General features: G+C 50.7%; 53 protein-coding genes (1 of these 53 only partly in view). 12 read left to right on the plus strand and 41 right to left on the minus strand.

Features of this window, described 5'->3' with window-relative positions:
- The 14 genes from dnaE to HEQ50_RS01065 form a co-directional block, all read right to left on the minus strand.
- On the minus strand, positions 1-21 hold the start of the coding sequence (gene dnaE / locus HEQ50_RS01000) for a DNA polymerase III subunit alpha (protein ID WP_168898605.1). The gene continues 3,321 nt to the left of window position 1, outside the view; the window shows 21 of its 3,342 coding nt (coding positions 1-21); its start codon is at positions 19-21; the stop codon falls past the left edge of the window.
- Between the two features lie 636 nt (positions 22-657).
- Positions 658-3,279 (minus strand): ATP-dependent chaperone ClpB, encoded by a 2,622-nt coding sequence (gene clpB, locus HEQ50_RS01005; protein ID WP_168898606.1) that lies wholly within the window; start codon positions 3,277-3,279, stop codon positions 658-660.
- A 192-nt stretch (positions 3,280-3,471) separates the two neighbouring features.
- Positions 3,472-4,713 carry a peptidase T gene (gene pepT, locus HEQ50_RS01010; protein ID WP_168898607.1) on the minus strand — a complete coding sequence of 414 codons (1,242 nt, stop codon included), beginning with the start codon at positions 4,711-4,713 and terminating at the stop codon, positions 3,472-3,474.
- 56 nt (positions 4,714-4,769) lie between these two features.
- Positions 4,770-5,576, minus strand: coding sequence for a Nif3-like dinuclear metal center hexameric protein (locus tag HEQ50_RS01015; RefSeq protein ID WP_168898608.1), 807 nt, complete (start codon positions 5,574-5,576; stop codon positions 4,770-4,772).
- Positions 5,563-6,270 (minus strand): tRNA (adenine(22)-N(1))-methyltransferase TrmK, encoded by a 708-nt coding sequence (locus HEQ50_RS01020; protein WP_168898609.1) that lies wholly within the window; start codon positions 6,268-6,270, stop codon positions 5,563-5,565. Before HEQ50_RS01020 ends, HEQ50_RS01015 begins: the two co-directional genes overlap by 14 nt.
- A 331-nt stretch (positions 6,271-6,601) precedes the next feature.
- A complete protein-coding gene (locus HEQ50_RS01025; RefSeq protein WP_211089149.1) occupies positions 6,602-9,877 on the minus strand; it encodes an MMPL family transporter in 3,276 nt (1,091 codons plus the stop codon).
- 87 nt (positions 9,878-9,964) lie between these two features.
- Positions 9,965-10,471, minus strand: coding sequence for an Rrf2 family transcriptional regulator (locus HEQ50_RS01030; RefSeq protein WP_168898611.1), 507 nt, complete (start codon positions 10,469-10,471; stop codon positions 9,965-9,967).
- A gap of 465 nt (positions 10,472-10,936) precedes the next feature.
- On the minus strand, positions 10,937-12,067 hold the full coding sequence (gene rpoD / locus HEQ50_RS01035; RefSeq protein WP_370520121.1) for an RNA polymerase sigma factor RpoD: 1,131 nt from the start codon (positions 12,065-12,067) through the stop codon (positions 10,937-10,939).
- A 10-nt stretch (positions 12,068-12,077) separates the two neighbouring features.
- The gene (gene dnaG / locus HEQ50_RS01040; protein WP_168898612.1) at positions 12,078-13,925 is read right to left on the minus strand and encodes a DNA primase; all 1,848 of its coding nucleotides are present in this window, start codon (positions 13,923-13,925) and stop codon (positions 12,078-12,080) included.
- A 477-nt stretch (positions 13,926-14,402) separates the two neighbouring features.
- Positions 14,403-17,045 (minus strand): MucBP domain-containing protein, encoded by a 2,643-nt coding sequence (locus HEQ50_RS01045; RefSeq protein WP_168898613.1) that lies wholly within the window; start codon positions 17,043-17,045, stop codon positions 14,403-14,405.
- Positions 17,046-17,511: 466 nt separating this feature from the next.
- Positions 17,512-19,587, minus strand: coding sequence for a glycine--tRNA ligase subunit beta (glyS, locus tag HEQ50_RS01050; protein ID WP_168898614.1), 2,076 nt, complete (start codon positions 19,585-19,587; stop codon positions 17,512-17,514).
- A complete protein-coding gene (glyQ, locus tag HEQ50_RS01055; protein WP_168898615.1) occupies positions 19,587-20,510 on the minus strand; it encodes a glycine--tRNA ligase subunit alpha in 924 nt (307 codons plus the stop codon). The genes glyS and glyQ overlap by 1 nt, the downstream gene beginning before the upstream one ends.
- A 446-nt stretch (positions 20,511-20,956) precedes the next feature.
- On the minus strand, positions 20,957-22,114 hold the full coding sequence (locus HEQ50_RS01060; protein ID WP_168898616.1) for an MFS transporter: 1,158 nt from the start codon (positions 22,112-22,114) through the stop codon (positions 20,957-20,959).
- Positions 22,111-22,545 carry a MarR family winged helix-turn-helix transcriptional regulator gene (locus tag HEQ50_RS01065; protein ID WP_168898617.1) on the minus strand — a complete coding sequence of 145 codons (435 nt, stop codon included), beginning with the start codon at positions 22,543-22,545 and terminating at the stop codon, positions 22,111-22,113. The genes HEQ50_RS01060 and HEQ50_RS01065 overlap by 4 nt, the downstream gene beginning before the upstream one ends.
- Positions 22,546-22,764: 219 nt before the next feature.
- Between HEQ50_RS01065 and HEQ50_RS01070 the strand changes: the two genes are divergently transcribed.
- On the plus strand, positions 22,765-23,346 hold the full coding sequence (locus tag HEQ50_RS01070; RefSeq protein ID WP_168898618.1) for a helix-turn-helix transcriptional regulator: 582 nt from the start codon (positions 22,765-22,767) through the stop codon (positions 23,344-23,346).
- Between the two features lie 108 nt (positions 23,347-23,454).
- Here HEQ50_RS01070 and recO read toward each other — a convergent pair whose 3' ends face one another.
- The 6 genes from recO to HEQ50_RS01100 form a co-directional block, all read right to left on the minus strand.
- Complete coding sequence (gene recO, locus HEQ50_RS01075) at positions 23,455-24,264, minus strand: DNA repair protein RecO (RefSeq protein WP_168898619.1); 810 nt, start codon at positions 24,262-24,264, stop codon at positions 23,455-23,457.
- Between the two features lie 27 nt (positions 24,265-24,291).
- A complete protein-coding gene (gene era / locus HEQ50_RS01080; RefSeq protein WP_168898620.1) occupies positions 24,292-25,197 on the minus strand; it encodes a GTPase Era in 906 nt (301 codons plus the stop codon).
- Positions 25,198-25,209: 12 nt separating this feature from the next.
- Positions 25,210-25,614 carry a diacylglycerol kinase family protein gene (locus tag HEQ50_RS01085; RefSeq protein ID WP_168898621.1) on the minus strand — a complete coding sequence of 135 codons (405 nt, stop codon included), beginning with the start codon at positions 25,612-25,614 and terminating at the stop codon, positions 25,210-25,212.
- The gene (gene ybeY, locus HEQ50_RS01090) at positions 25,592-26,080 is read right to left on the minus strand and encodes an rRNA maturation RNase YbeY (protein WP_168898622.1); all 489 of its coding nucleotides are present in this window, start codon (positions 26,078-26,080) and stop codon (positions 25,592-25,594) included. The genes HEQ50_RS01085 and ybeY overlap by 23 nt, the downstream gene beginning before the upstream one ends.
- Positions 26,080-27,066, minus strand: coding sequence for a PhoH family protein (locus tag HEQ50_RS01095; protein WP_168898623.1), 987 nt, complete (start codon positions 27,064-27,066; stop codon positions 26,080-26,082). Before HEQ50_RS01095 ends, ybeY begins: the two co-directional genes overlap by 1 nt.
- Positions 27,067-27,380: 314 nt before the next feature.
- The gene (locus tag HEQ50_RS01100) at positions 27,381-27,827 is read right to left on the minus strand and encodes a GatB/YqeY domain-containing protein (RefSeq protein ID WP_168898624.1); all 447 of its coding nucleotides are present in this window, start codon (positions 27,825-27,827) and stop codon (positions 27,381-27,383) included.
- 207 nt (positions 27,828-28,034) lie between these two features.
- Between HEQ50_RS01100 and HEQ50_RS01105 the strand changes: the two genes are divergently transcribed.
- Positions 28,035-29,051: a zinc-binding alcohol dehydrogenase family protein gene (locus HEQ50_RS01105; protein WP_168898681.1), complete on the plus strand. Its 1,017-nt coding sequence runs from the start codon at positions 28,035-28,037 to the stop codon at positions 29,049-29,051.
- A gap of 79 nt (positions 29,052-29,130) precedes the next feature.
- Here the strand turns inward: HEQ50_RS01105 and rpsU are convergent, their stop codons facing one another.
- Positions 29,131-29,319: a 30S ribosomal protein S21 gene (rpsU, locus tag HEQ50_RS01110; protein ID WP_011667518.1), complete on the minus strand. Its 189-nt coding sequence runs from the start codon at positions 29,317-29,319 to the stop codon at positions 29,131-29,133.
- A gap of 192 nt (positions 29,320-29,511) precedes the next feature.
- Between rpsU and HEQ50_RS01115 the strand changes: the two genes are divergently transcribed.
- Complete coding sequence (locus HEQ50_RS01115; protein WP_168898625.1) at positions 29,512-30,339, plus strand: pyruvate, water dikinase regulatory protein; 828 nt, start codon at positions 29,512-29,514, stop codon at positions 30,337-30,339.
- 125 nt (positions 30,340-30,464) lie between these two features.
- Here the strand turns inward: HEQ50_RS01115 and HEQ50_RS01120 are convergent, their stop codons facing one another.
- The 9 genes from HEQ50_RS01120 to hisS form a co-directional block, all read right to left on the minus strand.
- Entirely contained in the window at positions 30,465-31,397 is a 933-nt protein-coding gene (locus HEQ50_RS01120) for a deoxyribonuclease IV (protein ID WP_168898626.1), read from the minus strand.
- Complete coding sequence (locus HEQ50_RS01125; RefSeq protein ID WP_168898627.1) at positions 31,394-32,620, minus strand: CDP-glycerol glycerophosphotransferase family protein; 1,227 nt, start codon at positions 32,618-32,620, stop codon at positions 31,394-31,396. The genes HEQ50_RS01120 and HEQ50_RS01125 overlap by 4 nt, the downstream gene beginning before the upstream one ends.
- 19 nt (positions 32,621-32,639) lie before the next feature.
- The gene (locus HEQ50_RS01130; protein ID WP_168898628.1) at positions 32,640-33,449 is read right to left on the minus strand and encodes an ABC transporter permease; all 810 of its coding nucleotides are present in this window, start codon (positions 33,447-33,449) and stop codon (positions 32,640-32,642) included.
- A 35-nt stretch (positions 33,450-33,484) separates the two neighbouring features.
- Entirely contained in the window at positions 33,485-34,600 is a 1,116-nt protein-coding gene (locus HEQ50_RS01135; RefSeq protein ID WP_211089151.1) for a CDP-glycerol glycerophosphotransferase family protein, read from the minus strand.
- 316 nt (positions 34,601-34,916) lie between these two features.
- Positions 34,917-35,792 carry a YitT family protein gene (locus tag HEQ50_RS01140; RefSeq protein ID WP_168898630.1) on the minus strand — a complete coding sequence of 292 codons (876 nt, stop codon included), beginning with the start codon at positions 35,790-35,792 and terminating at the stop codon, positions 34,917-34,919.
- A 113-nt stretch (positions 35,793-35,905) separates the two neighbouring features.
- Positions 35,906-36,436: a peptide-methionine (S)-S-oxide reductase MsrA gene (msrA, locus tag HEQ50_RS01145; RefSeq protein WP_168898631.1), complete on the minus strand. Its 531-nt coding sequence runs from the start codon at positions 36,434-36,436 to the stop codon at positions 35,906-35,908.
- A gap of 104 nt (positions 36,437-36,540) precedes the next feature.
- Entirely contained in the window at positions 36,541-37,023 is a 483-nt protein-coding gene (locus HEQ50_RS01150) for a hypothetical protein (RefSeq protein ID WP_168898632.1), read from the minus strand.
- Between the two features lie 162 nt (positions 37,024-37,185).
- Positions 37,186-38,976, minus strand: coding sequence for an aspartate--tRNA ligase (gene aspS, locus HEQ50_RS01155; RefSeq protein ID WP_168898682.1), 1,791 nt, complete (start codon positions 38,974-38,976; stop codon positions 37,186-37,188).
- A gap of 24 nt (positions 38,977-39,000) precedes the next feature.
- On the minus strand, positions 39,001-40,296 hold the full coding sequence (gene hisS / locus HEQ50_RS01160) for a histidine--tRNA ligase (protein WP_168898633.1): 1,296 nt from the start codon (positions 40,294-40,296) through the stop codon (positions 39,001-39,003).
- 384 nt (positions 40,297-40,680) lie between these two features.
- Between hisS and HEQ50_RS01165 the strand changes: the two genes are divergently transcribed.
- Positions 40,681-41,532 (plus strand): N-acetylmuramoyl-L-alanine amidase, encoded by an 852-nt coding sequence (locus HEQ50_RS01165; protein WP_168898634.1) that lies wholly within the window; start codon positions 40,681-40,683, stop codon positions 41,530-41,532.
- Between the two features lie 22 nt (positions 41,533-41,554).
- Positions 41,555-42,397, plus strand: a complete 843-nt coding sequence (locus tag HEQ50_RS01170) for a fructosamine kinase family protein (protein ID WP_168898635.1) — start codon at positions 41,555-41,557, stop codon at positions 42,395-42,397.
- Positions 42,398-42,766: 369 nt separating this feature from the next.
- Here HEQ50_RS01170 and HEQ50_RS01175 read toward each other — a convergent pair whose 3' ends face one another.
- A complete protein-coding gene (locus tag HEQ50_RS01175) occupies positions 42,767-43,330 on the minus strand; it encodes a TetR/AcrR family transcriptional regulator (protein WP_168898636.1) in 564 nt (187 codons plus the stop codon).
- A gap of 115 nt (positions 43,331-43,445) precedes the next feature.
- On the opposite strand from HEQ50_RS01175, the gene HEQ50_RS01180 reads away from it, so the two are divergent.
- Positions 43,446-44,183: a sulfite exporter TauE/SafE family protein gene (locus HEQ50_RS01180; RefSeq protein WP_168898637.1), complete on the plus strand. Its 738-nt coding sequence runs from the start codon at positions 43,446-43,448 to the stop codon at positions 44,181-44,183.
- 94 nt (positions 44,184-44,277) lie between these two features.
- On the opposite strand, the gene HEQ50_RS01185 is transcribed toward HEQ50_RS01180, so the two are convergent.
- From HEQ50_RS01185 to HEQ50_RS01215, 7 genes are all read right to left on the minus strand, one after another.
- On the minus strand, positions 44,278-44,922 hold the full coding sequence (locus HEQ50_RS01185) for an HAD-IA family hydrolase (RefSeq protein WP_168898638.1): 645 nt from the start codon (positions 44,920-44,922) through the stop codon (positions 44,278-44,280).
- Between the two features lie 150 nt (positions 44,923-45,072).
- The gene (dtd, locus tag HEQ50_RS01190) at positions 45,073-45,519 is read right to left on the minus strand and encodes a D-aminoacyl-tRNA deacylase (protein WP_168898639.1); all 447 of its coding nucleotides are present in this window, start codon (positions 45,517-45,519) and stop codon (positions 45,073-45,075) included.
- A 71-nt stretch (positions 45,520-45,590) separates the two neighbouring features.
- The gene (locus tag HEQ50_RS01195) at positions 45,591-47,822 is read right to left on the minus strand and encodes a bifunctional (p)ppGpp synthetase/guanosine-3',5'-bis(diphosphate) 3'-pyrophosphohydrolase (RefSeq protein WP_168898640.1); all 2,232 of its coding nucleotides are present in this window, start codon (positions 47,820-47,822) and stop codon (positions 45,591-45,593) included.
- Between the two features lie 28 nt (positions 47,823-47,850).
- The gene (locus HEQ50_RS01200) at positions 47,851-48,186 is read right to left on the minus strand and encodes a hypothetical protein (RefSeq protein ID WP_168898641.1); all 336 of its coding nucleotides are present in this window, start codon (positions 48,184-48,186) and stop codon (positions 47,851-47,853) included.
- A gap of 67 nt (positions 48,187-48,253) precedes the next feature.
- Positions 48,254-49,006: a 16S rRNA (uracil(1498)-N(3))-methyltransferase gene (locus HEQ50_RS01205; RefSeq protein ID WP_168898642.1), complete on the minus strand. Its 753-nt coding sequence runs from the start codon at positions 49,004-49,006 to the stop codon at positions 48,254-48,256.
- 2 nt (positions 49,007-49,008) lie between these two features.
- The gene (gene prmA / locus HEQ50_RS01210; protein ID WP_168898643.1) at positions 49,009-49,959 is read right to left on the minus strand and encodes a 50S ribosomal protein L11 methyltransferase; all 951 of its coding nucleotides are present in this window, start codon (positions 49,957-49,959) and stop codon (positions 49,009-49,011) included.
- A 101-nt stretch (positions 49,960-50,060) separates the two neighbouring features.
- Positions 50,061-50,378, minus strand: a complete 318-nt coding sequence (locus tag HEQ50_RS01215; RefSeq protein WP_020088552.1) for a hypothetical protein — start codon at positions 50,376-50,378, stop codon at positions 50,061-50,063.
- 373 nt (positions 50,379-50,751) lie between these two features.
- On the opposite strand from HEQ50_RS01215, the gene mscL reads away from it, so the two are divergent.
- Positions 50,752-51,129, plus strand: coding sequence for a large-conductance mechanosensitive channel protein MscL (mscL, locus tag HEQ50_RS01220; RefSeq protein WP_168898644.1), 378 nt, complete (start codon positions 50,752-50,754; stop codon positions 51,127-51,129).
- 124 nt (positions 51,130-51,253) lie between these two features.
- On the opposite strand, the gene HEQ50_RS01225 is transcribed toward mscL, so the two are convergent.
- Entirely contained in the window at positions 51,254-51,418 is a 165-nt protein-coding gene (locus tag HEQ50_RS01225; protein ID WP_168898645.1) for a hypothetical protein, read from the minus strand.
- 382 nt (positions 51,419-51,800) lie between these two features.
- Here HEQ50_RS01225 and HEQ50_RS01230 point away from each other — a divergent pair, with 382 nt between their 5' ends.
- The 4 genes from HEQ50_RS01230 (at position 51,801) to HEQ50_RS01245 (ending at position 54,097) form a co-directional block, all read left to right on the plus strand.
- Positions 51,801-52,400 (plus strand): Ada metal-binding domain-containing protein, encoded by a 600-nt coding sequence (locus HEQ50_RS01230; RefSeq protein WP_168898646.1) that lies wholly within the window; start codon positions 51,801-51,803, stop codon positions 52,398-52,400.
- On the plus strand, positions 52,400-53,269 hold the full coding sequence (locus HEQ50_RS01235) for a DNA/RNA non-specific endonuclease (protein WP_168898647.1): 870 nt from the start codon (positions 52,400-52,402) through the stop codon (positions 53,267-53,269). Before HEQ50_RS01230 ends, HEQ50_RS01235 begins: the two co-directional genes overlap by 1 nt.
- A gap of 150 nt (positions 53,270-53,419) precedes the next feature.
- On the plus strand, positions 53,420-53,782 hold the full coding sequence (locus tag HEQ50_RS01240) for a hypothetical protein (protein ID WP_168898648.1): 363 nt from the start codon (positions 53,420-53,422) through the stop codon (positions 53,780-53,782).
- Between the two features lie 117 nt (positions 53,783-53,899).
- On the plus strand, positions 53,900-54,097 hold the full coding sequence (locus HEQ50_RS01245) for a hypothetical protein (protein WP_168898649.1): 198 nt from the start codon (positions 53,900-53,902) through the stop codon (positions 54,095-54,097).
- 47 nt (positions 54,098-54,144) lie between these two features.
- Here HEQ50_RS01245 and HEQ50_RS01250 read toward each other — a convergent pair whose 3' ends face one another.
- A complete protein-coding gene (locus HEQ50_RS01250; protein WP_168898650.1) occupies positions 54,145-54,387 on the minus strand; it encodes a hypothetical protein in 243 nt (80 codons plus the stop codon).
- 305 nt (positions 54,388-54,692) lie between these two features.
- On the opposite strand from HEQ50_RS01250, the gene HEQ50_RS12755 reads away from it, so the two are divergent.
- Positions 54,693-55,403, plus strand: coding sequence for an SHOCT domain-containing protein (locus HEQ50_RS12755; protein WP_168898651.1), 711 nt, complete (start codon positions 54,693-54,695; stop codon positions 55,401-55,403).
- A 101-nt stretch (positions 55,404-55,504) separates the two neighbouring features.
- Here HEQ50_RS12755 and HEQ50_RS01260 read toward each other — a convergent pair whose 3' ends face one another.
- Positions 55,505-57,541 carry a MucBP domain-containing protein gene (locus HEQ50_RS01260; protein WP_168898652.1) on the minus strand — a complete coding sequence of 679 codons (2,037 nt, stop codon included), beginning with the start codon at positions 57,539-57,541 and terminating at the stop codon, positions 55,505-55,507.
- Between the last annotated feature and the right edge of the window lie 130 nt (positions 57,542-57,671).

Genomic DNA, 57,671 nt, shown 5'->3' on the forward strand with positions numbered 1-57,671 from the left:
TACCTGTAACGGGACAATCATCCTGTCCACTCCTTTCTTCATCATCATTTATCGCTATTATACCAGAAAATGGCTGAAAATCTGGGATGACGAACAACTGTTTGCTTGGCAATTTTTTCCATTCCCGGTAAGCTGACTTCTACAGTGAGGTGCACGGCTCATCTTGGGCGATTTAATGGCATGTAAACCCGTGTCCCGCCAACAACTGGCCGTTCTACTTAACCACAACCCCTTCATCACACCCATAGAAAATGAATCAGCACCCGATTCAGCCGTGACTTCTCAGGGTGCTCGTCGACCGACCCAGGTCATTTTTCGGCCCGATAGCTCCCTGTCAATACCGCGAAAGGACGCGGAAAAGAAACGTGTTGCTATAGCCACCATCCACAACCGTCGAGCGATCTGATTAGCACTTGTCGTCATGACGCATTCCAATAGAAAAAACCGTCCGTCAGTACTTAGGCGGACAGTCCTCATCAACTAAAGTCATTGTTACTTAGCGTTGACAAGCTTTACCCACGACACGTGCTGTTTCCCTGTATTTAAACCGTCCGATTTAAAAAGAAAAATGATATTAACCGCCACAAATCGACAATTAACACCATTTTTCACTTCCGATTATTAATTCACATTCAGGCTGTCACTAACCCCATCGCCTCAGTCCGCCGGTGTCTGGACCGTCTTCGTCTGTAGAGCATGCGTGAAGACCAGCTGATCATCGGCCACGTCGATCGTAATCAAACTATTCACGGGAATGTTCCCCGCAATCAATTGCCGGGCCAACGGTGTTTCTACGTGCGTCGTGATGAAGCGCTGTAGGGGCCGGGCACCGTATGCCGGCAGATACCCCTTCTGGGCAATCCACGCCTGTGCGGCCGGCGTGATCGTCAGATCCAGCTGCTGTTCGTGCAGCCGGTTAGCCAGATGCCCAATCAACTTCACCACAATCTGCTGAACGTCGGCCAACGTCAGCGGCGTGAACATGATGGTCTCGTCGATCCGGTTCAGGAATTCCGGCCGGAAGTGGGCCTGCAGGAGCTTGGCCACCCGTTCCTGGGCGCTGGTCGAGATACGCCCCTGATCGTCCGTGCCTTGCAGGAGTATTTCCGACCCCAGGTTAGAGGTCATGATGAGAATCGTGTTCTTAAAGTCGATGGTCCGGCCCTGACTATCCGTCAGTCGGCCATCGTCCAAGACCTGTAGCAGTAGATTGAAGACGTCCGGATGGGCCTTTTCGACCTCATCGAAGAGCACAATGGTATACGGATTACGCCGCACGGCCTCGGTCAGCTGACCGCCTTCCTCGTAGCCGACATAGCCGGGAGCCGCCCCGACCAAGCGCGACACGGATTCTTTTTCCATGTATTCGCTCATGTCGATTCGCACCATGTGATCCTCGCTGTCAAAGAGGTTCTCGGCCAGGGCCTTGGCCAATTCGGTCTTCCCGACCCCGGTTGGCCCGAGGAAGAGGAAGGAACCCAGTGGCTTGGTGGGATCCTGAAGGCCGGCTCGTGAACGGAGCACGGCATCGGCTACCGCGGACACCGCCTGGTCCTGACCGACGACCCGGTCGTGCAGGCGATCGGCCAACTTCAACAATTTCTCGCGTTCGCCCTGAACCAGCTTAGTCACGGGAATCCCGGTCATCCGACTAACGACGGCCGCAATTTCATTTTCGGTCACCGACTCGGAGACCAGCCAGTCCTGTTGCTGATCCTGCTTTTCCAAATCGGCCAATTCGCGTTCCAACCGTGGGATGGTCCCGTGTTGTAATTCGGCCGCCTTGTTTAGATCGTACTGGGATTCGGCGTTTTCTAAGTCCCGCTTTGCCCGATCCAGTTCGGTCTTCTTGGCCCCCACGCTCTTAATGGCCGTCTTCTCCTGGTTCCACCGGGCACTCAACTTGTCGACCTTTTCCTTGGTGTCGGCGAGTTCCTTGGTTAACTCCTTGAGCCGTGCCTGAGAGGCTTCATCCGTTTCCTGTTTCAGCGCCGTCTGTTCCACCTGCATCCGCATCATTTGCCGGCGGGCCTGATCCAGTTCAGTCGGCGCGGAGTTCATTTCCACGCGAATCGACGCCGAGGCCTCATCGACCAGGTCGATGGCCTTGTCCGGTAGGAAGCGATCGGTCAGGTAGCGGTCGGACAGCTTGGCCGCCGCAATTAACGCGTTGTCGTGAATCTTGACCCCGTGATGAATTTCGAAGCGCTCACGGAGCCCCCGTAGAATCGTGACCGTATCCTCGATACTGGGTTCATTGACCACAACGCGTTGGAACCGACGTGCTAACGCTTTATCCTGTTCCAAATACTTCCGGTATTCATCCAGCGTGGTGGCCCCAATCAGATGCAGCTCGCCCCGTGCCAGCATCGGTTTGAGCAAGTTACCGGCATCCATACTGCCCTCACTCTTCCCGGCGCCGACAATGTTATGAATTTCATCGATGAACATGATAATCTGGCCGTCACTCTTGGTGACTTCCTTCAAGACGGCCTTCAGCCGTTCCTCAAATTCGCCACGGTACTTGGCACCAGCGATTAAGGACCCCATATCCAACGAGAAGATCGTCTTATTCTTTAAATTATCGGGGACATCCCCGCGGACGATCCGTTGCGCCAAACCTTCCACGATGGCGGTCTTCCCGACCCCGGCTTCCCCAATCAAGACGGGGTTATTCTTGGTCTTTCGAGAAAGAATCCGAATGACGGACAGAATCTCCTCGTCACGCCCAATGATCGGGTCAATCTTCCCACTGCGCATGGCCTTGACCAGATCAATACCGTACTTTTCAAGGGCCTTGTACTGGTCCTCTTGATTCTTTGAGGTAACCCGTTCGCCACTACGGATTTTATCCACGGCGTTGCGAACCATTTGTTCCGTGATGCCCTGAGCCTTCAGGTAATCCGTCAGGCTCTCACCTTGCAGCTGCATCAGTGCAATCATCACCGTGTCGATGGCTAAGAAGTCGTCGTGATACTTGTCCTTAATCGCGTCGGCCTTCTGTAGCAGATCCGTTAAGTTCCGGGAAAATTCTTGTCCGTACTGCACGCCGCTACCGGAGACCGTACTGATCCCGTCAAGTTCCCGGTCGAGTTCGCCATCCATCGCCGCAATGTCCACACCGGCATCGGCTAAGATTTCTCGGCCCAGTTCGCCTGGTTGAATCAGGTATTTAAAGAGGTGAGCGACCGTCACGGCCTGGTGCTTGCGGGTCATGGCAATCCGTTGCGCCTCGCCTAACGCTGCCGTTAGGGCTTCTGTCATGTTTTCTGGATTCATCTTGAGTCCTCCTTGGTTAAAAGTAATTTGCTTGATTAAATTCCGTTTTAAACGAAACGATTGACTCTCCCGCGTTTCTGAATTTGGGGGTCAAAAAAGAGGCAACCCTTAGGTTAACCTCTATTTTTCATTCATATTCTAACTGATTTTAACCAAAATTCAAAATAATTTGACCAATTTTGACTAATTAATTTAAGCCTGTTGTTCGGCGAGTTCCGCAATCTTAATGACCACGTCGGTCGCCTGTTCCATGGTTTGTTCGGAAACGTATTCGAACCGACCGTGCATGTTCTCACCACCGGCAAACAAGTTAGGTGTTGGCAAGCCCAAGTACGAAATCTTGGAACCGTCAGTTCCGCCACGTACGGGGAAAATCAGGGGCTTGATATTCAAGTCCTCGAGCGCTTCCTTAGCTAAGTCAACGACCGTCATGTCCTTCTCAATGACTTCGCGCATGTTGTAGTATTGGTCCTTGATGGTGACTTGAACCCGATCACTACCGTATGCCTTGTTCAATTGATCGGCCACGCCCTGGAAGAGTTGCTTGCGATCTTCAAAGATTTGGCGATCGTGATCACGGATGATGTAGCTGAGATGGGCGCTATCCACAGTCCCGTTCATACTGTACAGGTGGAAGAAGCCCTCGCGCCCTTCGGTATGTTCTGGCCGGTCATGTGCCGGTAAGGCCGCGTGGAAGTCCATGGCAACTTGTGAAGCATTCACCATGACATCCTTGGCTTCGGCGGGGTGCACGTTGGTCCCGGTGATTTCCACCTGGGCATCGGCCGCGTTAAAGGTTTCGTATTCCAGCTGACCCAGTGGGCCCCCATCGACCGTATAAGCGATGTCGGCGCCAAAATCCTTGACGTCAAAGTGGTCGGCCCCGGAGCCGATTTCTTCATCGGGGCCCAAGCCAATTTCAATTTCGCCGTGTTTGATTTCGGGATGGGCCAGTAGGTATTCTGCGGCCGCCATGATTTCGGCCACCCCAGACTTGTCATCGGCCCCCAGCAAGGTACTCCCATCAGTCGTAATCAGGGTGTGTCCCTTATAGTTCTTCAGGTTCGGGAAAACGGCTGGGTCCAGCGTGTATTTGCCAGCTTTATCCAACTTAATGACGGACTTGCCATCGTAGTTTTCCACGAATTGGGGGTTGATGTTCTCACTGTTGAAATCGGCCGTATCAAAGTGAGAGATAAACCCAATCTTCTTGACCTGCTTATCCGTGTTGGCGGGTAAAGTGGCGTAGACGTATGCACATTGTTGATTAATATGCACGTTGGACAGGCCAATTTCCTTCAGGTCCTGCACCAAGCCTTCGGCGAATTTGGTCAGCTCTGGGGTGGATGGAATCGTGCCAGAGTTAGGGTTAGAACGCGTGTTGATCTTGACGTACTTCAAGAACCGGGGAATCAGGTTTTCATACTTTGCCAAAATAAATCACTCCTCAATTGAATTAACTTGCATTTTTAGTGTACCCGTTTTCACAGCTAAATAAAAGTGAACGGGTCCGTATTTAATTGCGAGGCCACCACCGTGATCGGCCAGTCGTTGTCAGCCGCCCACTGCGTGAAGAGCTTCTGCAGATGGGGCTTACAGATGCTTTCAATGTGGTGCCCGGGATCGACCACGTTGAGGCCCGCCGCAATCATGTCGTGCCCGGGATGATAGGAAATGTCCCCCGTCACGTAGACATCGGCCCCCTTGGCCAGCGCCGCCTGGTAGAAGGGTCCGCCACTGCCACCGAGGACGGCCACCCGGCGAACCGGGGCGTCCGGCGTATGGCTGATTAACCGCAAGCCTTTTACGTGAAAGATCCGCTTACAGTCCTCAGCAAACTGGCGCACCGTCGTCGGCTGTGCGAGATTGCCAACCCGGCCCATCGTAATCGCGGCCGTCGCGGTTACCCCGTTGCTGGGCACCAGACCCTCTGTGTCCTGCAGGCCCAGTGCCGCCGCAAGCCAATCGTTCATACCATTGGGTGCGCTGTCCAGATTGGTGTGGGCCCCGTAGACCGTGATGTGATGCTGCAGTAAGGTTGCGTACATTTTATTCTGAGGAACCGCTAAATCAAGATTCTTGGCGGGATGAAACATCATGGGATGGTGGGCAAAGATGAAGTCGGCCCCCACCGCAATGGCCTCGTCCACGACTTCGGGCCGCACGTCTAAGGTCACCATGACCTTATGCACCTCGGCATCCAAGTCGCCCAGCTGTAGTCCCACCGGATCACCGGGTTCCGCCCACGTCTTCGGGGCAAATTGTTCAAATCGATCGACTAACTCACGCACCAACACGTTGCAAGACCTCCTCAATCTCCTTGATCTCCGTTTCTAACGCCGCAACCTTCTCCGTCGGCACGACCTTGGCCGATTGGACCTGGGCCAAGACCTGTCGGGTACGGGCCAATTCGCGCTGCCACTTGGCGATAAAGATGGCGTTGTGTTCGGTCAAGAGATATGGGCCAAAGCGGAGCTGCTCGGCCGTATACCGTTCGGGTTGGGCTACTTTATCGGCCACCAGAATCTCGTAGTCGTGGCCATCCTCCGTCACAATCTGCTCGGTCACCAGCTGAAAGCCGTGGGTCATCAAAAATTGCCGCACGTTTTGCTCACCGACGTTGGGTTGGAGAACCAAGCGCTTCACGCCCGCCAAGCGATTGAAGTCCTGCGTCAGGATCTGGACAATCAGCGTGCCCCCCATCCCGGCAATAACCACCGTATCAATGTGGTCGCTGGCCTTGATGGCTTGTAAACCGTTGGCCAGACGCGCCGTAATTCGATCGCTTAGGCCCTCCCTTTCAATTTCGTGCTGGGCGTTTTCAAACGGGCCCTTGACAACTTCGCCGGCGACGCCACCAGCGATCTTACCACGCTTTGCCAGGTTAACCGGCAGGTAGGCATGGTCGGTGCCGATGTCCGCCAAGCGGCTCCCCGCGGGGACGTACTCGGCGACCGTGGCTAAGCGAACCGATAAATGGTCTGCATCCATTCACACATCTTCCTTTCCAATTTTTTCATTAGTCTAAGTATAAGCTAGTCGGCGCCGCTTGAATAGCGGGAAAGTCATCCGCACGCCAAAATGATGTCCCGATTAATAGCCACCAACTTATGCAGCCAGAAACCACCTAAAGTCATAGCCGCAACTATGAAGCACTGTAAGCCGAACGTGTTTGGCGACTGAAGATTAATCTTTTCAATTAATTGCTTAAAATATGCAACAAAATTGACAAAATTTACATTAGTAATAAGTAGTGGCCGATGCAAAAAGTCCGCTCCACCATCGGGTAGAACGGACTTCCACTTTGCTTCAGTAACATTGATTATTGACGATTACGACGCGTTGGTTCACGTTCACTTTCTTCATCCGCTTCGTTCTGGGCCCGTGCCATCTTAGAGTAAGGGTACGGGTAGGTAATCTTCATGACGGCTGGCATCACGATTGGAAGCAAGATGACTAACAGGATAATCCCGATAATCACGGCTAACGCAATCTGAATCAGTGTCATGACCCCAGACGGAATTAAGGCGGCGAACGTACCACTCAGGATCACGCCGGCGGAAAGCACGACCGTTCCAATCACGGTGGCGGCGCGCAGCATCTTTTGGCTGGTAGCGCCCGGTTCGTGGAGGAACTCACGGTATTTCCGCATCAGGAAGATCGAGTAATCAACCCCCAGCGAGATCAACATGACAAACGTGAAGAATGGTGTGTTCCACGTCAACATATTGGTTCCCAGCAGTGGATCAACCAACCAGTGCACGATGGTCAAGGCGCCGGAGTAAGCGACCACCAAGATCCCTTCGATAACAATTGGTTGAACCAACGAACGGGTCACGACCATCAGGGCGATGAAGATCCCGGCCAACATGATGATGACCGTTCGCGTAAAGTCGCTAGACGCCATGTCGTTGATGTCGTTGGTCTGTGACGTATTGCCACCGAAGGCCACTTCGGCATTCTTTAGGCTGGTGCCGGCTAACGCCCCGTTGACGACCTTTTCCAATTTCGGCAACCGCGCCATCGCAGCCGCTGAGCTCGGATCATCGTTTAAGACGACCGTCAGCTTGGTAATCTTTCGATCGGGTGACATGTAGGTCGTCAGCGCCGGTTTGAATGAACTACCGTGTAACTGCTTACTTGGAATGTAGAAGGTTTCCGAACCCGCCGACTTCTGGAGCCCCTTCAGGTAAGTGTTGGCCGACCCAACCCCCGACGAGACCTGCGTCAGACCGGTGCTAGCGGAGGTTAACCCCTTCCGCAGCGCCGTCAGTTGTTTGCTCATCGCAGCGAGTTTCTCGGCCATGGTCTGGTTCCCAGTAGCCACTTGATTGGCCCCGGTGACCAAGGCCGGCATCTTGCCGTTGATGGTAAACATCGCCCCGGAGAGTTGACTCGTTGCACTAGCCAATTGACTAGATTGCGAGCTGGCCGTTTGTAAGGCCGTTGCCGCTCCCGGCAAGACCACGTTTGACTTCTGCGCCAACGTCGCCACTGCGCTTTGCAGCTGACTGGTTGACCCTTGTAAGGCTTGTAATTGACTGGCAACGGTTTGGTCGGCAGAACCGATGGCCGTTGCATCGCTCCCAATCTGCTTCAGTGAGGTACTCAAGGTCGCCTTCAGTTCGCTTTGGGCGGCACTTTGTTTCTGCAAAATACCAGCCAAAACGGCCTTTTGCGCGGCCGATAATGGTACGCCTTGTTGGCTAAAGGCCGCGGCCACCGTGCTGGCACTCATGCTAGGCAGGTTCGAAGTAGCACTCTCGACCTTGGCCAATTGTGACGCAATGTCTTGGGTGCTGTTCTTAATCGTGGTCAGAGACGTCGTCACACCGCTCGTATTGGTCGAGCTAGCGGAGACTTGAGCATTCAACTGTTGAATAGCCGCATTCAGCTGAGGCAAGGCAGCCTCTAATTGTGCCAATTGTGCGGCCTGTTTCCCCCCAGAAGCGGAGGAAACCTGACTGTTCAACGAATTAACACCGGTTGAGACCTGTGAAATTGCGCTTTGCAATTGCTGGGTCCCGGTGCTAACTTGCTTGGCCCCAGTGGCGAGCTTATTGGCATCCTTCACGGCCCCACTGACATTTTGTTTGCTCAGTGAGCTATTGGCGGACTTTAAGCCTTTATTAACCGTGTTGACCCCTTTTTGGGCCTTGGCTAAGCCGGTGGTTACCGAACTCATTTGGTTACGCACGTAAAGCTTCTTGATGGTCTTCCCACCTGGCTGCGTTACCGAGGCGACCGTCTTAACGCCCTCGGATTGTTGGAGTTGTTTGGTTAACCGATCCACAATCAGCAGGGTCTTTTCATTATCCATCTTGTTTTTACTTTGAATATAGATCGTCGTTGGTTCAGCGGTTCCCTTGGAGAAGTGTTTTTGCACCACCTTGAATCCTTGCTTGGCTGGTACATTATCACCAATTTCGACCAAGTTATCGTAGTCCAACGTCCCGTGAGACGTCAAGGCCAGCGGAATGAAGATAATCCCCGTGAGGATCAGCGTGATGACCGGTCGAATCATGGCGTGCTTAGCCATGCCGTGCCAGAGGCGGCTGTCACCTTCGCCTTGGAACTTCTTGATGGGCCAGAACATGTGAGGACCACAGATGGCCATGAAGAACGGATTCAGCGTTAAGAGCACGGCCAGTAAGACCACAACCCCCACGGCAATCCCGACGGCTGAACGGTACAGGGAGAAGTTGGCAAATCCCAAGACACTCATCCCAATGAGGACGGATAAGCCGGAATACAGGACCGTTCGCCCACCGACCTTCGTTGCTTCTTTGGTCGCCGTATACCTGTCCTTACCACTCGCCAGTCGCTCTCGGAATTCATTGTATAGGAGGATGTTATAGTCCGTCCCAATCCCGAATAACACAATGACGATAAAGACTTCCGTAAAGTTAGAGAACGGAAAGTTGAAGCGGTTGACCAAGTTAGCGACCACCGAAATCGAGGTGATCACGGACACCGCCACCGTTAATAATGAGAACAACGGGGTAATGGGCGACCGGAAGACTAACCACAACACCAGGAAGATAAAGATGGCGGCAATAATTTCCGTCTTCTGAACACCGGCCTGGGTGGCGTCGGAGAAGTCTTGGTTCAGGACATCCGCCCCCGTGACGTACGTGGTCACTCCGCTGGTCTTCGCCAACTTCGTAATCTGATCACGAATCTGGGTGACCGAATGACTAGATGACTTATGCACGTTCAGTTGTAACAACTGGGTACTCTTGTCCTTCGAGATCAATTGGGACGCGGCCGTGGAACTATCACTGGCCGCCGTCACCGAGCGAATCTGGTAGCGATCTTCGTGATTCTTAATTCGGTTAATCGTCCGATCAATCTGGTCATTCTGCGCACTGGTTAGCTTAGAATTTCCATTGTTGAAGACGACCACGACCGCCGTGGTTCCCTTTTGCGAACGGCCCCACTTGTCCTGCATGGTCGTTGCTCGGGAACTTTGATAGCTGCTAGGCACGGTAATTTGGCCCTTATCCGCCACCAATTTACTCATGTTAGGAATCGTGACGATGGCTAGGATCACAATGACCAGCCACCCAATCACGTTCCAGATGTAATGTTTATTCATCCAACGCACGCTGAAACCTCCTCGACGATTTTTAAGATTTATTTACCGAACAACCCTTTCTCAGGTGATCCGGTTCTATTCTGCTCATTAACGCGTCAACCACTTGGTCCAATCCAGTTGGAGGGATTGGTCCCCCGTGGTTGGCAACACGTCACCAATCGACAGCGTTGCCAGTTCCTGACGAAATTGTTCTTCCGCCTGGGCAAAGACACTCAGCACGTTAGCAACCGGCCGCGTATCTTTGAAGTCTTTCAACTCATAAGTCGCGATGAAAGCGTCCTTGTGTTCAAGGCCAAAAACCTTCGAAACCAATCCGGTGCTGTGCACAAAGGCGGTCGTTCCCTCAATGGCGTTGAAAACATCCAAGAGTGTGATTTTCAACGGATCTTTGGTCAACACGATACCTCCATCACGACCAGAAACGGTTTTGACGATCCCGCCAGCTGCTAATTTTTGAACAATCTTTTTCAAATAACTCGTCGAAATGTCCAATCGTTCTGCCACCAAACGACTATGTAGCGGAATTTTACGATCCTGGATTCCCAACAGGGCCACAATACATAAGGCCTGTTCTAAACTCGGTTTTGCCCTCACGATGGGCCTCCCTTCTCCTGTCTCCCATAACTTTTAAACGAGATACATTATATCCCCTTTAACGAGATTTTCAAGACTTTTGACGCATTAAATTAGCTGATGTAAAATTATTTTTCACTGTAAACGGTTTCAACGAGTGGATTCTCCTAATCTATAAACCACTCATAATCAGCACCATTCTAACGGACACCTTTTAAGTCCCCGCATCGGTTGGTCACATGATTGGTCTTCTCACGCTTATCCGTTTTATTTTCAAGAAAGTTTCACAATGATTCACTTTCTTGAAAAGTGTTATTTTTCCAGCCGTTTATCGCCTAAAACTCAGTTAACGAACCGAATTGTCCAGCGCTATTTTCACGAAATGCAAATTTTCACTCACACTAAAAAAAGGTCTCACCGGACCACCGCCGATTGGCTGTGATCCGATGAGACCTTCCTAAACTAACAATCAATTCACATCAAAATTTATTCCAAGAAATCCTTCAACTGCTTGCTCCGTGATGGATGACGCAATTTCCGTAAGGCCTTGGCTTCGATCTGACGAATCCGTTCACGGGTTACCCCGAAGACCTTCCCGACTTCTTCCAAAGTCCGGGTCCGGCCATCATCCAGGCCAAACCGCAACCGCAACACGTTTTCTTCCCGGTCAGTCAGCGTGTCCAGGACACTTTCCAACTGTTCCTTCAAAAGCTCGTAAGCGGCGTGGTCAGCAGGGCTCGTGGCGTCTTGGTCTTCAATGAAGTCTCCCAAGTGAGAGTCGTCCTCTTCACCAATTGGCGTTTCCAGGGAAACGGGTTCTTGCGCAATCTTCAAGATTTCACGAACCTTTTCCGTTGGCATATCCATTTCGGCCCCAATTTCTTCAGGCGTTGGTTCCCGCCCTAAGTCTTGGAGGAGTTGCCGTTGAATCCGAATTAACTTGTTAATGGTTTCCACCATGTGTACGGGAATCCGAATCGTCCGCGCTTGGTCGGCAATTGCCCGTGTGATGGCCTGCCGAATCCACCAAGTGGCGTACGTGGAGAACTTGAACCCTTTCCGGTAGTCGAACTTTTCGACGGCCTTCATCAGTCCCATGTTCCCTTCTTGAATCAAGTCCAGGAATTGCATCCCCCGACCCACGTAACGCTTGGCAATGGAAACAACCAACCGCAAGTTGGCTTCGGCTAGCTCTTGCTTGGCTTCTTCTTCGCCGTTTTCAATTCGTAAGGCTAAGGCCACTTCTTGATCGGCAGTTAACAGGTTAACCCGACCAATTTCCTTCAGGTACATCCGCACGGGATCGTTGATCTTAACCCCGGTGGTGGTCCCGGCTTCCTTTAATTCCTTCTTCGAAACGGCCTTCTGGGCTTTAACGGCCCGTGGGTCTGGCTCACCCTTAGCATCAACCACACTGATCCCAGCATCTGAAATGGTTTCAAGTAACTTATCCATCTGCTTAGCATCCAGCGTGTAAGGTGTTGCGACCTTGTCGGACAGGTCATCGTAGGTGATGCTCCCAGCCTTCTTATTGTTCTTAATCAAAGCGCGCACCGTTTTGTTGTATGCTTTTTGATCAAACATTGGTTGATCCGTGGTCTTTTTTGCCATTAAAATACCCCCTAGATTAAACTTGTTTGTTCGCCTGCCGCTGTCGTTCCAATTGAACGATCTCAACGACGAGTTGTCGCTGGCGGTCGGCATCGCCCAACCGCGAAGCCTCCGTCAATTGATTCTTCTTCTGACGCAGTTGCTCCTCAATTGGGGCTTCGTCCATGATAACCGCTAAATAGTCATCGATCTCCCGCGGGGTTGCCGCCGCGGACATGGTCGTTGTGGTTTCCAATTCAATGACCAGCTGCTGCAGACGATCTTCTTGAATGAAGTCCGTAAACTGTGCAGTCTGGTACACCTGATGGGTTTGAAAATAGCCTTGGGCCAAGGTGTAAATAATCTGATAATCGTCATGCACAAAACTGAAATCGGCAATGCCCGTCACCTTCGCCCACACGTTACGATCGTGCAAGCACCGATAGAGCAAATTACGTTCGGCGCGTTCCAGTCGATTTAACGGCCGACGTTGCTGATACACCGTCACCGGTGGTTCGGTAATTGGCGTTGGTGCTGGTGTTGCTGGCCGTTGCCGTTCTTGCTGCGCCGCGGAATCCCGCTGTACCTGTTTGAGCTGCGCCGTTAACGCCGCCTTGTCAATCTGAAACTCACTAGCCAATTGGCCGAGATACAGATCTAGTTCAACGGGCTCCTTGACCTGAGCCAAGAGTGGCAAGACTTGATTGACGTACGCTAGGCGCTCGCTATCCGTCTCCAACGCGCGATTGCGCCGCAGAAAACGCATTTGAAACCGTAACGGCGGTTCCTTGGCCGATTCCAACATTTGCCGAAACGCTTCGTTGCCGTGGGCCTTACGATACTCATCGGGATCCTGCCCCTCAGGAAGTTGAATCACGCTGAGCTGTAAGTGACTGTGGTCACCCAATAACCGCAGGGCGCGATCAATCGCCCGTTGGCCGGGTTCATCCCCGTCGTAGCAGACATTGAGTTTATCCGTCGTCCGCTCGATCGCATAGATCTGTTCGGTCGTCAGACTGGTTCCCATCGACGCAATTCCATTTCCAACGCCCGCTTGGGTTGCCGAAATGACATCCATGTACCCCTCAAATAGCGTGACCTCTCCGGCTTGTCGAATTGCCGGCCGTGCCAAGTCAAAGTTAAACAACAGCTTACTTTTATTAAATAATGTGGTTTCAGGGCTGTTTAAATACTTTGGTTGGTCATCGGCCTTGTGTAGAAGCCGACCGGAGAAAGCCGCCACGTGCCCGCTGGCATTGCGTAGCGGAAACATCACCCGTTCGGTGAACCGGTCACGCAGATTGCCCTGGGCATCTTCGATAAACAGGCCGGACTGCCGTAAGAGCTGGTAGTCACTCTGTCGTTGGTCAAAGAAGGGCTTCAATAGACGCTGACCCGGCGCAAAACCCAACTGATAGGTTTCAATCGTCTCATCGGTCAGGCCGCGGTCGTGGAGGTAATCCAGTGCCGGTTGCCCCATCTCGGTATTCACCAAGATATGGTGGTACAGCTTGGCCGCCTGCTCATGTAGCGCCAAGAGTTGTCCTGTCTTCGAGTCAACCGCGGGTCCCGCCGCATCCTGCCGGTATTCACTGTCCAGATCGACGTGGCTAAAGTCCGCCACCTTAACGACTGCCTCGGGAAAGGTCACGTGCTCCAGTTCCATGAGAAACTTGAACACGTTGCCCCCCCGTCCGCAACTAAAACAATGGAAGATTTGCTTATCTTCTGAAACGGAAAACGAGGGTGTTCGCTCCTCGTGGAACGGACAGAGACCGAATAAATTCTTACCGGATTTTTTCAGTTGCACGTACTGGCCGACAACGTCCGCAATATTCGTGGCCGTCCGAACCGTCTCAATCACGTCTTCGGGTATCTTCGCCAACCAATCACTCCCTTACGTGTTTCCGTTTGCTCACCATAGCCTTGAAAAGTCGCACCCCGGAAACCCGACAAGTGCGACTTTTTAGTTAGAATTCGTGCGCAAAAATACACTATATATGATACCACCTATGGGGGCATTGTCAACATTAAAGACTTAGGCTAAACTTCATTCTATTATAGCAAACTTAGGACGAATTGGGGCAATTTCTGCTTTTTAATGACCGACGATCATGGATCCACCAACCTTGAACCGGCCATTCTCGAAACAATACCTGCGTTATCTCCGCAATTACCCACGGTGTGGCGATCAATGGCCGCTTTAGCTGTCTGAAACCATCGGCATGGCTGAGACCCATTATAAAACAAAAACCAGCCCCCTTTTAGAGCTGGTTTCCGGGTTAACGTTACCCTGATTTTGGAACTAATCTTAGTGTGTTCTTAATCATCTAATCCGTTTAGCCTTACCTGATGATTGCCATCAAGAATCAGCATCAAGTTTTCTTCCGCGATGCCACCCTATCCCTACCAGACTAAACATGACGCTCAGTAAGGCTATCCCCCACCACGGTGAGCGTGTCTTTTCATTGGTTTTCGGTAAACGCTTGGTTGCCTGATCAGATAACGGGTGACGCGGTAATGAATTGATCATACCACCAGCCGCTCCACCGATCGCCACGGTGTCTGCCGTCCCCATCTGCATGACGTCGTGACCAATCGGTTCATCAGGATCAGCCGCTGGCGCTGTAAAGGCCGGTTTCAGGGGCTTCATCGGTTCCAGTTCTGACTGATTATTCTCTGTCGCAATCCGAGCATAAATGTAGGTCACCGTGACGTTGCTCTGGCCGAGTGTCCCCGTAGCATTGATTGGCGTCGTCACCAGTCGATAACCAGTTGTAACGTTAGTCGCCGGTCTGGTTCTATAAGGCTCGCCTACTTTACCAATCAATCGGTCATCGGGCGCAACAGGGATCCCAGTTGCCGTTTGATAATGGACTGTGACTGTGATGTTCTGGTTAGTCGTATCGGTTGGCGGCACAGTCTCCGCTGGCGCCGTTACCTTTTGCCGCGTGTAGATTACCGTAAATGAATTGGCCCCTTCGCCATCACCAAAGCTCGCTGGCAAAAGCTGGCTGGCAGTGTATCCCGCGATAGTTGGCGAATCCGGAAAAGTAATGTTCTCACCATACTTCCCAGTAACTACTTGCTGTGGCGCCGCCTGTTTGCCGTTGGCATAAACATAGTGAATTGTCGCTGACTCCTCCTGTGCTTTATAAACCAAGTCGATTGCCGAATCGGCCACGTAAGTTCCCGATAGCTGATCCGTCGACACTGCGACATTGGCCTCTTTTTGTTTAATTTTTTGAAAGACATAACCCTTCAACGCTGGTATCGCCGTCTGCCACTGTTCTCCCGGCTTCCCACTTAGAATCTGCGGTTTTGAGATCTGCTCACCTTGCTCATTTAGGAAATTGAGGGTTGTCTGAACGGGCTTAACATCAAACAGGAACGTCACATACGTCATCTTTTCTGCATAAGTTCCGGTTGTCGCCACATTATTTTCAGTTCCCACCACGGCATATCCCTTTTGAGCCAAGCGGTGAACGATCTCATTGACGCTGGCCATATTGCTTAAATCAAATTTCTCTCCTAAAGTCCCAGCTAGCGTCAGTTGCGGTGCCAATACAGAGCCATCTCTATTTTTGAAATTAACCGCCACATTTCCGACCGTATTGCTCATTTCGTAAGGAATACAAACTTCACCGGTAAATAGATACTGCCCACTGCCAACAGACCATTTCAATAACAATTGTCCTTCAGACTCGTTCAGTCGCCAAGTAATTGTCTGTGTATCAACATTAGTACCAGTCCCCGTGCTATTAAAGAAGTCCTCTGAAGTCTCCTCCGGACTTACTGGCACGCTTTCACCATGAATATTCGTTACCCCAAATGTCAGTGTGAAATCTGTGGTGTTGGCGTTTAATATGACCTTGGGTAACGTCACTAACTGATCACTCAGCGCCGAAAGAGGCGACAAGTTTGCCGCAGAATTTTTCAATGGTGATAAGTCGTAAATACGATTGTTATCCAACGCCACGTTTGTCAAGGTTAACTGGCTTAGCGCAGAAATATCTGTAAGCTGATTTATCTGCAAAGTGACCTCATAGAGTTTCGACAAATGCGCTAAGGCACTAATATCAAAAAGGTTACCATGCATAAACTGACCGTCCCAATCAAAAGACGCGCCAACCTCAGGAAAGATGTTCAGCCTTTCCAGCTGGACCGCATACTCCAGCCCCTTTAAGGATTGAATGCCAATGACGGCCTCATGATACGCACGATTGTTCAATTCATACGTGGGATCACTAAACAAAATCGTCATCTTAGAAACTAACGCCTTCGTAATCTGATTAACGGAAGAAATATCTTGATCCCTTTGTAATTGATGGAGGACAATCTGTTGTAAATTTCTATCTGGCATCCAGTCATCAATCAGGTCACCAACGACTGCTATAGGTAAATGATCAGCAACCTGGGACACCGTGGTTTGAGACACTGACGGCACAGTCTCGGTATCCGTGGGCGTCTTCTCACGTAGCGCCGTTGTCTCAATTTGCTTTTGCATGTTCTGTGGCCGTTTTGCCTGTTCGACACGTTCAGTTGGCGCTGTGCCTGTCTGCTTAGACGGTTCAGTTGACGGTAAATTCTCACTGCTTGTTACTGGTGGTTTTGATGGGCCACCCTCCTCTGGCGTTACCTTCGCATCAATGATGTCATCTGAATCCATCGGGACCATTTCATCATCGGTCGACGTATCTTGCTCGTCTTGATGATCGATAGTCTGATTGTCTGCGTCCGTTTGCAGGAAAAACGATTCGGTGACATTCATCTGATTAGCGGGACGGTTTACGACATGTTCGTGTTGGATGCCCGCCTCTGTACTCACATCAGCGTGCACGGAACGTGCGTCAGCTAGTCCCCACCCCAGAGCAAGTGTCAAAGCGCCAAAATTAAAAGCAGCTTTACCCGCTTTATATGTAAAATTATACTTATTTTCTACCCCAATCATATGCCAGTCCTCTCCACATTTGCCGCATGCCTCCAGTCTTTCTTTAATCCCCATCTTGTAGCTAAGATAGCAGGTTGACTTTTGGCCATAACGTCTAATCTTGATTATATCAGGAGCGTCACACAAAGTATATGGATCGTATAAACTTTTTTTATTATGTTTTATTAATCTTATGATATTAAGTCCAATCTTTCTGCGACAAATAACTGCTCATTCGCCTGGAATAATCACACGTAATTCGATTAACCTTATTATTAAATTGTTTATTTCAAGCCTTCTTTTTATACCGTTTTTTTATCTTTCACCAATTGTTGAGTCTGGGATAAAACACCCGGACCCTTTGTGTCTCCGAACTTAAATTACCAAAAAGTGGGCCAACACTAATATTCTCTAAGGGAACGCGTTTGCATGTTAAGTCGATAACTAATGTGTTAGAAACGCTAAGCACGTCTTAAATATAAGTGGACGAAAAAAAACCAGCCCCCTTCAGAGCTGGTTTCCAGGTTAACGTTAACCCCGATTATTTCACAATTAATTGGTCCAAATCGCCGAGAACTAGCGCCAGACTAGCCAATTTGCTGAGCTCAGTCAACCGGTTATTCCGAACGGCATCGTCCTTGGCCATGACCATCGTGGCTTCAAAGTAAGCCGCAATCGTTGGCTGGATATCGGCCAACGCAGCGTACAAGTCACTGAGGCCCTTGTCTGCGGCAGCAGCAACTTCAACAACACCCTTATCCAAGGCACCTTCACTATCGTTTTCAAACAGCTTAGCATCGACCGTCGCCGTCGCTAATTCGGCTGGGGCCTTCTGTGCCAAACGAATGACCCGCGTCAGGGATTCGATGACCGCCTTGAAATTGGCATCGTCGGCATGACTAGCCAAGATATCGGCAGCGGTAAAGATCTGCAAGACATCGCTGCTGGTCCCATTCGTCACGGCATCAATGATATCGTGACGTTGCTTAGCGGAACGCAAAATCTTGCGAATCCGGTCCTTGATGAAGTCAACGACTGCTTGAATTTGAGCCGTTTGATCCAAATCAGGGGCGACCTTAGCCGTCGTTTCGGCCGTAATAAAGTCCTTGGCCAATTCGGCAACGGGCAACGGCCAGTTCTGAGCCTTGGCAATCCGGACAATCCCGGTTGCCTGACGCCGCAAAGCGTAAGGGTCGTTGGATCCACTCGGAATCATCCCGGCAGCAAAGAAGGTCAGGATGCTATCGAACTTGTCGGCCAGGGCCAAAACGGCACCCGGAACGGATTCTGGTAGCGCACCGTCGGCTGAGATGGGTTCGTAGTGTTCGCGAATGGCTTGGGCAACGGCCGGATCCTCGCCGTTAAGTAAGGCGTATTTCTCACCCATGACCCCTTGCAACTCGGCGAATTCACCAACCATCCCGGTGACCAGGTCAAACTTATAAATTTCACTGGCCCGTACAGCGGCCTTGGTCTGCGCATCATTGAGGTTCAGGTGCTTGGCTAAGACCTTGACGATGGCCGTAACCCGGTTCATCTTTTCCGCCATGGTACTGATCTTGTCGTGGAAGCTAACCGATTTGAGACGTTCCACGTAATCAGCAATCGTCTTCTTCTGGTCTTCCGTGTAGAAGAACATGGCGTCTTCCAACCGCGCCGTCAGAACCTTTTCGTTCCCGGCAACCACGTTTTGAAGATCATGATCGGTCCCATTTCGAACAGAAATGAAGACCGGCAACAATTTACCATTGGCGTCACGAGCGTAGAAGAAGCGTTGATGATCACGCATGGAGGTGATCAGCACTTCATCGGGGATGGTCAGGTACTTGTCATCGAAACTCCCGGCAAAGGCAGTTGGCCATTCAACCAAGTTGTTGACTTCTTCCAACAGGCCCGCGTCCACATCGACCGTCCAGTCGTTATCGGCAGCCAATTGATTGATCTGCTTCTTGATTAAGGCCTTACGCTTGTCGGCGTCGGCAATCACGTATTGGCTGGTGAGGTTTTCCTCGTAGTCTGCGGCCGTGGCCAGTTCAATTTCTTTACCCAAGAAACGGTGACCGCGCGTGGTCCGGCCAGTCGTGACGTCCAGAATGGTAAAGGGAATCACTTGGTCGTCCAGCAGAGCAACCAGCCAGCGAATTGGTCGGATGTATTGGAAGTGGTGGGTACCCCACTTCATCATGGTTGGGAAGGTCATGGCCATGATGATGTCGCGGAGGCCGGCTAAGACCGTTGCAACGGGTTCGCCGGCGATAAACTTGTCGACGTAAACGTATTCCGTCCCCTTGATTTCCTTAAAGGTAATGTCATCGGGCGTCAGACCTTGCCCGCGGGTAAAGCCAATTGCGGCCTTGGTCCAGTTACCATCGGCATCCTGAGCAATCTTCTTAGCGGGCCCCTTAACGGATTCGCTGATATCTTCTTGCTTGTCGGCTAAGCCACTGATTAACAGGGCTAACCGCCGTGGCGTTGAGAACGGCTTGATTTCCGTATAATCCACGCGTTGTTCTTTTAGATAATCCGCCGTGCGTTTGACCAGTTGCTTAATGGCTGGCGTGACCACGTGGGCGGGCATTTCTTCCAAACCAATTTCCAGTAAAAATGTGTGTGCCATTATTTGGCCTCCTCATCAGCTAATAATTGTTCACGGAGCTTCTCGTCTTTGACTAACGGGAACCCACGCTTCTTCCGTTCGGCAACGAAGGCCCGCGCCACGGACCGCGCCATGTTCCGGATACGAGAGAGGTAACCGGCCCGTTCGGTAACGGAGACGGCGCCACGGGCGTCCAGTAAGTTAAACGTATGGCTGCACTTTAAGATGTAGTCGTAGGCTGGATGAACCAGGCCGTTAGCAATCTGCTTCTTGGCTTCCGTTTCGTATTCATCAAAGTGCCGAAGCAACATGTCCTGGTCGCTTTCTTCAAAGCTGTACTTGGAGTGTTCGTATTCGGGTTCCTTAAAGATGTCGCCATACTTGACGTCATCGGCCCATTCCAGATCGAAGACGGAGTTGACGTCTTGAACGTAGGAGGCTAACCGTTCCAAACCGTAAGTGACTTCAGAGGTGACGGGATCAACTTCCATCCCCCCAACGACTTGGAAGTACGTGAACTGGGTGATTTCCATCCCGTCCAACCAGACTTCCCAACCAACACCGGCACAACCCATCGATGGGTTCTCCCAGTTATCTTCGACAAACCGAATATCATGTTCCAGAGGATCGATACCCAGTTCCCGTAGACTGTTCAGGTAAAGCTCCTGAATGTTGTCGGGTGAGGGCTTCATGATCACTTGGAATTGGTGATGTTGGTATAACCGGTTGGGGTTTTCCCCGTAACGACCATCGGCTGGCCGACGGGAAGGTTCAACGTAAGCGGCGTTCCAAGGTTCCGGACCAATTGCCCGTAAGAACGTGTAGGGACTCATGGTACCGGCCCCTTTTTCAGTATCGTAAGCTTGCATCAGCATGCAACCTTGTGCAGACCAATACTGTTGTAACTTTAAAATGATTGCTTGCATGGACAGTTTTTCTGTCATGGGTGCAGTTCCTCCTTGTATGGTTGCCAGTTAACAAGCTGCCAGCTGGTTGACCGATTAAACAAATAAGCGCGCAAAAAATCCCCACGAGAATTCACCGAGGCAAATTCACGTAGGGACGAATTTTTATTTTCGCGGTTCCACCCTACTTCTAGTCAATGACTAGCAGCTTACTTGGAAACGACTCCGAATGTGCCAACTCACACCGTCCTGGATTCGGCTTCCACTCTCCCGAACTCGCTAAACCAGTGACGCTGTGACTCTCATTCATCATAATCGACTTATTTAACTGTGTTTTATGATAGCTGTCTGGGGCGGGGTTGTCAATGTGTTTCCTAGAAGTGAGCGGAAATTATCGATGGTTTGCCGGGATAACATCCTTTCCCTGTAACCTGTAAGGCTTTTCTCAGCCTAGGTCATCAATCGCAGCGTCGCCTCACCTGTACCTACGCCAGCGCTCTCCGATTTCCCCAATAGACCATGACAACCACTGGGAGTGTGACCATCATCATCGGATACAGCCAGGCCCACGGGAGATAAGTCGTAATCACTCCCGCCAACATGGGGCCGAGCGTCATCCCGAGGTCAATGCCAATGTAGAAAGTACTGTTCGCTAATCCCCGATCGGACTTGGGGACCAATGTCAGCGATTTGGCCTGACAGATGGAAAACATCAACCCGTATCCGGCCGCAAGTCCCACGGCCCCCACGGCCAACATCAACCAGTTGGTCATATTCGTTAAGCCGATAATCCCAACCAAGTTACATCCTAGACAGATCCAGAAAAACTTTTTAAAGGGAATTCGGTCAAATGCATCCCTTAGCAGCAAACGCATCGCCAATAAGACCAGCGCATAAACCGGAAAGAACGCCCCAGCCGGAATGTCAAAACCGCGATGTTCCACGTAACTCACAATATAGGTCTGCGTGGCAAAGTACGGCAACGAGAAGAGTAAGAGAATGGTCGCAACCGGCACCACTTTGGGTTGAACCAGCCGGAACTTAGGCTGTACCTCTTTGTTGTTTCGATAGTCAGGGTGTGGCACACTCCGATTGCTCACAAATTGAATGATCAGTAATAACAGGCTTACACAGATTGCCGCGACCCAAAAGACACTGCGGTAGCCAAGATGATGGTAGAGATAGACACTCACGGCCGGTCCAATCGCCATCCCCAAGGCATTCGCGATCCCATAAATTCCCATACCAGCGCCAATGCGATCTGCCGGTAACAGACTGGCCATCCAGGTCGACATACAAACCGTACACAGCGTGTAGCCGAGCCCATTCACCACCCGCCACATCATAATCAGTGGGACGGATGTGGTCACACCATAACCCACACAGGCAATGAGAATTAAGACGCCGCCGATTAGCGTCAATCGGTATTTCGAAAATCGGTCCGTCAGATTCCCCGCCAATGGCCGTAACACCAGTGATGTGAGGTTCATCATCCCCGCAACCACACCCGCTAAGACACTATTTGCACCAATATTGCTTGAAAATCCCGCAATGATGGGATTGACGAGCATCGGACTCATCAAGAAAAAGAAACTAGCGGCGAGAACGAGCTTGACGTCACGTGTATACAATTGTGTTTTCAAAAGACGTCGACCCCTTCCAAGTTCTGACTAATTTGATCGAGCATTGCGAGGAACCGTCGCTGTTCTTCCGGTGTAAACCCCGTAAATAACGTCTGACTCGTTGACGCGATGTGCCGGTCTAATTGCTGCCATTTAACCCTACCGGCAGCCGTTAAACTAACCAGCTTTGCACGACCGTCGTTAGGATTGGCCTCTAACTGCAAAAGCTGCCGGTCGACCAGGCGTTTAACAATCAGTCGCGCCGTTTGATGCGTAATCTGCCGATAATCCTTAAAATCCGTAATGGTCCGCCGAGGAGCGTCCGCAAAGTAGCGTAACGCATCGGCCTGTTCACTCGTTAGGGACAACGCCTTAGCAAAGACGTTTCGCTTATTTCTAATCTTTCGTCCCAAAATTACAATCTTGCGGGAAACTGCTTGATTGTCGTCCATGTCATCACCTTCTGTTTTAATTATACAGCAAGCTGTATTGTTTGACCGAATTATCTTGACTTTCTTCAGCACTTATCTGCCATTCGCCGTTACAGTAGCCGATATTTTCTCATCTTAATACCGCGAAAACCCCTTGATAGCAACATGTCAAAGAACTTTGACAGACACGGCTTCAGTCCTATGGGATAATGAGCCTAAACACAAAGGAGGACCTTTTTCATGACACCTTTAAAGCTACAGCACACGCTCGTAACCTATCGCGAACAACATCATTTAACGCAAGCCGCCTTGGCAGACCAGCTCTACGTATCCCGCCAAACCATTTCTAATTGGGAAACGGGTAAAACCTACCCAGATATCAAAAGCCTGTTGCTCCTCGCCAGTCTCTACCATGTAACAATCAATGAGCTAGTTCAAGAAGACCTCACTACCATGCATCAGCGGACATCCAATTTCCATCTTAAACCGCTCATTAGCGTGGCCATCGCCTGCCTGATAGCCGTCTATGGCTTATTCATCGGTCTGCGGTGGTTGCCCATGATTCCTACCATCATGGCCATCTCAACGGTGACGACCATTGGGCTCGCTTCAACGGGCTACCTGCTTTACCTCAGTCAACGACTTCAGCTAAAAACTTTTCGGCAGATTAATGCCTATCTCCACCATCAGTCAGCACCAATCACTAAGCCTGAACGGAAATATCGCACGGTAACGTTAGTTCTTAGCGCTCTCATTGGCCTAGCGATTGGCGGCGGCTTAACTTGGTGGATCGCAACGGCTTTTCTACACTGGTCGTTTTAGTAAAATTGGTCTAACGGGGGAAGCAAGCCACCCCTTTCACCAAAGTTGACTTCATCGTATACAAAAAGGGAATCTATAGAATTGACCATAGGTTCCCTAGTTTGAGATTTAATTCGTCTTGGGGTCCTCATCCGTTGATTCGCCCGGTGGCATCGTCATCCGTGCCGACCAGGACTGCATCTGATCCAAGAAACGCTTGCTCTTGGGATGCACCCCAATCTGACTATCGTAGATTTCATCCATCAATTGCCGCAGGGAATGCTCCGTCTGCGGTTTTACGTTGATCGTGTGGAGCTTGTCTAAGTCCAACACGGAGAACTGCCGCAAATAGTAAATCGTCCGCTGGTTCAGGTGCAGACGCCGCGGATCCATCTGCCAATGCTGCTGACACAGGAGACCGCCGTAACTTTCCGAGTAATCAAACGGTAGGTCATTGCGCCCACAGACCGCACAGCCCTGTAGTTGCGGTGCAACCCCAAAGGCCGGCATCAACTGAATCTCCATGATGTTGGTCACAATGCTGGCGTTAACCCCATCGTCAATCAGTGTTAGAGCGCGCTGTACGCGGTGATACCAATCCGGTAGGGGTTGACTGTCCGGAAACGCCGAATCAACCAGACTCATGATGTAGGTCGCGTAGGCATTTTTAAAGATGTCGGCGCTGATATTTTGAAATTGACTGGTCTCGCGCGCCGTCCGAATGTAGGACAGCCCATCGTCGGCAATGTCACCCACGTAGCTACCCACCGTGAACGGTAAAATATCCGCCACCATCTTGAAACCCTTCTTCTTGGCGCCGCGAACCAGAAACATCTTCTTCCCGAATTCGGCCGTCAGAAACTTAATCAGAAAGTCGCGCTCGGCATAGTCCCGCCGAAACAGGAGGATGCCGTGAAAATCAGTCACGTTACGTGCCATCGTCATCCTCACTTTCTTCGTTTCAGTCTAAAGATCGTCCTTGCGGTAGCCGTAGCTCTTCAGCAGGGTGGCCTTGTCCCGCCAGTTTGGCTGGACCTTGACCCACAACTGGAGATAAACCTTACTCCCCAGCAGATGTTCAATGTCCCGGCGCGCCATGGTCCCAATCTTCTTAAGCATACTACCACCCTTGCCGATCATAATGCCCTTTTGGGTCGGTCGTTCGACAATAATGGTGGCCTCGATGTGGACGTGATCCTCGTCCTTTTGTTTCATACTTTCGATTTCGACTGCCACTGAGTGCGGCACTTCCTCCCGCGTCAGCATGAAGATCTTTTCCCGAATCAGTTCGCTGACCACGAACCGTTCGGGATGATCGGTCACCTGATCTTCGGGATAATACTGCGGTCCATGGGGCATCTCATCCACGAGATCAGATAGGAAGTCGTCAACGTTATTCCCTTCCAATGCGGAAATCGGGTAAACGGCCTTCCAGGGCAACGCCGTCTTGTATTGGTCCATGACGGATAAGAGATCATCCGGATGAATCTGGTCAATCTTGTTAATGAGCAGGTAGACCGGCGCCTTGATGCCCTTTAAACGGTCGATGATAAAGTTATCACCCGCGCCCCGCTTCTCGGCAGCATTAATCATGAAGAGGACGGCATCGACTTCGTTAAGCGCGGACATGGCGGATTGCACCATGTAGTCGCCCAACTTACTCTTGGGTTTGTGCACCCCTGGCGTATCAATGAAGACGATCTGCGCCTCATCGGTCGTGTAAATCCCCTGGATCTTATTTCGAGTGGTCTGTGCCGTATCCGACATGATGGCAATCTTTTGACCAATCACCCGGTTTAAAAACGTTGATTTCCCCACATTGGGCCGGCCAACGATGGCCACGAATCCTGATTTATAATTTGGATTATCCATATTTTCCTCCACTTAGAACCAACGACTTAACGCCGGTAGCATGACTAGCGCACCCACGATGACCGCAAACATAGCGGCCAGGAGCACGCCTCCCGCTGCGACATCCTTGGCCCGCTTAGCGAGATCGTGATAGGTCGTCCCCACCACGAGGTCGACCACGGCCTCGACGATCGTATTGAGTGTTTCTGCAATCAGTACCAAAAAGATGGCCAGTACCAACCACAACCACTCGTTGAGCGTCAACCGCAGGACCATCCCGGCAATCACGGCCAGCGTACCAACCGCCAGATGCTTTCTAAAATTTCGTTCATAGTGAAATAGCGCCCGCAGGCCATCCCACGCATGACCCAGCGACTGCACAAATGCCCGGTTTTTACCGGTCTGTTTCTGTTGCTTATCGCTTGAGGCCATAAGCATCTAAGATGTCGGCTTGCAGCTTGAACATGACCTTCTCGTCTTCTGGCTTCATATGGTCATACCCATTCAAGTGCAGGAAGCCATGGACCACGAGAAAACCAAGTTCTCGTTCGTAGGAGTGGCCCAAGTATTCCGCCTGCTCTTCCACCTTATCCATGGAAACGAAAATGTCGCCAATGTTTTCTGGAATCTCGGCGGCCATTTCTTCGTCCATGACTAACGGAAAATCATCGTCCGCCGACTCATCATCCTCGATCGCAAAACTGATGACATCAGTGGCCCGGTCGACGCCGCGGTATTGTTTGTTGATTCGGTGGATATCTTCATTGTTCATCAAGGTGACGGACATCTCGGTATTTTCGGCCAATTTTAAATACTTACCGGCATACTCCAAAACGTCCTTAATGAGGTCGACATGCTTAGCTGGCACGCCGTCTTTGGTCTTATCGTAAATCTCTAAATCCATTATTTTTTAGCTCCATTTGGTTTAGTATCGTTGGCTTCATAAGCGTTGATGATGCTAGCCACAACCGGGTGACGGACAACATCGTCGGCATTAAAGGTCACAAATTTAATGTGGCCCACGTTTTGCAGAATGTGCTGGGCCTGAATCAGCCCCGATTTGGCATTGTGTGGCAAGTCAATCTGGGAGATATCCCCGTTGACGATCATCTTCGAGCCAAAGCCCAGCCGCGTCAGGAACATCTTCATCTGCATGTTAGTCGTGTTTTGGGCTTCATCCAAAATGACGAAGGCCGCTTCCAGCGTCCGGCCCCGCATGTAGGCCAGCGGCGCAATTTCAATGACCCCGCGATCCATCAACCGGGTGGTATGTTCCGCCCCTAAGATCGCGTATAACGCGTCATAGATGGGGCGCAGGTAAGGATCGACCTTTTCCTTCAAGTCCCCTGGCAGGAAGCCGAGACTCTCACCGGCTTCCACGGCTGGCCGGGTAATGATCAATTTCTCGACATCCCCCCGTTTGAGCGCGGCCACGGCCATGACCACGGCCAGGAAAGTCTTCCCCGTCCCGGCTGGGCCAATACCAAACGTAATGTCGTTATGCTTAATCGCATCAATATACTGGCGTTGGCCAAAGTTTTTGACCCGCACAGCGCGGCCCTTGGCATCCTTGATCAGGGTTTCGTTGTAAAAATCTTTAAAATACGTCAGCGTTCCCTTGCCCGCCATCTTCATGGCACTGATGACGTCGGCACTATTGAGTTTAATGCCCTTAGCCAATAAGTCGCTCAAGTTTCGTAAAATAGCCAACGTTTGGTCGACTGCATCCGCAGCACCAGAGACTTTGATTGAATTACCGAAGGGCTTGATCGTCACTTGTAAGCCCTCTTCCAGGATGGTGACAAACTGATCCTGGGCACCCAGTAAAGCAACTTCGTCTTCGGGCCGCGCCAAGATATATTCTTTTTCAATCGCTGTATTTTCAGTCAAATACGGTGGCTCCTTTATTTTTTAAATTAACGGCCAAGCGTCGTGTGCATCCCATCGCAACGGGCCGCCTTAATCCGGCCAGTCACCACGGCACCCTCAGCGTGTGTCCAATAGTCAAATTTTAGCATACTGCCGGGGATTGTAAAAGGATTCAGCGCGAAAACCAGGGAATTCGACCATTTCATAGCCCCGACTTGTCGGGTCGTCAACTGATGGTCGTCACTGTCTTCGGCTCTACCGTGCGTCGTACGCCGCTCCAATTGGGCTTAAAAACGGGAAACTGCCCGTATTGGCCAGTCTCCCGTTTCATAGACTTATTTATTCAATTGGGCCTTAACCGTCTTGTTGACGATGGCCCCATCGGCCTTGCCCTTAACCTGAGGCATCACAACACCCATGACCTTGCCAAAGTCCCCCATGCCACTGGCAGACACCTTCGCGATGCTGTCAGCGACGATCTTGGTGATTTCGTCTTCACTCATTTGCTTAGGCGCGTACTCTTCAACGATGGCAATCTCGGCCTTGACGCCTTCTACCAAGTCGTCCCGGTTACCCTTCGCAAATTCTTCCATGGATTCCTTGCGTTGCTTCAATTCACGCGACACAATCGTCAATTCTTCATCTGGTGTCAGATCATGGCCTTGCTTAACCTTTTCGTTAGTCAATGCGGTCTTCATCATCCGAATCACGTTCAATGATAATTTGTCGTGAGCCTTCATGGCCGTCTTTAAATCGGTGTTGAGTTGGGTTTCTAAACTCATTTTGTTTCCTCCTAAAAAATATGGTTATCATTTAGTTTACACCTAATTAAGCGAAACGTCAGCCGAAGTTGTTTACGTCCTCACTTTGACTGGCCGTCACCGCGAAAACAACCCAGTATCGACCCCGTAGAATTGTCTTTCTGACCAGAATGCGCTAGTCTAACAGTGATGCAATGATTACGGAAGGGGAATCTTACCATGCCAGACATGCGTGCCATTGGTTTTACAGAGAATTTACCCATTGCAAATGAAAAGAGTTTATTTACGTTCTTCGAACCCCAGCCGACGCCCACCGGTCATGACCTCCTCGTCAATGTTCAGGCCACTTCGGTGAATCCCGTTGACACCGGTGTTCGGCGCGGAACGGTCGGAACCCTGGCAACACCCAAAGTCATCGGCTGGGACGCCTATGGCACCGTAACGGCCGTGGGCGCGGACGTCAGCCTGTTTCAGCCCGGTGACCAGGTCTTTTACGCCGGTTCGTTTAAACGCCCGGGAACGGACAGTGAATACCAGCTGGTGGACGAACGCCTGGTGGGTCACGCGCCAACCACACTCAGTCCGGCCGAGAGTGCGGCGATGCCGTTGACGTCGCTGACCGCCTGGGAAGCCCTTTTTGAGCAACTACCGATTCGCTTTGAAGACGTTGCGGCCAATCGCGGCAAGACCATCCTCATCATCAATGGGGCCGGTGGTGTAGGGTCCACGGCTACCCAACTGGCACATTTGGCCGGCCTGACCGTCATTGCAACGGCCTCACGCCCCGAGACGATTGCGTGGACCCAAGCTCACGGGGCGGACGCGGTGGCCAATCACCGGAAGAATCTCGTCGATGAAGTGCACGCGTTGGGCTACCCAACTGTCGATTATATTTTAGAGCTGAGTAATCTCAACCAGCACTGGGACGAAATCGTCGCCTTAATCAAGCCCAGCGGTCACATCGTTTCCATCACGGGCAACGACCACCCCATTGACTTACGGGCGCTCAAACAAAAGCGGGCCACCTTCGCCTGGGAATGGATGTACACCAAGTCATTCTTCGAAACGCCGGACATGATTAGCCAGCACGAAACCCTGGAAAAGATTCGTGAGTTGTTAGACGGTGGTCAACTCCAATCCACGATGACTAAGATCTTCACGCCGATCAATGCCGCCAATCTGCGGGCCGCACACACTCTGGTTGAGGCTAACCGGATGATTGGGAAGGTTGTTTTAACCAACTAAAACCTTTTTTACGCAAAGTATACAAAAAGCCGCTGACCCATCCAGGTCAGCGGCTTTTGCGTTAAATTGCAAAAAGAGCTTAGAAACGCTTCTTCTTGGCTTTACGCTTACGCGCAGCTTCTGATTTTAACTTTTTCTTCACACTTGGTTTTTCGTAAAATTCACGTTTACGGTATTCTTGTAAAGTACCGCTACGGGAAACCGTACGTTTGAAGCGCCGAAGAGCGTCGTCAAAAGACTCGTTTTTGCGAACGACTGTCTTTGCCATATAAAATTCCCTCCCTCCGAGCACAAGTAATAACGCCGGTTAGCTTTTTACCACCGGCGTAACGGTTCTTAACTATTATACATAATCATCCAAACGGCGTCAATAACGCAGGTAAATAAATTTGAACCGTTTTATCGGCGGGGGTAAACTAAGAGTAATCACCCATAAAATACGTCAGAGGAGTTGCTCGCTATGCCGCAGATTACGATCTTTATTATTTCCGATTCTTCCGGGGAAACCGCGTTAACCGTGGCCCAGACCGCCGTATCGCAGTTTCCCACCGTGCAAGCCAGCTATCAGCGTTTTCCTTTTATTCAAACCGATTCCATTCTCGATGGTATCTTAAACTTAGCGAAGAAACAACGGGCAATGATCTTCCACACCTTGGTGAATGCCACGTTGAGCAAAAAGGTCCGGGAGTTTGCGACCACCAACCAGCTTCAACAGTTCGACTGCATCCAACCCGCCATGGGCGTCATGCAACGCGCAACGGGGCTAACCCCCGAGGGCGTTCCCGGTCTGGTACACAACTTAAATGACACCTATTTCGACCGGATCGCCGCCATGGAATTTGCGGTCACCTACGACGACGGCAAGGACCCGACCGGCCTCCTAAAAGCCGATATCGTGATTCTCGGGGTGTCGCGGACTTCCAAGACCCCACTGTCCCTCTTCTTAGCCAACCGGAATCTGCGCGTTGCTAACCTACCACTGGGGCCAACCACACAGGTTCCGAATGAATTGTGGCAGGTCGACCCCAAACGGATCTTTGGCCTGACCAACAAACCCGAGTCGCTCCGCAAGATTCGCCAGGAACGCATGATTTCCTATGGTCTCCCTGCCGACAGTGCTTATTCCGACACCCAGAAGATTAGCGAGGAGTTGGCCTATGCGCAGAAGATCTATAAGAAGATTGGCTGCCTCGTGATTGACGTGTCCAACAAGTCCATCGAAGAAACGGCCACGTTGATTATGGAAAGTGTGGATTACGACTTGATTCCACACTCTCTGACGGATTAATCCCCATTTCGGTCGCTTAGTCCTTAGTCCAGCCACTGAAACGCGCTCAAAAAATCAGGACCCCCATCTCGGGGCTCCTGATTTTTTTAATCTCTTTAATCCGGTTAAGCCCTCAAGTAACGGCGTTAATTTCGCGTCAGATAGGCATCCACCGGGTTTGCCGCCAAGACATCGGCGACTAAGTCTGGATTGAACCGTTGGTGTTTGAGCATGGCCACCTCATAGCCTTGCGGGTTAACCCCATGCTTGCGGTCGGGCCCAATCACCGGCGTCTCCATGATCTTGGGCACCGCAGTGAGTTGGGGATGATGGGCCACGTGATTTAACACGTCGAAGCCCAGCGTGCCCAGTCCAATATTGGTGTGCCGGTCCTTATGGCTGCCCTGCGGATTTTTCGAATCGTTCAGGTGGATGACCTTGAGTTTATCCAACCCAATTACGTGGTCGAATTCGTTCAAGACGCCGTCAAAATCCGTGCCAATGGCGTAGCCGGCATCACTGGTATGACAAGTATCAAAGCAGACCGACAACCGGTCGTTGGCCGTAGTCGCCGCCATGATGGCCGCCAGCTCTTCGAAGGTCCGCCCGACTTCAGTCCCCTTGCCCGCCATCGTTTCCAAGGCAATCTGCACCGGCTCATCGGCCGCTGCCAGAATTTCATCGAGGCCCTGCGCAATCTGAGCAATGGCCGCATCCGGCCCGGCCCCCACGTGGGCGCCCGGATGAAGAACGATCTGCGTGGCACCCAGGGCCGCTGCCCGTTTAACCTCGGCCGTCAAGAATTCCACGGCAAAGGCATAGTTCTGGGGCTTCGTGGTATTGCCTAGATTCACCACGTAAGGCGCATGAATGACCACGGCGCGTTGCTTGTGATCGGCCATGAATTGCCGGCCAGCCGGGATGTTAAGCTCATCGATTGGCTTACGACGCGTATTTTGTGGCGCCCCGGTATAAATCATAAAGACGTTTTCACCGTACTGGGCCGCCTCCTTCGCCGATCCCAGGAACATCTCTTTGCCCTTCATGCTGACATGCGATCCAATCAAGAATTCTGTCATTGGCCTTCATCCTTTCCACTCATGATTAAGCGGGCCACCTGTTGACTCGCCGTCCCATCTTCCCAGGAACAAAACTTCTGGTAAAAGTCCGCTTGTTGTTGCTGATAAGCCGGAAAACCGCCTTGTCGCTGCCATTCATCCAGTTGTTGGTAGAAGGCCGACGCGGTGGTCACCAGGGGGCCCGGGATTTCTTTTTGATAGTCAAAATAAAAGCCCCGCAATTGATCACGATAATGGGCCAAATCATAGGCAAAGAACAACTGCGGCCGCTTGAGATTGGCGAAGTCAAACATCACCGAGGAATAGTCGGTAATCAACAGATCCGTCACCAAATAGAGCTCGGCAATATCGGTGTCGGCCAATATCGTCACCCGGTCCTCATAACCGCGAATATCCACGGCATCCTTGACCAGATAGTGCGGCCGAATAATCAACCGCGTTCCCGCCGGTACGTGTTCGAAAAAGGCCCCCAAATCAAACGGCAGATCGAAGCGATAGACGCCGGGCCGCACCGCCATATCGTCTCGCCAGGTCGGCGCGTAGGTCACAACAGGCCCAGTTACCTTCCCCAGCAAACGTTGACGCAACGCCGCAATCTTCTCGGGGCGATCGTCCGTGTACAACACATCGTTGCGCGGATAGCCAATCGCCAGGAAGTGCCCGCGATAACCAAACGCCCGTTTAAAAATATCACGTGAATACTGGTTCGGGGCGATCAGATAGTCCCAGCGTGACGAAGCCGTCACGAATTGTTGGTGATAGTCCGCCGTGCTCGTCCCAGGAATCGCAACGTGTTCAATATCTGCCCCTAACTTCTTCAGCGGTGTGCCATGCCAGGTCTGAATCGTCCGGGTTCGACGATTGGGTCGCCACCAATTGGGTAGCCGTGAATTCAACACCCAGTACTGGGCGCGGGCCATCAGCCAGACCCATTTGGGCGTGAATCGCTTAACTAACTGAACATCCGGATAACGGGCCTTCAAGGCCGCATACGTCCGCGGCTTAACGCTAAAGTACGCCGTCTTCCGGTAACGCGGATCGGCCGCGACTAACGCCCGGTAGATTGCCGCCGGATTATCATTAACATCCTTGCCATTAAAACTTTCAAACATCACTAGTCGCCGTTTAATCGGTAAACAAATAAGCCCATCGTTCATCACGATGAGCCCATAGCGAGCAACTAGCTTCAATGACTGCGTGATTTTTCGTAAACCGTTCGCCATTTGAGGTTGCTCCTTTCAATTAGATTAAATCAACAAAACGTGACCGGAACTTGTAGTGCAAGTGGGAACCCACGAGCAGTAAGAAGAACACGAACAGCCAGAATTCCAATGTCAACATTGGCTTATCCCAGAACCAACCGGTCCCCAGGAAGGATTCCCGGAAACCCGCCACAATGTAGTAATACGGGTTCAATTCGAGTAAGTGAATGAAGGGCGTAGGAAACGACGGCGTCACGAAGTTAAACAGCACCCCGGACACGTAGAACAACATCCGCATCACGGATTGTAAGAGGATGTGGTAGTCACGCACCAGCACACTGATACAAGAGTTGAAGATGCCCAAAGCGACCAATAAGCAGATCATCGCAAAGAAGTAGTAGATCCACTGGAACCACGCAATCTTGGGATAAACCCCGTTTAACAGACCGATGAAGATGGTGAAGACCATCATGGTCCAGAAGGAACTCAGATTGCTGACAATCTTAATCGTGGGTAGTGCGGAGACAGGAAACTTCATCTTTGCCACCATATTAACCCGTTGGTAGATACTCTTTGATCCGTCCAACGTGGCCCGGTTCATGAAGAACCATGGTGAGATCCCAATGACCATCCAAGGCAGGTAGCCCACACCGCTAATCGGTTGGCCGTGCTTCAAGCCGACACCGAAGACTAACCAGTAAATCCCAATTTGAATCAAGGGATATAAGTACTCCCACATTAAACCTAAGTAATGGCTCTGATAACTTGCTTGGTCTTCGTAGCGTGAAATCCGAAAAATGATTCCAATGCTCGAGACCTGTTCTTTGAATAAGGTCATGACCTCTTTCAAGGCACTGCACTCCTTTAAATTTTAATCGCTGATGCTTACTTTGCGAGTAGTGCCGCATAGCGGTCCACAACGCGTTGGGTTGCTGCACCATCGTTGGCGGAATTCCACCGTTGGTTAAACTGCGTCAGATCAGTTGGCGCATCGGCTTTAATGGCCGCCGCCAACTGCGCAGTCGTCTTAATGATTGGCCCCGGTAACCACTCTTCCAGATCCGGTTGGACACCCGGATCGCGCCGGTAGTCGTCCAGATCGAATAGGAAGAACAGAAGACTGTGGGCATTGGGTACCAGACTGTAGTCAAACGCAACGGAGGAATAGTCCGTTACCACCGTCTCCGCGACGTTCAACAGGTCAGTGGTGCTAAGTGACTCGGTGACCACCACCTGCTGTCCCAACTGCGCCTGAAGCGCCTGAGCACTGTCCCGCAGCGCTGGATGTACCTTCACCACCACTTTGGCAGTCGGATCGGCCGTCAACGCGGCAGCCAAACCGGCCGGCGGGGTGAAGGTCACACCCTCACGGTAGGTCGGGGCGTATAAAATCACGCGCTGATCCTTCAATTCAGGTGCCGCTTCCACCACGGCTTCACGTGACAGACGTTGCCACTGCGGATCTAAGTACCGATCCGAGCGCGGATACCCCAGTACCTGCATACGGTCCAAGGGCACCCGATAACTCCGGGCAAAGACGCGCGCCATGGCGGGCGACCCCACGACGTATTCATCAAAGTGGTCATATACCGCCTGGAATCGTCGCTGGTCACTCACCGACCGCTGCGCCGTGGTCGGATCGTCCCAACCAAAGCGTTTAATGGCGCCTGCCGCATGCCAGACCTGCACGATCCGCATCCGTCGGGGATGAACCAAGCCACCCAAAAACGCGTAGTAGTTATCACAGAACAGGACCCGCGCACGCATAATCACGGGAATGCCCTTGAGGACAAACCGAAGATTGTCGCGAAACGGCCGCACATCAATCCCGGACCGCGCCAAACGCTGCGCCGCCCGTTCCTGTTGCGGTCGGTAAAAGACGACTAACGGTTGCGTCGTCGGTGACGCTTGGGCGAGTGCCCGGATAAACGCCAGATTGTCGCCAAAGCTCATGAGGTAGACAAACCGACGTTGTCGCCGCCAACCACACACCCCCGACATCAATCGGATTAACCACAAATAAATATCTTTCACGCTATCACCAATATCACTTATTTTCGCTGTCCATAACACCGAGAATTATACCACATCTCCGCCGGGAACCTAGAGAAATTTAAGAACCTTTAAGAAATGGTCGGTAATCCCGGCACTGAGCCGGTTGATCTCCGGTCTAACTGGGGAAAACACAACCAACCTTGCCTATCATTTAAAAAAGCTGCAACAAAAACGGCCAAAATTACATTAGTAATAAGTGAGGACCCCATTTAGCCCAAATAAATACAGCGATGGGGCTCACACCCACATCGCTGTACCACGATTACCATTTTGGCTCATAGAAGTGTCCCAATACCTTAATCGTATCCGAGATGCTCACAAACGCGTGCGGATCGGACTCCTCCATGGCAACTTCCAATTCATCCATTTCATAACGGGTAATGACCGTAAATAAAATCGTTTTTTCATCGTGACGATAGGCCCCTTCTGCGCCGTGGACAATGGTGATTCCCCGCCGCATATGGTTTTGAATGCTATCAATCACGGTCTTGGGCCGGTCGGTAATGACCATGACCTGCATGCGTTGCTGCCGCGTAAACGTCATGTCGATGACCTTGGCGTTGACGAACAACCCTAACGCTGAATACAACGCATACGGCCAACCGTAGACAAAGCCGGCACTGATGACGATCAGACTGTTAAAGGCAATGTTGATCGTCCCCATGCTCCGGCCCGTTTTACGCCGCAACACAATGCCAATAATATCCAGACCACCGGTTGAGATGCCGTTTTTGAGGGCAAAACCGGTCCCAAAGCCGTTGACCGCACCCCCGAAGATCGCACAAATAATTGGATCACTGGTGAGATGGACGGGTTGAATGAATCGGATCATAACTGACGCGAACAGAACACAGATAAACGTAAAAACGGTAAAGGACTTGCCAATTTGCTTCCAGGCCAAGATAAACATCGGAATGTTAATCAGAAACAACCCGAGGGCCGTGGAGATGTGAAACGTTCCTAGCCCCGCCGTCAAACTGTTCACCAATTGCGCTAACCCCGTCACACCGGACGAATAAATATGTCCCGGTGTCCAGAAAAAGTTCACCGCAATCGATACCAAAACGCCATAAAAGAACGCAACCGAAAACTTCGCCGTATAGGTATGCCGTTTCAACAACTGCTGCACATCATCCATGATTTAAACCCCAACCTCGCTTACTTTCATTTGCCATATTTCATACTATGCTCGGCTTAGTATAGCATTTATCCCGGTTGACGGCCACGGCAATGCGTATCTTTTAGCGACTTCTAATGATTCTGCCAGTGCTGGTTGATAAAGTCGGCGCGCCCACCGGCCTCCTCTTCTTCGAACCGTGCGGCCTGCTTCTTGTAGAACTGCTGATGCCGTTCCTCGGCGACAAAGAAGGGTTGGACGACCTGAATCCGCGTCACAATAGGCTTATCGAACTGTTCACGCGCCTGTAAAGCCGCCTTAGAGGCCGCGGCAATCGCCGCTTGGGCCGCACTATTGACGAAGATCACTGGTCGATAATTGGACCCACGATCTTGGAATTGACCGGCATCATCCGTTGGGTCGGTCTGTTGCCAATATAACGTAACTAACTGGTCGTACGTCACCACGCTGGGGTCAAACCAGATCTTAACCGCTTCAGTGTGCCCGGTCGTCTGACGCTTAACCTGTTCATAGGTCGGATTGGTGACGGTACCGCCCGTGTACCCCGAGAGAACCTTCACGATCCCCGGAAAAGTATCAAAGGGTTTTACCATGCACCAGAAACAACCGCCGGCAAATGTGGCGGTGTCAATTTGCTTACTCATGTTGATCACTCCATTTTCTAATATTTCAATTGAACGCCTTTTAGCGGACGGCGTCAAGGGCCGCTAACTGCATCTGCCTAAGAGTCAGCCATTGCAGTCCCCAATTACTGACGATGACGCCAAGCCCGAACGACACGCAGGCTCAGTATGCCGATAATCAATAACGGTCCCGCGATGATCAGCAAAAGGCTCAGCCAAAGATGCTCGCACCAGAGATAAATTGGATTCAAAATTTCATCGGTGCTCTGCATGTTGCTCTGGGTGTACGCCCACGGGTTGACAGCCACACCATTGGTGGTCCAACGGCGTCCCTTGTGACCACTGGCAATATCTTGGTGGTGCAGGGTTAACGCCCGTTTCTTGTAGGACACAAACGATTCATCATCTTTACCAAACACCCCCGCATAACGTTGCCGAAGTCCCGGATAGCCCACCAGCCAACTTCCAATGGCCCAGTAGCTCAACGGCGTCAGGGTGAGCGACCAGCCCGTTTGTTTGTGTTCGAGGCCCCACGTCAGCAGGATTAGCAGGGCGAGGCTTCCCTTAAGTAATCCCCTTAGGTAGCCACCTATCGTGCTGCGTTTCATCGTCACCCCCCCTTCTTACATCCCATTCGCCAAGTATTATTTAAAATATTAAAACTTTATGAGAAAAAGTCAAGTGTCCATCCGTCCCTTGACCGGCAACGACTTTCAGGGTAATCAAAAAGCGTCAACCGCATCTGCAGTTGACGCTTTCTGAGACTTAAATTAATCTTGATCCGTTTCTTCTTTTTTCGCAATCAAGAGGTCCAGATCAAGCAATTGCTTGTCCGCAACTGTCGTTGGCGCTTCGGTCATTGGTTCCGTGGCCTTCGAATTCTTAGGGAAGGCAATCACGTCACGAATGTTGTCCCGCTTAGCCAGCAAGCGGGCGAAACGATCCAACCCAATGGCCAGACCACCATGAGGCGGGAAACCGTAATCTAAGGCTTTCAGGAGGAAGCCAAATTGCTTTTCGGCCCGTTCCGGCGTAAAGCCTAAGGCCTTCAACATCTTCATCTGTAGTTCGCGGGTGTGAATCCGGATCGATCCCCCACCGAGTTCCAAACCGTTCAAGATGATGTCATAACTTTGGGCGTAGGCCTTGTGCGGGTCTTCGCCATCGTTTAAGTAATGCGCATCCCCCTCGGCTGGCATCGTGAATGGATGGTGCGCTGGGACCCAACGTTCGAGATCGACATCGTAGTCGAACAGCGGCCAGTTGACGATCCATAGGAAGGCCCACTTGTTTTGATCAATCATGTCTTGTTCCTTAGCAATGGCAACCCGCAGGTAACCTAAGGTCTGGGCAACCACACGCTTGGAGTCGGCAGCAAACAACAGTAAGTCGCCACTCTTGGCGCCGGTAGCGGCCGTGATTTGGTCGAACCAGTCGCCTTCCTTGAAGAACTTCGCGATTGGACCGCTGAAGCCGTCATCGGTGACCTTCATCCAGGCCAAGCCCTTGGCGCCGAAGCGTTCTACGTATTGACCGTACTTGTCGATGTCCTTCCGGCTGTACTTGTCGGCACCACCAGGAACGGCAATGGCCTTAACTTGACCACCGTTGGCTACGGCGCCAGAGAAGACCTTGAAGTCGGTATTGGCCATGATAGCAGACAGATCCTTTAATTCCATGCCGAACCGGACATCCGGTTGGTCGGTCCCAAAGCGGGCCATGGAGTCATCCCAATCCATCCGTTCGAATGGCAATTTCACGTCAACGTTCAGCGTATCCTTCATGACCTTGGCAATCAGGCCTTCAGTCAGGTCTTGGATTTCTTCGGCCGTCAGGAAGGACGTTTCCAAGTCAATCTGCGTGAATTCAGGTTGACGGTCGCCCCGTAAGTCTTCGTCACGGAAGCACCGGGCGATTTGGTAGTACCGGTCAAAGCCGGACCCCATCAGCAGTTGCTTAAACAATTGGGGTGATTGTGGCAAGGCGTAGAAGTGGCCGGGGTAGATCCGTGAAGGAACCAGGTAATCCCGCGCCCCTTCAGGCGTAGACTTGGTCAAATCCGGCGTTTCAATGTCGATAAACCCGTTCTTATCGAAGTAACTGTGCACGGATTGCACGATCCGGTTACGTAGCATTAAGGACTTTTGCATTTCTGGCCGGCGCAAGTCTAGGTACCGGTATTGAAGGCGTAAGTCATCGGAAGCATTCACGCCATCCTTAATTTCAAAAGGTAATTCCTTGGACTTGTTCAGTAGGTTGATGCCGGTGACCCGGACTTCAACCTTACCCGTCCGCATATCTGAATTGATTTCCTTAGGCGCCCGCGCAACGACCTTCCCTTGGATCTCAATGACGTATTCGCTCCGTAATTGGTCGGCAACGGCCAAGGCGTCCTCACCGTATTCTTCACTGAAGACCAATTGAACGATGCCTTCACGATCGCGCAGATCGATGAAGATCAGGCTACCGAGGTCCCGGCGCTTTTGCACCCAACCCTTTAACACAACGGTTTGGTCGAGATATTGTTCATCGACTAAGCCGGCATACGTGGTACGTTTCAAATTCTTTTCCATGCTTATCCCCTCTTATTTTGCCGTAAACTTGGTGTTCACAACGTTTTGGAAATCTTGGTAAACGTCAGCTAATGGCACGCTGATCTCTTCGCCGGATTCCATGGATTTTAAATTAGCCGTTTGGTTGGCTAACTCTTGGTCACCAATAGTTAAGGTATACTTGGCGGCTAACCGGTTGGCCGTCTTGAATTGCGCCTTGGGCTTGCGCGCCAAATAATCGCGATCGGCGGTCAAACCGGCGTGCCGAATGGCCTGAACCAGCTTGAGCGTCTCCAACGAGGTGTCATCACCGATCCCCACGACGTAAACGTCTAATGGATGATCGTTAGGAATCGTCACCTTTTCGGCCTGCATCAGTAAGACTAAGCGTTCAACGCCCAGGCCAAAGCCGACACCGGGCATTTCTGGACCGCCGAGTTCCTTGACCAGACCATTATACCGACCACCGGCCAAGACGGTCGTGTAGCCTTCGCCTAAGGCAGGTGAATCGGCCATGATTTCAAAGATGGTGTGGTTGTAGTAGTCCAACCCCCGCACCATGGTGGAATCGACATCGTAGGCAATCCCTAGGGCATCGAGACTAGCCTTCACCCGATCAAAGTGCGCCGTGGCTTCTGGCGTCAGAAAGTCCAAGATGGATGGTGCATCGGCCACAATTTCTTGGTCGTGCTTGTCCTTGCTGTCCAAGACGCGCAGTGGGTTCTTGTGTAAACGTACCTTGGAGTCGTCACTCAACTCATCAAAGTGTGGTTCCAAGAAGTCGATCAGTGCTTGTCGGTAAGCATCGCGGCTTTCCTTGTCACCCAACGTATTTAACGCCAAGCGCAAGTGCTTCAAGCCCAACTTACCCAACAGGTTCATCCCCAAAGCAATGACTTCCACATCTAATTCCGGTGCGTCACTGCCAAAGGCTTCGACCCCAATTTGATGGAATTGCCGTTGCCGACCGGATTGCGGCCGCTCGTAACGAAACATCGGGCCCATGTAGTAGACCTTGTAAGGCTTATTGGTTTCTGGACCGTAAAGTTTGTTTTCGACAAAGGCCCGAACTACCCCAGCAGTCCCTTCAGGCCGCAAAGATAAGTGCCGATCTCCCTTATCCTTAAAGTCGTACATTTCCTTGGTCACGATATCCGAGGTATCCCCGGAAGTCCGTGAGAAGACTTCGAAATTTTCGAACATGGGTGTCCGAATTTCTTCGAAGCGATAGTTAGCAAACAACTGGCGCGCGGTGGCTTCAACGAATTGCCAGGTCTGTGACTCGCCTGGTAAGATGTCGGCCGTTCCCTTTGGTCGTTGATAACGCATGAGCATTCTCCCTTTCTACGCCCGCAACGAGCCTTAACAATCGGTGGTTAACAGAATAAAAAACGCCCCTGTCAATTGACAAGGGCGCAGGTATGCACGGTACCACCTTTTTAAAGTTCTCTGCAGGATAACGTTGCAAACGAATGACGCAAGCGCCATTAGCCTCAGAAGTGTCTTCAGGGTCACACCGCTAACCACTCTCAGCAACGTGGTCTCTCTTAAAACGGGCTTTCCCTTACTCTTCTTCCTCACAGGCAATCTATTTTATTCTTCCTAAGCTTACTGAAACTCCTGTGAAAAGTCAAGGTATCGCTCATGAAATTTAAGGGTACTGAAAACCTTTCGTGGTATAATTGAGGCTAATTTGATGAAGGAGTATTCAGCATGCATTTTAAACCACGCAACTGGCCGGGAATCGTGACCGCGCTAGTGATTCTCTTGATTGCCGGGGGACTGCTAATCAGTTTCACCCGTAATAATTCCGTCACCGCCACCGTTCGTAATCTTAATCTACGTGACGGTCCCGGCCTGACCTACAAAGTCACCCACAAGGTTAAGCCCAACAGTCGCCTAACCATTCTCAGTGAAAAAAACAACTGGTACCACGTCCGCGACAGTCAGAATCACTTCGGCTGGGTAGCGAGTTGGTTGGTCGACCATCCGGGAAGCCTCAAAAAGGTTACCAGTCTGTCGGAAGCCACCATTGTCTTGGACCCTGGTCACGGCGGTAGTGATTCCGGCGCCCTGTCGATTGACCAAAAACACGATGAAAAGACCTACACACTCGCCATGGCCAAACAAGTGGCCAAGCAACTGCGGGCCCGGGGGACTCACGTGATTATGACCCGGGACAGCGATAAGTCCGTCAGTCTAGCGGACCGGCCCGCCTTAGCCAATACGAATCAGGCCAGCGCCTTTATCAGCTTTCATTTTGACTCCTCACCCACGAATAACCTGGCGTCTGGCACGACGACCTACTACTATCACCGGGGAACTTCCTACAAGTTGGCAGAAGCGATCAACGGTGAAATGAACGGTCTGGGCCTTACCAATCGGGGCATTAAGTATGGAAACTTTGAAGTCATTCGGGACAATAGTCGCCCCTCCCTGCTCTTGGAAATGGGGTACATTAATACCAAGAAAGACTTCAAATCCATCAGCAGTCCCCGGTATCAGAAACAGGTGGCCACACGGGTCGTGAAGGGCTTGAGTGCCTACTTCAGTTCACAATCCTAATCTATAGAAAGAAGATCTTGACATGCAACTCACATCGGCATGGTTACAACAGTTACCCTTGCCACAGATTACGGCGGCTCAACCCGTCTCTGGTGGTGATATCAATGAGGCGTTTCGACTAGAAACCGCTGAGGGTCCCTATTTTCTGCTAGTTCAACCTGGCCAACCGGCCAGCTTTTACGCCCACGAAGTCGCCGGTTTAAAGGCCCTCGGCCAGGCGGTCAACGTTCCCGAGGTCATCGCAACCGGTGAAATTGAACACGATGCCTATCTAATCCTAGAGTTTCTAGAAATTGGCGACGGCAGTCAGTATGAATTGGGTCAAGCCGTTGCCCGCGTCCATCGTGTCACGACTAAGCAGTTTGGTTTCGATCAGAGTAACCTGGTTGCCAAGCTACCCAAGGATAATTCGTGGCAAAACGACTGGACGACCTTTTATCTGAAGCAACGACTCGATCCGCTGGTGGCCCGGGCGCAAACGCACGGGCTGTGGAATGCTTCACGGCAAAGTGCCTATGATCGCGTTCGACAAGCCATTGTCCATGAGAATCAGGGACGCCCGATTCAGCCTTCTTTGTTGCATGGCGATCTTTGGGCCGGTAACTACCTATTCACAGCCGATGGCGTGCCCACGCTCATCGATCCGGATGTTTTGTATGGCGACCGGGAATTCGACCTGGCCATGACAACGATTTTTGGCGGCTTCACTGCGGAATTCTATCGTGGCTATCAGGACGCCTATCCGCTAACGACCGGCTACACCGAACGTCTACCTCATTATCAGCTCTACTACCTGCTCGCCCACCTCAACCTATTCGGCGAGACCTATGGCGAAGCGGTTGACCAAACGTTGGCGCGCGGATAACCCAGTCATTCGACCTAATGCCATCAAAAATAGCCAGCATTCTTAACGGAGTGCTGGCTATTTTTGATTACGATGCTTTCAACATACAAAAAGCCAATTCATCACAAAATGCATCCTACAATATCATAAAACTGAGTGCTTTCAATTAGCCTGTTAATACCAAACACGTTAAACTAAAAACACCCCAACGTACACTTTTAAATTACCATTTTACCGCTAAATGCTTGTAACTAACATAAAGCAATTTAACAGCCCGTTGGAAGCCTATTTTACCTGTCTCGCCAATTGCAAAACGCGGATCTCAGTTTGACTTTCATCGGCAATCAGCTTTCATTAGCGAATCTTCCTGGTTCGTTCAATTGTCGACGCTTAATCCTTAGGCACCATTAAGTGACTAATCAGTTGACCTAACTGTGCTTGTGATAGATCTCGTTGGTGACGTTGAAACGCGTAACTATCGCTCTTTAACATCGCAATCAACATATCCACCTGAAAAGTCAACTCGACCTCATTCAACGACTGATTGACTGGCTTAAGCACACGTTTAAATAACTGTACGAGTTGGTGATAAAGCTCGCTTCGATAATAAGTGTCCATGACCGTTGGCCCCGTTTCCACAAAGGCCAACAGTTGTAAGCGTCGTTCACGAAAAAGAATATATTGGGTTAAGACGTGGTTAAATTGTGCAACGGGTGTTGCCGTAGTTTGCCTTAAATAATCTTGACAGCTACTTAAAAACTGGTCAATATACTTCAGTGATAACGCCGAACACAACTCGTTTTTATTTGAATAATGCCGATAGAGTGTCCCCGGACCAATCTCGGCTGCGGTGGCAATATCTTTCATGCTGACCTCGGCGACAGTCCGAGCCTGAAATAATTTAGCGGCCGTTGTTAAAATTTTATCGCGGTTCTGCTGCGCATCTTTTCGCATACGTGTCCCCCCATTTATTCGTTATCGTTAGTCTACGCTAAACGTGCTCGCTTGACAAACGGAGTCGACTCCGTTTATAGTAAAACTATCCTAATTTTTGAAAGCAGGTTGCTTCATGCTTATTTTAGCTTATGGCTTAATCATCGGTAGTTTTGTGAGTCTGATTGGTGGTGGCGGAGCAGCCTTATACCTAGGGGTCCTGACGAGTCAGCTAGGACTGGCCCCTGCTATTGCTGTTTCCACCTCTCTATCGGTGGCCTTACCGGCATTGTTTTTTGGCTTCTTGACCCAAATGCGGATTAAAAATGTCAACTTTCACGTTGGCAACCGAATGATTATCGCGGCAACTCCAGGCATCGTGGTTGGGACAATCAGTGCCGCCTATATTCCCCAGCACCTGTATAATTGGTTGGTTGGTGTCATTTTTATCGTCATGGGTCTGTTAGTTCTCAGTAAAACTTGGCACAGCACTTCATCTCCCGTGGCGAGCAATCATCAAGTGTGGCTGGCCCGTGGCTTTGGCTTACTGAGTGGCCTGATGGTTGGTATTGGTGGCTTAAGTGGTGGTGCAACCACCGCGGCTGGCTTAGCGATTCTCGGCTTAACCGTCGTCTCAGCTGCCGGAACAGCGACTTACGTTCTAACCGCAATGTCCGCAATTAGTTTAATTGGCCATCTATTTACCAGCACATTTGCATGGCAAGCGGGCTGGCTACTCATGCTAGGCGCCATTATCGGGGCTGTCATTACACCATTAGTCATCCGTCGATTGGATTTAAACCGGGTCAATCGCGTCTTAACGCCCTTTTTAGGTTTACTCATCATTTACTTTGGCGTTAAAATGTTTATTTAACTCGAGTCACTTACGTATGGACGTAAAAAGTCGTGCACCTGCTCCTCGCTGAAGGGCCGGTTCACACGACTTTTTCATGTCCTTTTAGACAATATTACACAGCAAACAACCAGTCTTGCAACTCCGCGAAATGAATGACGCGGATCTCCGGTTGGCTCTCATCAACAATGAGATGCTCGGGATCAAACAAGGCTCCGGCCATGCCTGCCCGGTGACCGGCCGCCACATCCAGATTCCGATCACCAATCATGATTGCGGTCTGCTTGTCCACACCATATTGTTCGCAAAGCGCCAATAAACTGGTGGGATCTGGCTTGCGCGGATAAGCATCATCCTTGGTCACGTAACCACTGAAGAACTGATTTAAGTTGAGTGCTGTCAAGCGATCCAATGCGCGATGATCACGATGGGTTAGGAGAAAGTTCCGCCCGCCGGCAGCGGTTATTGTGGCCAAAAGGTCAGCTACTCCGGCAAAGGCCGTTGCCTCATTGAGTAACGGTGCGGCAAGTTGTTCATAGATCTTAGTCAAGCGATTGCGGTCAACCCGAAACTCCGCCGTAAACCGTTGGTAAGCCCGTCCCAGACTGTGTTGGCGCATGGTTCGGTAGATGTCTTCCTCATCAATCTCAAAGTCGTTGACGCCACAAGCCACCAGCGCCTCCCCAAACGCCTGAACCATCCCCGGATAAGTATTGACCAAGGTGCCATCGAAATCCCAAAAAAACTGCTGATAACGCATGATTTTCCTCCTAAAAGCGCGTCCGGGACAAAACCACCCAGACCCTTTGTGTCTCCGAACTTACATTGCCGAAACGTGGGCCAAAAGGTAACTGATTCCGCTTAAAACAGATAACCAGCTAATCGCCTTCTGTTCCACTCTCGTCATTTTTTACTTGTGATCCGTGTCGAACCAAATTGTCACCGGACCATCATTCACTAACGCAACTTGCATGTCGGCACCAAAGACCCCGGTTGCCACCGGAATACCGGTCGCGGCGAGTTTGGTATTCAATTCATCATACAATTGCTTCGCGTGTTGGGGTTCGCCAGCAGCGGTAAAACTCGGGCGGTTGCCCTTTTTGGTACTTGCATATAAAGTGAACTGTGAGACGGATAGGATACTACCGTCGACGTCACTAAGGCTTAAATTCATCTTACCGGCGGCATCTTCGAACACCCGTAATTTACTAATTTTATGAACTAAATAGTCAACCTCTTCACTGGTGTCACTGTCTTGGGCCCCCGCCAACAGACAGAACCCCTGTTGAATGGCACCATGAACCTCACCGTCAATGGTGACGGACGCCTCGCTAACTTTTTGCAATAGGACTCGCATGATTTAACCCGCCTTTCTTAATTTTAGCGTGAAAAAAGGGCGCTGAATCGCCCTCTTCTCATACATCTGAATTAATGGAACGCCCGTTTAACCACGTAGACGTCCGGAATATTTTTAATACTATCAATGATTCGTTGCAGTTCAAATTGATTTCTGGTGCCCAGACTGACCGAAATAATCGCCATCCGGTTGTGATCGACCTTACCGTTAATCGACGTCAGGAACTTCGTGTTGTTGTTAATCGTCCGCAACACGTCGTTTAACATGCCGTTACGGTTGTAGCCCTGAACCTCGATATCGGCATTGTAGTTGGTCTTGTCGCCCGCCATGTTGCCCCAGCGAACCGCCACGATCCGTTCGCCATTTTCCTCGGCGTGCTTGACGTTGGGACAGTCCTTCCGGTGAACGGAGACGCCCCGACCCTTGGTAATGTACCCGACAATATCGTCGCCAGGAACCGGTGAACAACAGTGACTCAACCGAATCAACAGGTTGTCCACGCCTTCGATGACCACGCCATCGGATTCCTTGCCCTTGTTCCGATCCTTGCGATCATCCGGATCGTTCTTGATGGTCTGATGTTCCTCCAGCAGTTCACGTTCCTCTTGGCGCTGTCGTTCATTTTCCTCGGCTTGCCGCACACCTTCCGTGAGTCGGTTGGCCACGCCACGGGGCTGGATGTCGCCAAACCCGATTGCAGCCAACAGATCATCGGCTTGCTGATAGTGCATCTTGGCAGTAACCTTCTCTAGGTTCTCCTTGTTCATCAAGGACTTGGGCTCATAGCCCAGTTCGCGAATCGTGCGTTCCACGGCATCCTGACCAGCCACAATGTTTTGTTTACGGTCGGTCTGCCGGAAGAATTGCTTGATCTTATTCCGTGCCCGCCGTGTGGAGACCAGCTTCAACCAATCCCGACTTGGGCCGGCCGAACTGGAAGACGTGCGAATATCCACGATGTCGCCATTCTTGATCTCGTAGTTCAACGGCACAATCTTGCCGTTGATGGTGGCGCCGGTGGTGTGATGGCCGACCTCCGTGTGAATGGCGTAGGCCATATCCAGCGGCCCGGCACCCTTGGGCAATTCGAGCACGTCACCCTTTGGTGTAAAGGCATAGACGTGATCACCAAAGAGTTCCCCCTTGACGCTATCCATAAAGTCGGAGGCATCGTCGGTATCTTCCTGCAATTCAATAATGTGTTTGAAAATGTTGAGCTTATCGCCACTATTGGTCTCTTGGACCTTGTCCTTGACACCTTCCTTATAAGCCCAGTGGGCCGCAACCCCGTACTCAGCGACGGCGTGCATTTCCTTGGTCCGAATCTGGACTTCCAAAGGCCGACCCTCGGGCCCAATCACCGTGGTATGCAGGGATTGGTACATGTTGGCCTTAGGCATGGCAATGTAATCTTTAAACCGGCCGGGCATCGGCTTCCACTGGGAGTGAATGGCGCCCAAAACGGCGTAACAATCCTTAATGGTATCGACAATCACCCGAATAGCCAGCAGGTCATAGATTTGGCTAAATTGTTTGTGCTGATCCTTCATCTTCCGGTAGACCGAGTAGATGTGCTTCGGTCGGCCATAGATTTCCGAATCCAAGTGTAAGTCCTTAATGGAGGCCTGAATAACCTTAATGGCACCAGCAATATACTGTTCTCGCTGGTCACGCCGAGAATTCATCAGGTGAACGATCCGGTAGTACTGTTGTGGATTCAGGTAACGCAGGGAAATATCCTCAAGTTCCCACTTGATCGTACTAATCCCCAAGCGGTCGGCCAGTGGTGCGTAAATTTCCAACGTTTCATTGGCAATCCGGCGTTGCTTGTCGGGGCGCAGGTGCTGAAGCGTCCGCATATTGTGCAGGCGGTCGGCCAGCTTGACAATCATGACCCGAATATCCTTGGACATGGCCAACAACAGTTTACGGTGATTTTCCGCCAACTGTTCTCGGTTAGATTTGTACTTAATCTTCCCCAGCTTCGTGACACCATCCACAATCAGGGCCACGTCATCGCCGAAAAGCTCCCGCACATCACTCAAAGACACCCCCGTATCCTCCACAATATCGTGCAGGAAACCCGCGGAGACGGTCTCTGGGTCCATATTGAGATCCGCTAAGATGCCGGCCACTTGGATGGGGTGCATGATGTAGGGCTCACCAGATTGGCGATGTTGATCCTTGTGGGCAACCGTTGCGAAATGACAGGCTTTAACCACCATTTCAACGTGTTGCGCATTCATATATTTACCGACTCTGGCAATTACTTCTTCAGCCGTCCAGACACGTTCTTTGGTCATATTGGACGCCACCACCCTTAGTTATAAATTATGATTCGACAATCTTTTTTGTTTGCGTTAACCCGTAGCTGAGATACGACAAGCACAGGTAAACCACCGCAAAGTAAATCGTATATTGCGGCAAGAACAGGTAAGCCCCGATTAGATAGACCACTGGCCAAATCAACAGCCACCAGCCCGGTTGACTCCGGCGATAAATCATTCGCCCCAAACCAATCGCTAAACATCCATTAACTAGGGCTAGCAGTCCGCCAAAGCGCAGAACCGGATCAATCCCGATCCATGCCACCAACGCGGGAACCGCAATACCCATGATTACACTAATGATCCAATACCGCCAACCAATTCTCTCAAAAAAGGCCATGACCTGTTCACCCAACTCTCTTATAATTGGAACCATTTTAGCATGTTTTCACGCAGATTTCATCAAATCATCTCGGTTGTTGGAGCTCCAAAACCACTGACAGGGCCGAAAGAAAGTAGAGTGGCGCCGTTTCCGTCCGTAAAATGCGCGGCCCCAAACCGACCAAAGTTGTTTGTGTGTCCTGCGCGGCAGCCACTTCGGCGGGACTAATTCCACCTTCCGGACCGAAGATCGTCAGCACCCGTTGGCCAACGGTTAAGGCCTGTAGCTGCTGATTTAAGGCACTTCGTTCACCCTGCTTGGCCGACTCCTCATAGGCCATTAAGCGCACGTCCACGGGCTCCTGCAGGACTTCAGCAAGGTTGCGCGCATAGCTGACGACTGGTCGCCGTAACCGATGGGATTGTTCGGCGGCCCCATCCGCAATCTTGGCGAGACGTTTGAGCTTCTTTTCGACTTTATTTCCCTGCCATTTGGCCACGGACCAGTCACCACCGAAGAAAATAATCCGGTCAACGCCCAGCTCGGTCGCCTTTTGAGTGATCCACTCCGCTTTTTCCTGCTTGGGTAGACCACAAGCAATGATGGCCTGCACGGGTAGTTCGACCTTGGGCGTGGGCACGGCGGTCAGCGTCACGATGGCTTGTTCAGCCACAATCTGGGTCAACTCGCCGTGAAATAAATGCGCCGTGTCATCGACGAACTCCGCAGTTGCGCCAATTTCCGCACGCAGGACCGTCACCCAGTGATGGTAGATGACCGGAGATAAGGTGACCTGATCCCCGTCATGCTGGGTTGCTTCTAAGAAATACCGTTGCATCCCTATTCATCCTCCGTTGGTTTGTGCGCAATCACGCCGCGCCAGTCCTTCATTTGCAAGATGTTATCGATGATAAAGCCCTGTTTCTTCTGGGCCGCAACGACTTCATCCAACTTGTCGGCGATAATGCCAGACGTCAAGAAGTACCCACCGGTGGTCAGGTTTTCCCAGGCTTGGGGCACCAGTGGCAGGATGATTTCGGCCAAAATGTTGGCCACAATCAGATTGACTGGTCGATGGATGCCCTTCAAGAGGTCGTTGGGCTTAGCCACCACGTCTTTAGCGACGGGATTCAGGTCCAAGTTGGCCTTGGCGGAGCGCACGGCGACCTCATCGAGATCGAAGGCCGTGATGTCCTTGACGCCCATGTATTTCGCCGCAATGCTCAGCACACCGGAACCCGTTCCCACGTCGTACATGGACTCGCCACCCCGCACAACCATTTCTAGAGCGGTCATCGAAAGCCGCGTCGTCGGGTGAGTCCCGGTCCCAAAGGCCATCCCCGGATCAAGCCGAATGACGTTTTCGCCGTCCTGAACGGGTTGGTAATTTTCCCAGCTCGGCGTCACCGTTAAATAGCGGGTAACCCGGACCGGATGGTAGTACTTCTGCCAAGCCGTTGCCCAACTCTCATCGTCCACGGCCTTGGTTGTCACGGTACCAGGCTGCGGGTCGAGACCGAATTGACTGAGTTCGTTGACTCGCTGCTTGATGGTCGGTAAGATCTCCGGCACAAAGACGGTCTCAGGATAATACGCGGTGATCAGCGCCCCCGTCGTCCGGTGTGGAATCGTCTTCAAGTCCACGATTTCACCAAACTTCCCAGCCTTTAGATTGGCGTAATCTGCGGCATCGTCAATCTTGACGCCACTGGCACCGACCTCTTGTAAAATGTTGCTGACCGCCTCAACGGCCTCATTGGTGGTTAAGACACTCACTTCGGTCCATTCCATAACACGATTCCTCCTTATTATTTATGTAAAAAAGAGCTGGAGACAACAACCTTGTCACCAGCTCACCGCTAAACATTTAAAAAATTAACGAAGACGGCCGCCTAGACCTTCTCGGTTTTGGACGGATGGTCGGCGTTTTTTTGCTTTCGCTGGGCAAGACGTGTTTCCAGATAATCCAACATGTCCGCCTCATTTTGGAATACGCGGGGATGCTTCTGTTTGTGCAGGCGCAAATCAATCTCGTTAATTCGCTGACGCCCGGTCCACGTATGCCCATAACGAATGATTACCCGGTTATTGAGCGAATCTTTTCCGAATTTAAAGACGTAGACGCTCTCCGGCGCCATCAACGGCCGAATATAGGACTTTTCATATCGATAGTTGTTCTGCCGCAAAAACTCCTTGGTTCGACTCAGCATGGTAATCACCTCCTAATTCATGACAATCTACTCGGTTCTCAAACATTTTAAGGCCACTTCGGTTGTCTAACGCGCTTTAAAATGTATCAATAATTGATAATAGTTGATTTTATGCCAGATTGCAAGCAAAACGTTCAAGCGTCGTAACATTTATGGCACTTGATTTCAACCTAGCTACAGCACCTTTGTAAACACTTTCATTATACTATGGTTTGGGTGTTTTTAAAACCTTTAATCCGACAGAATGCCCACATTAAGGCATTCTTTAAAATACGGCCTTCCCGGCTCAGCGTTTCGGTTGCAATTTATAAATAAATCGTTAAGAATAGAAGCTAAGACAAAGCGGCAGTTGCCGTGAGGGAGGACATCTATCGTGCTAAAAGAGTTCAAGGAATTTATCGCCCGCGGCAACGTCATGGATCTAGCCGTTGGGGTCATTGTTGGGGCGGCATTCACCGCTATCGTCAATTCGCTGGTGGAGAATCTGATTAATCCACTGTTAGGCATTTTTATTGGCAACATTGATTTTTCCAACTTGGTCTTTACCGTGGGTCAGGCCCACTTCCGGTATGGCGCATTTATTAACGCCATCATTAATTTCTTAATCATCGCCTTTGTGGTCTTCTTACTGGTTAAGTTCTTGAATAAGTTGACGCCGAAGCCGACCGAGAAGGAAAGCGAATCGGAACCCAGCAACGAGGAGAAATATCTCCAAGAAATTGTGGACTTGTTAAAAAAAGACGCGAAGTAAGCCTAACGTAGACGCATTCGGACAAGGACTGTGAACAAAGCGCAGTCCTTTTTTCTGTCCGCTAATGAACGCGTACGTGATCAATCTCTAAAATTTGGTGAACCAGGGTAAATTTAACCAATTGCTAAACTTTACCTTGAAATCCCCCACACCGCCCCATAAAATAAATACCAGGATTACCGGCTAAAGCCGCAATCCCAGTACTCATTTTCAATAGATTAAAGGTTGAAAGTTCACGAACACGCGCCAGTACCCAGCTGGTAAGGCCTATCGCCATTAAATTAGTCATCAACGACCACCTGCGGCTGCAGTGGTTGAAATCGACTAAATGTGTGATGAGATCTCTGGAGTGGCAACGTTCTGCCAGTTTAATTGGATACATCTCATGTAGCCGTGAGTGAGTCAAATTTGGTCTCAGCCGTGGGATTTTTCAAGTGGTTTGCTTGAAAAATGGCGACTTTGAGACGTGAATTTCGGCTCAAAGCGAGGAAAAAGACCGGGCTTTGGCTTTTTCCGATCCTTCCCACCGCGATCCAGACCAAATTTGGCGAACGGCAAGGCGGCAAGTACGCGACTATCATATTATAATGGCTGTTATCCTTGTCACACCAGGATTCGTAGCTGTTTTCTATCTTTCAGCCTTTAGTCAACAGATTAAGGAGCGACAACGTATGATGATTTTTATTTGGCTACTGCTCTGCGCGGGTGGTGGTTACTGGGCATTCACCCATCACCGCAAGTGGTTGGTAGCCCTCAGTGCCGTGCTCTTCGTCTTCGGCGGCATCGGCGCACTGGGCGCCAGTCAACCGACCGTAAAGACCAAAACGATTAAGGTCGGGACACGGCGCTTGACCCAGGCGCAAAGCGAATCACGCCAACTCGCCGCGTCGGCTAGCCGACAAGATAAGGCCTTCGCCCTCGTCTCCAGTCAAGTCGATGAATCGGCATCGGTGAGTGAATCCAAGGCCGACAGTGCCAGTTCAGCCGTGGCCAGCACCAAAACCGCCGCGAAGTCCGAGTCCCGGGCGGCCGCTAAAGCTGCCTCCGAACAGGCAACGGCAGCCAGCCATCAGGCGACGCAGACCAGTCGCACCAGCCATAAGCAAGGTGACCTCGACACGAATAAGGCGCAAAAGATTGTGGGTAACCGCAATTCCAAGATTTACCACACCCCCGATCAGGCCGGCTACCACATGAACAGTAGTAATGCCGTTTATTTCCAGACGGAAGCCCAAGCCAAGGCGGCGGGCTATAGAAAGGCGCTGCGCTAATGAAAAAACTCATGACATTGACAGTCGGCCTACTCACGCTATTTAGCATCGGCTTGAGTGGCTGCGGTCAACAAAAATCAACCGCAAAGTCGGCAAGTTCCAGTACAAAGGTCGTTTACGACCACGGTCCCCAGAAAAAGGCCAGCAGCCTAGAACAAGCCAATTCCCGAGAAAAGGTCCGACTGGATCGACGACAGGCTAAATTAAACCGACAACAGGCAAGCCTTAAGGCAGCGGGAAAGGCCTCGTCCAAGACACCGGCCGAACACGCCACTACAACCCGTTCCTCCGGTGTTAATTTGGCCAACCTGACCTACAGTGGCCAACAGGAAATTACGGTTAACCAAAACAATCCAGACTTCAGTCGCGCCGAACTCTCCACCAAGCACGGTGCGTGGGCAACCTACGCGAATCTGGACGGTCTAAACCGGGTCACGGGGGCTTCGGCACTGCTCAATCAATCGCAAATGCCGTCCGCTCAACGGGAAGCCTTGACCGTGGATCCCACCGGTTGGCACAATAAGCGAACCCATCATGGCTGGTTGTACAACCGAAGCCATTTAATCGGTTACCAGTTCACCGGCCAGAATAACAATCCCAAGAACCTGATGACCGGGACGCGGACGCTGAACAACCCTAGCATGTTACATAACGAGATGGACGTGGCCACTTATTTGAAGGCCAGCAAGACCCACTACGTTCGTTATGCCGTAACGCCGGTTTTCAAGGGCAATGAATTAGTGGCGCGTGGGGTTCAGATGCGTGCGCAATCCGTGGGGTCCAATGCCGTTCGATTTAATGTTTATATCTTTAACATCGAACCCGGCTATACCATTGATTACGCCACCGGTTATAGTCACGCGAGTTAATGACTTCACCAACGCCGCTGATTAATTCGCGTGTCCGCTTACCTTTTTCAAATAAAATGCTATACTATTCGGGAGATACGACATCGTCAAAAACACAGTCGGCCATCAAAATGGCAACCTAAAATTAGGAATCATCAAGAGGATGAGCATATGAGAAGTGAGAAGCTAGAGTTGACTAAAACCGACTGGCAGCGTGCCCAAACTGCCGTCTTTAACGAGTATGATCGTTTTGTGAAACAACTCCACGTTGAAGGTGTGGACTACACGATTCTACAGGCGCGACGGATCGTCATTTATCAAGATTTGATTGAGGAATGGAAACACAATTTGCCAACATTAATGACGGACCTAGAAGACAACGCCCAGGCGCTCACCGTCTTCGATGACCTTGCCTTAGATGGTCAAAGTCATCTGCTCACGCGGTGTGCTAAAAAGATGGAGGCCTGGCCGGATTACATTCCGTCCCAGCTGACGATTTGGTTGGAATTGGCCGAGGATGCTGAACGAGAGTAGCTGCCAAAACCAACCTGTTCGTTGCGACTTGTAAAACTCAAGCCGAACGGAATCCCGTTTACGTCTTATCCAAGCCAGCGTATCGCAACCCCATCACCATTAAAGGAGGTTTTCATCGTGGACACACTCGTGAAAACTATTTTAGAAAAAGTGGCGAAGCTCCCTGCCAAACGAACGTTAATGTATGACGTCGAAGGGTTCGAAGAAGAACAGGTCACCGACCTTCAAACAAAGTTGGCAGAACAAGCCGACTTACACGTTGAGGTCACGGGAACACGACGTCATCCGGTATTGGAGATTCATCAACAAGCTTAAATCGAAAGGGACAACGCGGAATGTCTGCGCTGTCCCTTTCTTTGTCCTCACACCGTCTTGCCGTAATCGAGTAGATGTAGGCGCTCGAATTTTGTGAGTCGCCGTTCAATTTCAGTAGCCGGTAATTCAATTTCTCCGGCCGGAATCACGTGATTATTGGTCCACGACCACTGTGTAATCTGATCAAGCAAGTGAATATCTTCATCGTCTAGGTCATTAATCACAATGGCTAATTGATCGATGAACGCCTTAGTCCCCCCGTGAAACGTAAACGTCAGCCCTGCAATCATGATGAACGCCTCCCCCTCGTATACTAATCACCCTTATTTGACTGTTAGATTACCATTAGTTGCGGCGCCACTGTTGGAATTCGCCCTATCTTGATAAGTCACCTTATGAACGGTTATTTTCTCAATTTGGGCTTTCATTATTTTAGGAGAAAGCTGTGGTCGTACAACCATGTTGGTTCGGCATTTTTGACACGATCTTACCCTCAATGACGCAGAGAAAAAGATCCGGATTAGAACGACCTTTTCAGCCCTTATGTCTTGTGCCATAATATTGATAAAGTTGCCAAACAGGGAGGGGCGCGCTCATGAACGAAAGAATCGGGTGTTGGGGATGGCTGGGAATCTTACTCGCAATCGGTTTGGTCTACAACTATTGGTACATCGTCATTCCCCTCGTCATAGTCGTCTATTGTCTCTATCGTTGGCGAAAAAAACGAGACAGCAAGGCAGGATCGGCGGCCGCGGACAGTGTTTCCAATCCCACCGAATCATTGCCAGCGGATGTCTCAGCTGCTGACGATACCCCCACGGTCAAGGACCTATTTGATGAGGTTAAGACCACCAGCACGGAGACCCTTCGCCTGGATGAAGAAAATAAGTTCTACGACTACCAAGATGACCAGCTTAACCTCAACGTTCTCTTAGCGGCTTACCACGACAATCCCGGTCAGGCTCGTCAGGACATACAGGGGATTGTCGATGCCTTTTGCAAACTGAGCCGAACTGTTTACGAAAAAACCGGTGACTTAGACTATTCTTTTCGCCAGTACATCGGTCAGCCCGACTTTAATCTCCTGCTGGTTCAAACCAAGAACGGCCAAGTGGAATACTTTTTGCTAGATGATCCCCAGTTTCTGCGGCTAGCTAATGGGGAGCCGGCGCGCCCATTACCGGCAGCCACCCCTATGGACGAAGAGCTTGCGACGCAATTACGTCAGCTCAAAGCCTTATTTGATGAAGGCGTCATTACGCAAGCAGAATTTGAGGCGAAGAAGCGGCAATTGTTGGGGCTTTAACCTGTAATTTGTCAAAACCATGATGATTACTAACCATAACCTCATTCGTAAATCAATTAAGCTGAATCGATGATGGGATGATTAGCTCCACCAGCCCCCAACTACAACCGTTGACGACCGAAGATCGCGGCTCCCAGAGAACCGAGAGCCAATCCAATGATGCCCCAAACTTTCAACTGGCTATTTTGTTCATTCGTTTGGGGCAGCGTTGCTGGCGTAAGTTTTACCTCGGACTTAACACCGAATCTCCCTTTGATGGAGACAACTCTTTTGGCCGGAAGCTGGGGATGATACTCGGGAACTTTAACTGTAATCCCCTGAATCGTCGCACCAGCGCTACCGGCTACCGCAGTGGCTTCATCCAACGTGCCTGGTGCCGAAGAGATTACCTGTGTCGGTTCCGCTGGCATTGGCGTTGATGGCTGAGCCGGTTTGGGAGTTTGCGGCGTGGGGCCAACCGGCACAACTGGTGGCGTCACGGGGGATGGTTCACCAGTGTGGTTATCACCGCCATTATTATGATTACCGTCGCTGTGACTATCGTCGACCGCTGCATAGATATAGACAACCGTTTGCGGCGTGGCCGTGTACTGGCCGGTCGCGTTGTGATCTTTAACTTTTTTGAACGTGTATCCTTTAATTTTTAGTGAACTGGTCGTATAGGCTTCTCCAATGTAGCCGTTATCTAAAACCTGGTCATCGGCGAGTGCTTTTCCTGCTTCGTCTTGGTAGTGAACGGTTATGGCTGCGGCTTTGTCGGCTAGGATGTAGGGTTGGACAATGCTAAGATAGATATAAGTGCCAACACGGTACTGACCTACTAAGAAATATTCATCTTTTTGATGAATTACATGAGTTGGCCCAATCATACTCGGTAGTTTATTTCCTGACTCTTGCTTTTGGACATTTGTAAAATTCAAACCGCCGTCTCCGTCTTTGGTCACTTGTGGAACACTATCTTCTCCTTTCGGATGATATGCCAAAGGGTACCATCGATAATATGCCTCTCCATTAGCATCCATCCAGACTGGTTCACCTACTCCAGTGCAGGGAGCCAATATAATCTTTTTCCCATCAGAAGAGTAGTAATTACCGGCTATGTGCCCCGTTAACTTCTGACGATCAACATAAATTGGAGCTAATTTGACATACTGATTACCGTTACTTTCTGATATAAGTTTTGGAAGGTTCGTCACCGGCCGAAAATCCCCAATATAATTCATGCTTGCATTAAATTCAGTCAAATTTATTAAGTTCGACAACACTGAGATATCACTAATTTTATTATATTGAATATCCAAAGACGTTAATTTTATTAAATTAGCCAATGGTGAAATGTCTCGAACATCACCTTGATAATATGTATCTCCATGGATATCAGTATTCATACTACTACTAAGAGTAATCCTCGTTAAATTTTTCGCATACTCAAGTCCTTTTAATGAATACTCGGTTTCACCATCAATATAGGTGTTATCATTGCTAAATTTCGTGAGCAATAGCATATCTTCCTTGGAAATATCCGCAACGTTTTGCCAGTGCCGACCGCTAACCGATTCGTTCAGATTTCTTAAAACCGCCTGCTGTAATCTTTTATTGGGCATCCATTGATCAATGGTTTCAGTATTAACTTGCGTTGCCCGTACTGGCGCTTTAGATGCCAATGCCGAATTAGGTCGAACGCTTCCGGCAATTGCCATATCACTCGCGTCACTAGTATCTTTAGAAGAAGCCAAACTATTCGAATGCCCGTCAACAGGATTATCGTCCTTTAACTCACGTTGCTTATCGCTGACATCCGTAACCGACTTGTCCGAGAGTACTGGCGTTGCGCTTTCATCCTCGTCAGCAACTTGCTTGTTGTCAGCATCAAGAGAATCATCGTTATCAGTCTCACTATTAGCAGCATTATCGGCATTATTTTGAGTCGTTGACGAATCCATCTCATCCGATACGCTATCTTCTTTTGACTGCTTTTCACCATTAGAAACAACACTTGATTGCCGTGCACTGCTCTCGACCGAAACAGTATCTGCTTGTGCCGTTTGTCCACTTACCCCAACTAATGACAAAGCTATTACAGCCGCACTCGTTAAAGTCTCACACCTAGTAGATCGCCGTTTTTCTCTCACCGACATTGCGTTCACTTCCCTCAATAGAAATAATTCACACAAACATCCCTACATAAAAAATCAAATAGAGCATAGCATGAATTGACATTTTAGACAATACCATAAACTATTTTATATAACCACTTAGATTCCTACT

This window comes from Lactobacillus sp. HBUAS51381 (genome assembly GCF_012641095.1).
GTDB lineage: Bacteria > Bacillota > Bacilli > Lactobacillales > Lactobacillaceae > Levilactobacillus.

What these genes read in the sequence shown, in the direction of transcription:
- HEQ50_RS01100 (WP_168898624.1), bottom strand. Translation starts at nt 27,827, where the DNA reads ATGAGTTTAGAAACCCAACTCAACACCGATTTAAAGACGGCCATGAAG.
- HEQ50_RS01180 (WP_168898637.1), top strand. Translation starts at nt 43,446, where the DNA reads ATGCTTATTTTAGCTTATGGCTTAATCATCGGTAGTTTTGTGAGTCTG.
- HEQ50_RS01240 (WP_168898648.1), top strand. Translation starts at nt 53,420, where the DNA reads ATGAGAAGTGAGAAGCTAGAGTTGACTAAAACCGACTGGCAGCGTGCC.
- HEQ50_RS01045 (WP_168898613.1), bottom strand. Translation starts at nt 17,045, where the DNA reads ATGGGGATTAAAGAAAGACTGGAGGCATGCGGCAAATGTGGAGAGGAC.
- HEQ50_RS01020 (WP_168898609.1), bottom strand. Translation starts at nt 6,270, where the DNA reads ATGGATGCAGACCATTTATCGGTTCGCTTAGCCACGGTCGCCGAGTAC.
- HEQ50_RS01085 (WP_168898621.1), bottom strand. Translation starts at nt 25,614, where the DNA reads ATGCTTATGGCCTCAAGCGATAAGCAACAGAAACAGACCGGTAAAAAC.
- HEQ50_RS01235 (WP_168898647.1), top strand. Translation starts at nt 52,400, where the DNA reads ATGAAAAAACTCATGACATTGACAGTCGGCCTACTCACGCTATTTAGC.
- HEQ50_RS01025 (WP_211089149.1), bottom strand. Translation starts at nt 9,877, where the DNA reads ATGAATAAACATTACATCTGGAACGTGATTGGGTGGCTGGTCATTGTG.
- HEQ50_RS01135 (WP_211089151.1), bottom strand. Translation starts at nt 34,600, where the DNA reads ATGTCGGGGGTGTGTGGTTGGCGGCGACAACGTCGGTTTGTCTACCTC.
- HEQ50_RS01120 (WP_168898626.1), bottom strand. Translation starts at nt 31,397, where the DNA reads ATGACAGAATTCTTGATTGGATCGCATGTCAGCATGAAGGGCAAAGAG.
- HEQ50_RS01205 (WP_168898642.1), bottom strand. Translation starts at nt 49,006, where the DNA reads ATGCAACGGTATTTCTTAGAAGCAACCCAGCATGACGGGGATCAGGTC.
- HEQ50_RS01070 (WP_168898618.1), top strand. Translation starts at nt 22,765, where the DNA reads ATGACACCTTTAAAGCTACAGCACACGCTCGTAACCTATCGCGAACAA.
- HEQ50_RS01105 (WP_168898681.1), top strand. Translation starts at nt 28,035, where the DNA reads ATGCGTGCCATTGGTTTTACAGAGAATTTACCCATTGCAAATGAAAAG.
- HEQ50_RS01185 (WP_168898638.1), bottom strand. Translation starts at nt 44,922, where the DNA reads ATGCGTTATCAGCAGTTTTTTTGGGATTTCGATGGCACCTTGGTCAAT.
- ybeY (WP_168898622.1), bottom strand. Translation starts at nt 26,080, where the DNA reads ATGGATTTAGAGATTTACGATAAGACCAAAGACGGCGTGCCAGCTAAG.
- clpB (WP_168898606.1), bottom strand. Translation starts at nt 3,279, where the DNA reads ATGAATCCAGAAAACATGACAGAAGCCCTAACGGCAGCGTTAGGCGAG.
- HEQ50_RS01260 (WP_168898652.1), bottom strand. Translation starts at nt 57,541, where the DNA reads ATGTCGGTGAGAGAAAAACGGCGATCTACTAGGTGTGAGACTTTAACG.
- HEQ50_RS01065 (WP_168898617.1), bottom strand. Translation starts at nt 22,545, where the DNA reads ATGGACGACAATCAAGCAGTTTCCCGCAAGATTGTAATTTTGGGACGA.
- HEQ50_RS01165 (WP_168898634.1), top strand. Translation starts at nt 40,681, where the DNA reads ATGCATTTTAAACCACGCAACTGGCCGGGAATCGTGACCGCGCTAGTG.
- HEQ50_RS01125 (WP_168898627.1), bottom strand. Translation starts at nt 32,620, where the DNA reads ATGGCGAACGGTTTACGAAAAATCACGCAGTCATTGAAGCTAGTTGCT.
- glyQ (WP_168898615.1), bottom strand. Translation starts at nt 20,510, where the DNA reads ATGACAGAAAAACTGTCCATGCAAGCAATCATTTTAAAGTTACAACAG.
- hisS (WP_168898633.1), bottom strand. Translation starts at nt 40,296, where the DNA reads ATGCGTTATCAACGACCAAAGGGAACGGCCGACATCTTACCAGGCGAG.
- HEQ50_RS01115 (WP_168898625.1), top strand. Translation starts at nt 29,512, where the DNA reads ATGCCGCAGATTACGATCTTTATTATTTCCGATTCTTCCGGGGAAACC.
- rpsU (WP_011667518.1), bottom strand. Translation starts at nt 29,319, where the DNA reads ATGGCAAAGACAGTCGTTCGCAAAAACGAGTCTTTTGACGACGCTCTT.
- prmA (WP_168898643.1), bottom strand. Translation starts at nt 49,959, where the DNA reads ATGGAATGGACCGAAGTGAGTGTCTTAACCACCAATGAGGCCGTTGAG.
- msrA (WP_168898631.1), bottom strand. Translation starts at nt 36,436, where the DNA reads ATGAGTAAGCAAATTGACACCGCCACATTTGCCGGCGGTTGTTTCTGG.
- recO (WP_168898619.1), bottom strand. Translation starts at nt 24,264, where the DNA reads ATGGCACGTAACGTGACTGATTTTCACGGCATCCTCCTGTTTCGGCGG.
- HEQ50_RS01225 (WP_168898645.1), bottom strand. Translation starts at nt 51,418, where the DNA reads ATGACTAATTTAATGGCGATAGGCCTTACCAGCTGGGTACTGGCGCGT.
- HEQ50_RS12755 (WP_168898651.1), top strand. Translation starts at nt 54,693, where the DNA reads ATGAACGAAAGAATCGGGTGTTGGGGATGGCTGGGAATCTTACTCGCA.
- HEQ50_RS01175 (WP_168898636.1), bottom strand. Translation starts at nt 43,330, where the DNA reads ATGCGAAAAGATGCGCAGCAGAACCGCGATAAAATTTTAACAACGGCC.
- HEQ50_RS01200 (WP_168898641.1), bottom strand. Translation starts at nt 48,186, where the DNA reads ATGGCCTTTTTTGAGAGAATTGGTTGGCGGTATTGGATCATTAGTGTA.
- HEQ50_RS01230 (WP_168898646.1), top strand. Translation starts at nt 51,801, where the DNA reads ATGATGATTTTTATTTGGCTACTGCTCTGCGCGGGTGGTGGTTACTGG.
- HEQ50_RS01140 (WP_168898630.1), bottom strand. Translation starts at nt 35,792, where the DNA reads ATGGATGATGTGCAGCAGTTGTTGAAACGGCATACCTATACGGCGAAG.
- dtd (WP_168898639.1), bottom strand. Translation starts at nt 45,519, where the DNA reads ATGCGAGTCCTATTGCAAAAAGTTAGCGAGGCGTCCGTCACCATTGAC.
- HEQ50_RS01215 (WP_020088552.1), bottom strand. Translation starts at nt 50,378, where the DNA reads ATGCTGAGTCGAACCAAGGAGTTTTTGCGGCAGAACAACTATCGATAT.
- glyS (WP_168898614.1), bottom strand. Translation starts at nt 19,587, where the DNA reads ATGGCACACACATTTTTACTGGAAATTGGTTTGGAAGAAATGCCCGCC.
- HEQ50_RS01170 (WP_168898635.1), top strand. Translation starts at nt 41,555, where the DNA reads ATGCAACTCACATCGGCATGGTTACAACAGTTACCCTTGCCACAGATT.
- HEQ50_RS01250 (WP_168898650.1), bottom strand. Translation starts at nt 54,387, where the DNA reads ATGATTGCAGGGCTGACGTTTACGTTTCACGGGGGGACTAAGGCGTTC.
- era (WP_168898620.1), bottom strand. Translation starts at nt 25,197, where the DNA reads ATGGATAATCCAAATTATAAATCAGGATTCGTGGCCATCGTTGGCCGG.
- HEQ50_RS01150 (WP_168898632.1), bottom strand. Translation starts at nt 37,023, where the DNA reads ATGAAACGCAGCACGATAGGTGGCTACCTAAGGGGATTACTTAAGGGA.
- HEQ50_RS01195 (WP_168898640.1), bottom strand. Translation starts at nt 47,822, where the DNA reads ATGACCAAAGAACGTGTCTGGACGGCTGAAGAAGTAATTGCCAGAGTC.